This window comes from Leclercia adecarboxylata (genome assembly GCF_035787115.1).
Classification (GTDB): Bacteria; Pseudomonadota; Gammaproteobacteria; order Enterobacterales; family Enterobacteriaceae; genus Enterobacter; species Enterobacter adecarboxylatus_E.
This window is the reverse complement of record NZ_JALKTL010000009.1, coordinates 1-57671: the sequence shown is the minus strand read 5'-3', so window position 1 is coordinate 57671 and position 57671 is coordinate 1. Positions and strand designations below refer to the sequence as shown.

At 56.2% G+C, this 57671-nt stretch carries 53 protein-coding genes and 1 riboswitch (1 of these 54 running past the window's edge); of the genes, 27 read left to right on the top strand and 26 right to left on the bottom strand.

Features of this window, described 5'->3' with window-relative positions:
• From rhaD to rhaB, 3 genes are all read right to left on the bottom strand, one after another.
• Positions 1–90, bottom strand: the 5' portion of a protein-coding gene (rhaD, locus tag MXM41_RS21150) for a rhamnulose-1-phosphate aldolase (RefSeq protein WP_325934200.1). It extends 741 nt beyond the left edge of the window; 90 of the gene's 831 nt are visible here — the first part of the coding sequence; the start codon lies at positions 88–90; the stop codon falls past the left edge of the window.
• A gap of 121 nt (positions 91–211) precedes the next feature.
• Positions 212–1471: an L-rhamnose isomerase gene (rhaA, locus tag MXM41_RS21145; RefSeq protein ID WP_325934198.1), complete on the bottom strand. Its 1260-nt coding sequence runs from the start codon at positions 1469–1471 to the stop codon at positions 212–214.
• The gene (rhaB, locus tag MXM41_RS21140) at positions 1468–2937 is read right to left on the bottom strand and encodes a rhamnulokinase (RefSeq protein ID WP_325934196.1); all 1470 of its coding nucleotides are present in this window, start codon (positions 2935–2937) and stop codon (positions 1468–1470) included. Before rhaB ends, rhaA begins: the two co-directional genes overlap by 4 nt.
• A gap of 300 nt (positions 2938–3237) precedes the next feature.
• Here rhaB and rhaS point away from each other — a divergent pair, with 300 nt between their 5' ends.
• The 4 genes from rhaS (at position 3238) to yiiM (ending at position 6542) form a co-directional block, all read left to right on the top strand.
• Positions 3238–4074: an HTH-type transcriptional activator RhaS gene (gene rhaS / locus MXM41_RS21135; protein ID WP_325934195.1), complete on the top strand. Its 837-nt coding sequence runs from the start codon at positions 3238–3240 to the stop codon at positions 4072–4074.
• Between the two features lie 72 nt (positions 4075–4146).
• Positions 4147–4995 (top strand): HTH-type transcriptional activator RhaR, encoded by an 849-nt coding sequence (gene rhaR, locus MXM41_RS21130; RefSeq protein ID WP_325934193.1) that lies wholly within the window; start codon positions 4147–4149, stop codon positions 4993–4995.
• Between the two features lie 185 nt (positions 4996–5180).
• On the top strand, positions 5181–5801 hold the full coding sequence (sodA, locus tag MXM41_RS21125) for a superoxide dismutase [Mn] (protein ID WP_325934191.1): 621 nt from the start codon (positions 5181–5183) through the stop codon (positions 5799–5801).
• A gap of 66 nt (positions 5802–5867) precedes the next feature.
• The gene (gene yiiM, locus MXM41_RS21120; protein ID WP_325934189.1) at positions 5868–6542 is read left to right on the top strand and encodes a 6-hydroxyaminopurine reductase; all 675 of its coding nucleotides are present in this window, start codon (positions 5868–5870) and stop codon (positions 6540–6542) included.
• A 37-nt stretch (positions 6543–6579) separates the two neighbouring features.
• Here the strand turns inward: yiiM and cpxA are convergent, their stop codons facing one another.
• Both cpxA and cpxR read right to left on the bottom strand, forming a co-directional pair.
• Positions 6580–7953 (bottom strand): envelope stress sensor histidine kinase CpxA, encoded by a 1374-nt coding sequence (cpxA, locus tag MXM41_RS21115; RefSeq protein ID WP_325934187.1) that lies wholly within the window; start codon positions 7951–7953, stop codon positions 6580–6582.
• On the bottom strand, positions 7950–8648 hold the full coding sequence (gene cpxR, locus MXM41_RS21110; RefSeq protein ID WP_325934186.1) for an envelope stress response regulator transcription factor CpxR: 699 nt from the start codon (positions 8646–8648) through the stop codon (positions 7950–7952). The genes cpxA and cpxR overlap by 4 nt, the downstream gene beginning before the upstream one ends.
• 150 nt (positions 8649–8798) lie before the next feature.
• Here cpxR and cpxP point away from each other — a divergent pair, with 150 nt between their 5' ends.
• From cpxP to MXM41_RS21080, 6 genes are all read left to right on the top strand, one after another.
• Positions 8799–9299 carry a cell-envelope stress modulator CpxP gene (cpxP, locus tag MXM41_RS21105; protein ID WP_325934256.1) on the top strand — a complete coding sequence of 167 codons (501 nt, stop codon included), beginning with the start codon at positions 8799–8801 and terminating at the stop codon, positions 9297–9299.
• A 153-nt stretch (positions 9300–9452) separates the two neighbouring features.
• On the top strand, positions 9453–10358 hold the full coding sequence (gene fieF / locus MXM41_RS21100) for a CDF family cation-efflux transporter FieF (protein ID WP_325934185.1): 906 nt from the start codon (positions 9453–9455) through the stop codon (positions 10356–10358).
• A gap of 174 nt (positions 10359–10532) precedes the next feature.
• Positions 10533–11495 carry a 6-phosphofructokinase gene (gene pfkA / locus MXM41_RS21095; protein WP_325934184.1) on the top strand — a complete coding sequence of 321 codons (963 nt, stop codon included), beginning with the start codon at positions 10533–10535 and terminating at the stop codon, positions 11493–11495.
• Positions 11496–11709: 214 nt separating this feature from the next.
• On the top strand, positions 11710–12699 hold the full coding sequence (locus MXM41_RS21090; protein WP_325934183.1) for a sulfate ABC transporter substrate-binding protein: 990 nt from the start codon (positions 11710–11712) through the stop codon (positions 12697–12699).
• Positions 12700–12808: 109 nt separating this feature from the next.
• Positions 12809–13552: a CDP-diacylglycerol diphosphatase gene (locus MXM41_RS21085; RefSeq protein WP_325934182.1), complete on the top strand. Its 744-nt coding sequence runs from the start codon at positions 12809–12811 to the stop codon at positions 13550–13552.
• 73 nt (positions 13553–13625) lie between these two features.
• Positions 13626–14930: an SLC13 family permease gene (locus tag MXM41_RS21080; protein WP_325934181.1), complete on the top strand. Its 1305-nt coding sequence runs from the start codon at positions 13626–13628 to the stop codon at positions 14928–14930.
• 36 nt (positions 14931–14966) lie between these two features.
• Here the strand turns inward: MXM41_RS21080 and tpiA are convergent, their stop codons facing one another.
• Together tpiA and MXM41_RS21070 are read right to left on the bottom strand one after the other, a co-directional pair.
• Positions 14967–15734 (bottom strand): triose-phosphate isomerase, encoded by a 768-nt coding sequence (tpiA, locus tag MXM41_RS21075; protein WP_325934180.1) that lies wholly within the window; start codon positions 15732–15734, stop codon positions 14967–14969.
• A gap of 110 nt (positions 15735–15844) precedes the next feature.
• Positions 15845–16441: a DUF1454 family protein gene (locus tag MXM41_RS21070; protein ID WP_325934179.1), complete on the bottom strand. Its 597-nt coding sequence runs from the start codon at positions 16439–16441 to the stop codon at positions 15845–15847.
• Positions 16442–16554: 113 nt separating this feature from the next.
• Between MXM41_RS21070 and MXM41_RS21065 the strand changes: the two genes are divergently transcribed.
• Positions 16555–16974, top strand: a complete 420-nt coding sequence (locus tag MXM41_RS21065; protein WP_325934178.1) for a DUF805 domain-containing protein — start codon at positions 16555–16557, stop codon at positions 16972–16974.
• Here MXM41_RS21065 and fpr read toward each other — a convergent pair whose 3' ends face one another.
• From fpr to MXM41_RS21045, 4 genes are all read right to left on the bottom strand, one after another.
• Positions 16975–17721, bottom strand: coding sequence for a ferredoxin--NADP(+) reductase (fpr, locus tag MXM41_RS21060; protein WP_325934177.1), 747 nt, complete (start codon positions 17719–17721; stop codon positions 16975–16977).
• A gap of 96 nt (positions 17722–17817) precedes the next feature.
• Positions 17818–18828, bottom strand: a complete 1011-nt coding sequence (gene glpX, locus MXM41_RS21055) for a class II fructose-bisphosphatase (protein WP_325934176.1) — start codon at positions 18826–18828, stop codon at positions 17818–17820.
• 114 nt (positions 18829–18942) lie between these two features.
• Entirely contained in the window at positions 18943–20454 is a 1512-nt protein-coding gene (glpK, locus tag MXM41_RS21050) for a glycerol kinase GlpK (protein WP_325934175.1), read from the bottom strand.
• 21 nt (positions 20455–20475) lie between these two features.
• Positions 20476–21321: an MIP/aquaporin family protein gene (locus MXM41_RS21045; RefSeq protein WP_325934174.1), complete on the bottom strand. Its 846-nt coding sequence runs from the start codon at positions 21319–21321 to the stop codon at positions 20476–20478.
• 401 nt (positions 21322–21722) lie between these two features.
• Here MXM41_RS21045 and zapB point away from each other — a divergent pair, with 401 nt between their 5' ends.
• The 3 genes from zapB (at position 21723) to MXM41_RS21030 (ending at position 23114) form a co-directional block, all read left to right on the top strand.
• Entirely contained in the window at positions 21723–21962 is a 240-nt protein-coding gene (gene zapB / locus MXM41_RS21040; RefSeq protein ID WP_325934173.1) for a septal ring assembly protein ZapB, read from the top strand.
• Positions 21963–22053: 91 nt separating this feature from the next.
• A complete protein-coding gene (locus tag MXM41_RS21035) occupies positions 22054–22722 on the top strand; it encodes a hypothetical protein (protein ID WP_325934172.1) in 669 nt (222 codons plus the stop codon).
• Positions 22719–23114, top strand: a complete 396-nt coding sequence (locus tag MXM41_RS21030) for a hypothetical protein (RefSeq protein WP_325934171.1) — start codon at positions 22719–22721, stop codon at positions 23112–23114. Before MXM41_RS21035 ends, MXM41_RS21030 begins: the two co-directional genes overlap by 4 nt.
• A gap of 38 nt (positions 23115–23152) precedes the next feature.
• Here MXM41_RS21030 and rraA read toward each other — a convergent pair whose 3' ends face one another.
• From rraA to priA, 7 genes are all read right to left on the bottom strand, one after another.
• The gene (gene rraA / locus MXM41_RS21025; protein ID WP_325934169.1) at positions 23153–23638 is read right to left on the bottom strand and encodes a ribonuclease E activity regulator RraA; all 486 of its coding nucleotides are present in this window, start codon (positions 23636–23638) and stop codon (positions 23153–23155) included.
• Between the two features lie 92 nt (positions 23639–23730).
• On the bottom strand, positions 23731–24657 hold the full coding sequence (gene menA / locus MXM41_RS21020; protein ID WP_325934255.1) for a 1,4-dihydroxy-2-naphthoate polyprenyltransferase: 927 nt from the start codon (positions 24655–24657) through the stop codon (positions 23731–23733).
• 62 nt (positions 24658–24719) lie between these two features.
• Positions 24720–26051 carry an HslU--HslV peptidase ATPase subunit gene (gene hslU / locus MXM41_RS21015; protein WP_032615283.1) on the bottom strand — a complete coding sequence of 444 codons (1332 nt, stop codon included), beginning with the start codon at positions 26049–26051 and terminating at the stop codon, positions 24720–24722.
• Between the two features lie 9 nt (positions 26052–26060).
• Positions 26061–26591 (bottom strand): ATP-dependent protease subunit HslV, encoded by a 531-nt coding sequence (gene hslV, locus MXM41_RS21010; RefSeq protein ID WP_032615282.1) that lies wholly within the window; start codon positions 26589–26591, stop codon positions 26061–26063.
• A gap of 92 nt (positions 26592–26683) precedes the next feature.
• Entirely contained in the window at positions 26684–27673 is a 990-nt protein-coding gene (gene ftsN, locus MXM41_RS21005) for a cell division protein FtsN (protein WP_325934168.1), read from the bottom strand.
• A gap of 93 nt (positions 27674–27766) precedes the next feature.
• Entirely contained in the window at positions 27767–28792 is a 1026-nt protein-coding gene (gene cytR / locus MXM41_RS21000; protein WP_325934167.1) for a DNA-binding transcriptional regulator CytR, read from the bottom strand.
• A gap of 134 nt (positions 28793–28926) precedes the next feature.
• On the bottom strand, positions 28927–31122 hold the full coding sequence (gene priA / locus MXM41_RS20995; RefSeq protein ID WP_325934166.1) for a primosomal protein N': 2196 nt from the start codon (positions 31120–31122) through the stop codon (positions 28927–28929).
• A gap of 201 nt (positions 31123–31323) precedes the next feature.
• Between priA and rpmE the strand changes: the two genes are divergently transcribed.
• Positions 31324–31536, top strand: a complete 213-nt coding sequence (gene rpmE, locus MXM41_RS20990; RefSeq protein WP_103177500.1) for a 50S ribosomal protein L31 — start codon at positions 31324–31326, stop codon at positions 31534–31536.
• Positions 31537–31584: 48 nt separating this feature from the next.
• On the opposite strand, the gene metJ is transcribed toward rpmE, so the two are convergent.
• The gene (metJ, locus tag MXM41_RS20985) at positions 31585–31902 is read right to left on the bottom strand and encodes a met regulon transcriptional regulator MetJ (protein ID WP_015966498.1); all 318 of its coding nucleotides are present in this window, start codon (positions 31900–31902) and stop codon (positions 31585–31587) included.
• Positions 31903–32180: 278 nt separating this feature from the next.
• Between metJ and metB the strand changes: the two genes are divergently transcribed.
• The 4 genes from metB to katG all read left to right on the top strand — a co-directional run bounded on the left by metB (position 32181) and on the right by katG (position 39194).
• Complete coding sequence (gene metB, locus MXM41_RS20980) at positions 32181–33341, top strand: cystathionine gamma-synthase (RefSeq protein ID WP_325934163.1); 1161 nt, start codon at positions 32181–32183, stop codon at positions 33339–33341.
• Between the two features lie 2 nt (positions 33342–33343).
• On the top strand, positions 33344–35776 hold the full coding sequence (locus tag MXM41_RS20975) for a bifunctional aspartate kinase/homoserine dehydrogenase II (protein ID WP_325934162.1): 2433 nt from the start codon (positions 33344–33346) through the stop codon (positions 35774–35776).
• A 211-nt stretch (positions 35777–35987) separates the two neighbouring features.
• Entirely contained in the window at positions 35988–36878 is an 891-nt protein-coding gene (gene metF, locus MXM41_RS20970) for a methylenetetrahydrofolate reductase (protein WP_325934161.1), read from the top strand.
• Positions 36879–37022: 144 nt separating this feature from the next.
• Complete coding sequence (katG, locus tag MXM41_RS20965) at positions 37023–39194, top strand: catalase/peroxidase HPI (RefSeq protein ID WP_325934160.1); 2172 nt, start codon at positions 37023–37025, stop codon at positions 39192–39194.
• Positions 39195–39304: 110 nt separating this feature from the next.
• On the opposite strand, the gene gldA is transcribed toward katG, so the two are convergent.
• From gldA to argE, 5 genes are all read right to left on the bottom strand, one after another.
• Entirely contained in the window at positions 39305–40408 is a 1104-nt protein-coding gene (gene gldA / locus MXM41_RS20960; protein ID WP_325934158.1) for a bifunctional L-1,2-propanediol dehydrogenase/glycerol dehydrogenase, read from the bottom strand.
• Between the two features lie 13 nt (positions 40409–40421).
• Positions 40422–41084: a fructose-6-phosphate aldolase gene (fsa, locus tag MXM41_RS20955; protein ID WP_325934157.1), complete on the bottom strand. Its 663-nt coding sequence runs from the start codon at positions 41082–41084 to the stop codon at positions 40422–40424.
• Between the two features lie 128 nt (positions 41085–41212).
• Entirely contained in the window at positions 41213–41983 is a 771-nt protein-coding gene (locus tag MXM41_RS20950; RefSeq protein ID WP_325934253.1) for an AraC family transcriptional regulator, read from the bottom strand.
• Between the two features lie 94 nt (positions 41984–42077).
• Positions 42078–44729, bottom strand: coding sequence for a phosphoenolpyruvate carboxylase (gene ppc / locus MXM41_RS20945; RefSeq protein WP_325934155.1), 2652 nt, complete (start codon positions 44727–44729; stop codon positions 42078–42080).
• A 246-nt stretch (positions 44730–44975) separates the two neighbouring features.
• Positions 44976–46127 (bottom strand): acetylornithine deacetylase, encoded by a 1152-nt coding sequence (gene argE, locus MXM41_RS20940; protein WP_325934154.1) that lies wholly within the window; start codon positions 46125–46127, stop codon positions 44976–44978.
• An 88-nt stretch (positions 46128–46215) separates the two neighbouring features.
• Between argE and argC the strand changes: the two genes are divergently transcribed.
• The 4 genes from argC to oxyR all read left to right on the top strand — a co-directional run bounded on the left by argC (position 46216) and on the right by oxyR (position 50687).
• Complete coding sequence (gene argC, locus MXM41_RS20935; RefSeq protein ID WP_325934153.1) at positions 46216–47220, top strand: N-acetyl-gamma-glutamyl-phosphate reductase; 1005 nt, start codon at positions 46216–46218, stop codon at positions 47218–47220.
• Positions 47221–47226: 6 nt separating this feature from the next.
• Positions 47227–48003, top strand: coding sequence for an acetylglutamate kinase (gene argB / locus MXM41_RS20930; RefSeq protein WP_325934152.1), 777 nt, complete (start codon positions 47227–47229; stop codon positions 48001–48003).
• Between the two features lie 74 nt (positions 48004–48077).
• Positions 48078–49451, top strand: a complete 1374-nt coding sequence (gene argH, locus MXM41_RS20925) for an argininosuccinate lyase (protein ID WP_325934151.1) — start codon at positions 48078–48080, stop codon at positions 49449–49451.
• Positions 49452–49769: 318 nt separating this feature from the next.
• On the top strand, positions 49770–50687 hold the full coding sequence (gene oxyR, locus MXM41_RS20920) for a DNA-binding transcriptional regulator OxyR (RefSeq protein WP_325934150.1): 918 nt from the start codon (positions 49770–49772) through the stop codon (positions 50685–50687).
• Here the strand turns inward: oxyR and sthA are convergent.
• The gene (gene sthA / locus MXM41_RS20915; RefSeq protein ID WP_103177481.1) at positions 50670–52070 is read right to left on the bottom strand and encodes a Si-specific NAD(P)(+) transhydrogenase; all 1401 of its coding nucleotides are present in this window, start codon (positions 52068–52070) and stop codon (positions 50670–50672) included. The two genes, oxyR and sthA, sit on opposite strands and share 18 nt — an antisense overlap.
• Before the next feature lie 196 nt (positions 52071–52266).
• Between sthA and fabR the strand changes: the two genes are divergently transcribed.
• Positions 52267–52905 carry an HTH-type transcriptional repressor FabR gene (gene fabR / locus MXM41_RS20910; RefSeq protein ID WP_032615233.1) on the top strand — a complete coding sequence of 213 codons (639 nt, stop codon included), beginning with the start codon at positions 52267–52269 and terminating at the stop codon, positions 52903–52905.
• Positions 52906–52915: 10 nt separating this feature from the next.
• On the top strand, positions 52916–53275 hold the full coding sequence (locus tag MXM41_RS20905; RefSeq protein ID WP_325934147.1) for a YijD family membrane protein: 360 nt from the start codon (positions 52916–52918) through the stop codon (positions 53273–53275).
• Positions 53276–53320: 45 nt separating this feature from the next.
• On the opposite strand, the gene trmA is transcribed toward MXM41_RS20905, so the two are convergent.
• On the bottom strand, positions 53321–54421 hold the full coding sequence (gene trmA / locus MXM41_RS20900; protein WP_325934145.1) for a tRNA (uridine(54)-C5)-methyltransferase TrmA: 1101 nt from the start codon (positions 54419–54421) through the stop codon (positions 53321–53323).
• A gap of 104 nt (positions 54422–54525) precedes the next feature.
• Positions 54526–54702, top strand: a riboswitch (cobalamin riboswitch).
• A gap of 65 nt (positions 54703–54767) precedes the next feature.
• Between trmA and btuB the strand changes: the two genes are divergently transcribed.
• A complete protein-coding gene (gene btuB / locus MXM41_RS20895; protein ID WP_325934144.1) occupies positions 54768–56603 on the top strand; it encodes a TonB-dependent vitamin B12 receptor BtuB in 1836 nt (611 codons plus the stop codon).
• The gene (murI, locus tag MXM41_RS20890) at positions 56548–57399 is read left to right on the top strand and encodes a glutamate racemase (RefSeq protein ID WP_325934143.1); all 852 of its coding nucleotides are present in this window, start codon (positions 56548–56550) and stop codon (positions 57397–57399) included. Before btuB ends, murI begins: the two co-directional genes overlap by 56 nt.
• The last annotated feature ends 272 nt before the right edge of the window (positions 57400–57671 follow it).

Below are 57671 nucleotides of genomic sequence, written 5' to 3'. Positions count from 1 at the left end.
GCCGTTGCGCTCGTCCCAGCCTTTCAGCCAGGCGTCGGAGGTGGCTTTGATCATGCCCTGGACGAACCAGGATTGAGTGATGGTCTGCATAGTCTTTCATTTCCTGTTAAATCGGGGCGGGGTTTCCCCTCACCCTGACCCTCTCCCCAAAGGGGCGAGGGGATGGTTTGCTCCCTCTCCCCTTGGGAAGAGGGCAGGGGTGAGGGGGCAGTTACCCGCGCTTACTCAATACGTCCTGCTCATACGCCCGCACGGTATCCAGCCACTGGCTGCCCGCCGGGGCATCGTTGCGCTGGCAGTACATCTCCCATACCGCCTGCCACGGCAGCGATTTTTGCTCTTCCAGCAGCGCCAGACGGGCGGTGTAATCCCCCGCGGCTTCCAGCGCGCGCAGCTCGGCGGTGGGCTCCAGCAGGGCGCGCAGCAGGGCTTTTTTCATGTTGCGGGTGCCGATAACCCATGCCGCGATGCGGTTGATGGAGGCATCGAAGAAGTCGAGGCCGATGTGCACGCGATCGAACAGGTCATGGCGGATAATCTCGCTGGCGATGGCCTGGGTTTCATCATCCAGCAGCACCACGTGGTCGCTGTCCCAGCGCACCGGACGGCTGACGTGCAGCAGCAGCTGCGGCACATACAGCATCGCGGCAGAGATCTTGTCGGAAATCACTTCGGTGGGATGGAAGTGGCCCGCATCCAGACACAGCGCGGTCTGGCGGCTGGTGGCGTATCCCATGTAGAACTCGTTCGAACCCACGGTGTAGCTCTCGGCACCAATGCCGAACAGCTTGCTCTCCACGGCGTCGATGTGGTGCGCCGGGTTCAGTTTTTCACTGATTACCTCATCCAGCGCCGCCAGCAGGCGCTGGCGCGGGGCGAGACGGTCTACGGTAATATCTTTCATCCCGTCCGGGATCCAGATGTTCATCACCGACGGGGTGCCCAGCTGTTCGCCAAAGTACGCCGATACGCGGCGGCTGGCTTTCACGTGATCGATCCAGAACTGGCGGATTTCGTCGTTGGCGTGGGCGAGAGTAAAGCCGTCGGCGCTCAGCGGATGCGAGAAGCAGGAGGGGTTAAAATCCAGCCCCAGCTTGTTGGTTTTTGCCCACTCGACCCAGTTTTTGAAGTGTTCCGGCTTGATGGCATTGCGCTCGACGGGCTCGTCGGACTCCAGATAGATGGCGTGCAGGTTCAGGCGCTTTGGTCCCGGGATCAGGCTCAGGGCCAGCTCCAGATCGGCACGCAGCTCGCTGGCGTTGCGCGCCTTGCCCGGATAGTTACCGGTGGCCTGAATACCGCCGGTCAATGCGCCGCCCGGGTTCTCAAAACCGGCGACGTCATCACCCTGCCAGCAGTGCATAGAGACGGGCAGACGGTCGAGCTGACGCAGAGCCTCCTCGACATCCACGCCCACGGCGGCGAAACGCTGTTTAGCCAGTTCCCAGGCTTGTTCAAGTTGAGTGGTCATGCGCAAAGCTCCTTTGTCGGTCGTTGTTGCTGAAACTGCGCCTGGTAACGGGCAATCTCATGTTCGGGATTTGGAGTAAAGGTGGTCAGGCCATAGTTGCCGGCCACCACCTGACGGAACTCATCGACGTTGGTCAGCTCGTCGAGGGTCATCAGCTGGATGCCGATATTGCCGAGGGTGGAAGCCTCAACCGGCCCGGCTAACACAGTGATGCCGCAGGCGTTGGCGCACAGCTGGTTAAGCAACCGGTTCTGGCAGCCGCCGCCGACGATATACAACTGGCTGAACGGCTTTCCGCGCAGGGTTGCCAGCTCGTGCAGCACCTCGGCGTACAGCAGGGCGAGGCTGTCGAAGATGCAGCGCGCCAGCTCGGCGTCGCTCTGGGGTACCGGCTGCGCAGTTTCGCGGCAGGCGGCCTGGATCTCGGCGCTCATGTTGGCCGGATTAATAAAGCGGTCGTCATTCGGGTTGATCAGGAAGCGGCACGCTGGCAGGGCTTCGGCCTCACTAATCAGGGCAGCCAGGTCGCTGATGCCTTTCTCCTTCAGCACCCGTTGCAGCAGCCACAGACCCATAATGTTTTTCAGCACCCGATAGCGGCCCTCTGCGCCACCCTCGTTGGTGATGTTGGCCGCCAGCGCGCACTCGCTGGTGTACGGGGTTTTGCTCTCAAAACCCATCAGTGACCAGGTACCGGAAGAGAGCCATGCTGCGTCCTTTGAGGCCAGCGGCGCGGCAATCACCGCGCTGGCGGTATCGTGACTGGCGACAGCCACCACCGGGATGGCATTCTCCTGGGGGCAAACCCAGTGGCCGATCACATTGCCCGGATGGGTGGGAGTGCCAAACCAGTCGCGCGGCGCGCCGGTCCAGTTGAGCAGGCTCTCGTCCCAGTTATCGGAATTAATGTTCACCAGCTGGGTGGTGGTGGCGTTGGTATATTCCCAGTTCATCTGGCCGGTGAGACGGTAGCTGAAGTAGTCCGGGATCAGCAGCGCGTGGGCGACGTTCGCCACCAGCTCCGGCTGCTGTTCAACCAGGGCGCGCAGCTGATAAAGGGTATTAAACGGCAGAAACTGAATGCCGCTGCGGCCATAGATCTCCGCTTTCCCCAGCTGCGCCAGCGCGTGCGCCATCACCCCGTCGGTGCGGCTGTCGCGGTAGGAGACCGGCAGGCCAACACGCTGGCCGTTGCCGTCCAGCAGCACGTAATCCACGCCCCAGGTGTCAATGCCGATGCTGTCGATGTGAATGCCCTCTTCACATACCTTATTCAGCCCGGTACGGATCTCCGCTTCCAGAGCGTCAATATCCCAGCAGTCAAAACCGTCCTGCTGTTGCAGACAGTTAACGAAACGGTGGATTTCGCGAAGCAGAAGCGTGCGCTCCTCGCGGTGGTAGCTTGCCAGCATGACGCGGCCGCTGGATGCGCCTAAATCGACAGCCACACAATGGCGGAAAGTCATGGTCCGATCCTTATTGATGTCATTGCGGGTGAGTGTAGAAAAGGGGAGAGAAAGCGACCTTCTTGCCACTGACAGCGCATTTCAGGCGCTGGCAAGAAATCAAAGATGAACGTGAGAGAGTTCACAATTCCCGCGATTAACGGCAATCGCAGGCGGTGTGACGGTGACCGCATTTCCGGATCTTTCCCGCCGTTTCTTGAAAAAGCGACAGGCTTTGCGCCATTTGCTGTCGAAAATTTAAGGTGAGCCAGGGAACCCTAAATTACTATTTTGAGAACTCTTATCATCTGGTGACCCGTTATGACCGTACTGCACAGCGTGGATTTTTTTCCTTCAGGCCACTCGCCTGTGGCGATTGAGCCGCGGCTGCCCCAGGCTGCGTTCCCGGAACATCATCATGATTTTCATGAGATTGTGATCGTGGAGCACGGGACGGGTATCCATGTCTTCAACGGTCAGCCCTATACCATCAGCGGCGGGACAGTGTGTTTTGTGCGCGATCACGACCGGCACATGTATGAACATACCGACAACCTGTGCCTGACCAACGTGCTCTATCGCTCCCCGGAGGCTTTCCAGTTTTTATCGGGATTAAACCAGCTGCTGCCCCAGGAGCAGGACGGTCACTACCCGTCGCACTGGCGGGTGAACCAGGCCACGCTGCAGCAGGTGCGCCAGCTGGTGAGTCAGATGGAGCAGGCTGAAGCGGGGCAGGAAACTCACGCCCTCGCCAGCCGCGAGATCCTCTTTATGCAGCTGCTGGTGCTGCTGCGGCGCGGCAGCCTGGTTGAAGGGGCGACAAACAACGACGCCCGGCTCAATCAGCTGATGGCCTGGCTGGAAGATCACCACGCGGAAGATGTCTGCTGGGAGACGCTGGCGGATAATTTTTCTCTGTCGCTGCGCACCCTGCATCGCCAGCTGAAACAGCACACCGGCCAGACGCCGCAGCGCTACCTGAACCGACTGCGGCTGATCAAAGCCCGGCATCTGTTACGCCATACCGATGATAGCGTCACGGATATCGCCTATCGCTGCGGATTCGGCGACAGTAACCACTTTTCGACCCTGTTTCGCCGGGAGTTTAACTGGTCACCACGCGACATTCGTCAGGGCCGGGATGCCTTACTTCAGTAACGCGAGGAAAATCACCGTTTTATTGTCGCAAAGCGGGTAATAATGTCAGGTTATTCCCGATGAGGTTGTGACGTGGCAGGACAGTTGATTCTTCGCAGAGCCGATTTCTTTGCATCCGCTGCACAGGCTGTCGCGGTGGCAGACCGCTATCCGCAGAATGTCTTTGCCGAACATACCCATGATTTCTGCGAGCTGGTGCTGGTGTGGCGCGGCAACGGCCTGCATATCCTCAACGATCGCCCTTATCGCATCACCCGGGGCGACCTGTTTTATATTCGTGCGGAAGACAAACACTCCTACGCCTCCGTCAACGATCTGGTGCTCCAGAACATCATCTATTGCCCTGACCGGCTGAAGCTCAACGTAGACTGGGGAGCCAACATCCCCGGCTTTCTGAACGCCCGCGGAGCACCGCACTGGCGGCTCGGCAGTAACGGTATGACCCAGGTGCGCCAGATTATCGCCCAGCTGGAGCAGGAGAGCCTGAAGGACGATCCCCACGGGTATGAACTGGCGGAACTGCTGTTTGCCCAGCTGGTGATTATGCTCAAACGTTACCGCTACGCTCCGGACAACCCGGCTGCCAGCGAGCCGGAAGCGCTGCTCGATAAGCTGATTACCGCCCTGTCGGGCAGCCTGAACCGCAGCTTTGTGCTGGAGAAATTTTGCGAGCAGGAGCAGTGCAGCGAGCGCGCCCTGCGCCAGCAGTTCCGCACCCAAACCGGCATGACCGTAAACCACTATCTGCGCCAGCTACGGATCTGCCATGCGCAGTATCTGCTGCAGCACACCGAGCTGATGGTCAGCGAAGTGGCGATGCAGTGCGGCTTTGAGGACAGCAACTATTTCTCGGTGGTGTTTAACCGCGAAGTGGGGATGACCCCGGTTCAGTGGCGTCATCGCAGCCATAACGCTGCGTAATACAATGCCAGCCTCTTTCTTAAGTGCAGTACAGGCCCCGCCAGATCAGTGACATAACTAAAAGTTATAACCATATTAAAACTACGGCATTGATAAACATTTTCAATATCATTTAATTAACTATAATGAACCAACTGCTTACGCGGCATTAACACGTTTGCCGCCCGACAATAATGGAGATGATTATGAGCTATACCCTGCCATCCCTGCCGTACGCTTACGACGCCCTTGAGCCGCATTTCGACAAGCAGACGATGGAAATCCATCACACTAAACACCACCAGACTTACGTGAACAACGCCAATGCGGCGCTGGAAAGCCTGCCAGAATTCGCGAGCCTGCCTGCTGAAGAGCTGATCACCAAACTGGATCAACTGCCAGCCGACAAGAAAACCGTACTGCGCAACAACGCGGGCGGCCACGCTAACCACAGCCTGTTCTGGAAAGGCCTGAAAACCGGCACCACACTGCAGGGCGACCTGAAATCCGCTATCGAGCGTGACTTTGGTTCCGTTGAGAACTTCAAAGCTGAGTTTGAAAAAGCCGCTGCTACCCGTTTCGGCTCCGGCTGGGCGTGGCTGGTACTGAAAGGCGACAAACTGGCTGTCGTTTCCACTGCTAACCAGGACTCCCCTCTAATGGGTGAAGCGATCTCTGGCGCATCCGGTTTCCCAATCCTGGGCCTGGACGTGTGGGAACACGCTTACTACCTGAAATTCCAGAACCGTCGCCCGGACTACATCAAAGCCTTCTGGGACGTTGTGAACTGGGACGAAGCTGCGGCACGTTTCGCTGCTAAAAAATAAGGTTGCAAAGCCTTCTGTGAGAAGCGAGTCTGATGACTCGCTTTTTTTGTATCTGAAGGAGTAGAGATGCATTATCCGGTGAATGTATTTATAGGCAAGGTAAGGGACTACGACGGCAGCCGCCCGAGCGCGATTGCTAAAGTGCTGGTCGACGGCGAATTGACCTTAACCGACCTCGGGCTGGTGGGTGACGAGCAGGCGGAAAAGAAAATCCACGGTGGGCCGGATCGCGCGCTGTGCCACTATCCACGAGAGCATTATCAGCACTGGGCGAGCGAATATCCCGCTCAGGCCGAGCTGTTTGTCTCCCCGGCGTTTGGCGAAAACCTGTCCACCGAGGGGCTGACGGAGAAAAACGTCTTTATCGGCGATATCTTTCGCTGGGGCGAGGCGCTGATTCAGGTTACTCAGCCGCGTTCTCCGTGCTTTAAACTCAACTTCCATTTCGGCATCAGCGATATGGCTACGCAAATGCAGAACGCGGCGAAAACCGGCTGGCTCTATCGGGTGGTGCTGGCAGGGCAGGTATCGGCGGATGCGCCGCTGGAACTTGTCTCCCGACTGAGCGACGTGTCGGTGCATGACGCCTGCGCCATCGCCTGGCATATGCCGTTTGACGACGAACAATATCAGCGTCTGCTGTCGGCAGCGGGTCTCTCCACAAGCTGGACGAGAACCATGCAGAAACGGCGACTTAGCAACAAGATCGAGGATAATTCGCGGAGATTGTGGGGGAAATGATTTTTCCGCCCTCTCCCGGAGGGGAGAGGGGAAAAGGTTACGAACGCTTATACAACGGCAGCCAGAGGGTTAACCGCAGCCCACCCAGCGGGCTGTCGTCTGCTTTCACCCAGCCGCGATGCTGCTGAATGGCGGTCTCGACAATCGCCAGACCCAGCCCGGTGCCGCCAGATTCACGGTCACGGGCTTCGTCGGTGCGGTAGAACGGGCGGAAAATCTGCTCCCGATCTTCCGGGCTGACGCCAGGACCATCGTCATCCACGTTAATGGTGATGCCGTCTTTATCCACCGAGAACGCCACCTCGATTTTGGTATGCGAGTAACGCAGAGCGTTGCGGACGATGTTCTCCAGCGCGCTTTCCAGCGCATTCGGGTTACCGTACAGCGGCCACGGGCCCGGCGGGAAATTAACGGTGAAGGATTTACCCATCTGCTCGGCTTCGAAGGCGGCGTTATCCAGTACGTCGCCCCACAGGTGGTTGGCCTTCATCGTTTCGCTGACCAGCGCGTTTTTCTGCTGATTGCGCGACATCACCAGCAGGTCGTTGATCATGCTGTCCAGACGGTGCGCTTCAGTTTCGATACGCTCCAGCTCCTTGCTCTCACCGCCACGACGGCGCAGCAGCGCAGTGCCCAATTGCAGACGCGTCAGCGGCGTGCGCAGCTCGTGGGAGATATCAGAGAGCAGGCGCTGCTGGGTTGTCATCATCCGCTCCAGCGCCGTGACCATCTGGTTGAAGCTGGCACCGGCGGCCAGGAACTCCTGCGGCCCGGCTTCCAGCTCCGGATGCTGTCGCAGGTTACCCTGCGCCACTTCATCCGCGGCGTTTTTCAGTTTGCGTGCCGGTTTCGCCAGGCTCCAGGCGAGCCACAACAACAGCGGTGAACTCACCAGCATGGTGACAATCAATAACAGCAGCGGGCGGTCAAACAGCAGGTTGATAAAGTCGGACTGGGAACTGCTCGCCGGGCGAATCAAATAGAGCTGGTAATTGTCCTCCCCGTCCCTGACGGAGAACGGCCCCACCATCTCCACCCGGCCATATTTTTTCTTTTGCGGATGATCGGCGCTATCCGCCTGACCAATGAAGTTACGGATGATCTGCATTTCATTGCGATCCGCACCAATCACGCGGCCTTCGCTGGTAACCAGCAGCAGGCGTTGCCCGGGGGGTGCCCATTTTTCGATGGCGCGAAACAGCCTGCGCCACCACATCAAATCATTGGGCGGATCGATGGCCAGCTCTGCTTCTACGTGTTGCTCGATCATCACACCCTGGCGTTGCTCGCTGTCGAGGAGCTCCGTCATCTGGCGTGAGTCGAGTTTTGGCAACATCAAAACCAGCATTAAAACCAGTGCCAGCGTCAGCCAGAAGATGGCGAAGATGCGGGCGGTTAAGCTACCTATCATGAAGCGGAAACCATCAGATAACCGCGTCCACGCAGGGTTTTAAACCACGGATGTCCATCTTTGCGCTCCGGCAATTTACGCCGCAGGTTAGAGATGTGCATATCAATCGCGCGGTCGAACGGTGTCAGGCGTTTACCCAGCACTTCCTGACTCAGATGTTCACGCGATACTACCTGGCCCAGATGTTGTGCCAGCAGGTAGAGCAGGGTGAATTCGGTACCGGTCAGCTCCAGCGCCAGGCCGTCAAAGCTGGCTTCCTGGCGGCCTGGATTCAGGCTCAGGGAGTCGACTTCCAGCGTAGGTGAACCGTTATCGGTATTCTGCTGCTGCTCGCTCCAGTGGGAACGACGCAGGATCGCGCGAATACGCGCCACCAGCTCACGGTCATTAAAAGGTTTCGGCAAATAGTCATCGGCGCCCAGTTCAAGGCCCAGCACACGATCGAGCTCGCTGCCGCGCGCGGTCAGCATAATAACGGGTGTCTGGTGTGTCTGGCGTAGCTCTTTAAGGGTGTCGATACCGTTTTTCTTCGGCATCATGACGTCGAGCAAAAGCAAGTCGATGCTATCGTCGAGCTGACTCAGCGCCTGCTCCCCATCATGGGCAACCGACACGTCAAAGCCTTCCATGTCGAGCAACTCCTTTAAAAGGGATGTCAGCTCTCGGTCATCATCAACTAACAGGATTTTATTCATTGTTTAAATACCTCCGAGGCAGAAATTACGTCATCAAGGCTATCTAATCCATGACTTTACGTTGTTTTACACCCCCTGACGCATGTTTGCAGCCTGAATCGTAGACTGTCTCTCGTTGAATCGCGACACGAAAGATTTTGGGAGTAAATGATGCGCATAGTTACCGCTGCCGTCATGGCCTCAACACTGGCGTTTAGTGCATTTAGCCAGGCTGCTGGAGCTATCACCGGCGATAACCGTTCCTCAGCAGAGGGCATTGCGCAGCAGAACAGCCAGGGCCATATGTTTGACGGCATAAGTTTAACCGAACATCAGCGTCAACAGATGCGAGATCTGATGCAGCGGGCTCGACATGACCAGCCCCCTGTTAATGTTAGCGAAATGGAGACAATGCACCGCCTTGTCACCGCAGAAAATTTTGACGAAAACGCTGTACGCGCTCAGGCAGATAAAATGGCGCAGGAACAGGTTGCCCGCCAGGTCGAAATGGCCCGGGTCCGCAACCAGATGTTTCACCTGCTAACGCCAGAGCAGCAAGCGGTTTTGAACCAGAAACACCAGCAACGGATGGATCAGTTGCGCGAGGTTGCACGGATGCAGAAGAACCCTGAATCGACGCTTTTTAGTAGCAATACCCGTAGTAACCAGTAGACCCTGTTTTCCTTGCCATAGACACCATCCCTGTCTTCCCCCTCATGATGAGGGGGTTTTTTTTGCCCGTCATTAAAATGCGTTAACCGTTTATTCATCTTATTGACTCCACTGCATCCGTTATACTAGCGGCATAGCATGTCAGGAGTGTTTATGAATCAATCCTATGGACGGCTGGTAAGCCGGGCTGCAATCGCCGCAACGATCATGGCGTCGTGTCTGTTAGTGATTAAAATCTTCGCGTGGTGGTATACCGGTTCGGTCAGTATTCTGGCGGCGCTGGTCGACTCTCTGGTCGATATTGCCGCTTCGCTCACTAACCTGTGGGTGGTGCGTTACTCCTTACAGCCGGCAGACGAAGAGCATACTTTTGGTCATGGCAAAGCGGAGTCGCTGGCGGCGCTGGCGCAAAGTATGTTTATTTCCGGTTCGGCGCTGTTCCTCTTTTTGACCGGTATTCAGCACCTGTATACCCCGTCGCCGATGAAAGATCCGGGCGTTGGCGTAGTGGTGACGGTTATTGCACTTATAAGCACATTGATTCTGGTAACGTTCCAGCGCTGGGTTGTTCGTAAAACGCAAAGTCAGGCGGTACGGGCAGATATGCTTCATTATCAGTCTGATGTTATGATGAACGGCGCGATTCTTATTGCGCTCGGTCTGGCCTGGTATGGCTGGCACCGGGCCGATGCGTTGTTTGCGTTAGGCATTGGATTCTATATTTTATACAGCGCGTTGCGTATGGGTTACGATGCGGTGCAATCGCTGCTCGATCGCGCACTGCCAGACGCAGAACGGCATGAAATCTTCGAAATTGTGACCTCCTGGCCTGGCGTCAGCGGCGCTCACGATCTTCGCACGCGGCAGTCAGGGCCGACCCGCTTTATTCAGATTCATTTAGAAATGGAAGATAACCTGCCGCTCGTTCAGGCCCATCTGGTGGCAGAACAGGTTGAGCAGGCGATTTTGCAGCGTTTCCCGGGGTCTGACGTCATTATTCACCAGGATCCCTGCTCAGTCGTACCTAAGCCAGGCAATGGACATTTTGAGCTTTCGTAATTCGTTGTAAAAAAGTGAGCCAGGGCAGCATTTTGTGGAAAAATAACCGCCATTTGGTCTGACCTGAATCAATTCAGCTGGGAGTGATTGATATACTATCTGCACTATTAGTTGGTCGATAGACGTCTTCCGGCAACAGATTTCATTTTTGCATTCCTAAGTTCAGAGGTAGTCATGATTAAGAAAATCGGTGTGTTGACAAGCGGCGGTGATGCGCCCGGCATGAACGCGGCAATTCGTGGTGTAGTGCGCGCAGCCTTGACGGAAGGTCTGGAAGTTTTTGGTATCTATGACGGTTATCTGGGCCTGTATGAAGATCGTATGGTGCAGCTCGACCGCTACAGCGTGTCCGACATGATTAACCGTGGTGGTACCTTCCTGGGCTCCGCACGCTTCCCGGAATTCCGCGATGAGCGCATCCGCGAAGTGGCTATCGAAAACATGAAAAAACGCGGCCTGGACGCGCTGGTTGTTATCGGCGGTGACGGCTCCTACATGGGTGCAAAACGCCTGACTGAAATGGGCTTCCCGTGCATCGGTCTGCCAGGCACCATCGATAACGACATCAAAGGTACCGACTACACCATCGGTTACTTCACTGCGCTGGGCACCGTTGTTGAAGCGATTGACCGTCTGCGCGACACCTCTTCTTCACACCAGCGTATCTCTATCGTCGAAGTGATGGGCCGCTACTGTGGCGACCTGACCCTGGCGGCGGCAATTGCGGGCGGCTGTGAATTCGTGGTGGTTCCGGAAGTGGAATTTAGCCGTGAAGATCTGGTTGCGGAGATCAAAGCCGGTATCGCCAAAGGTAAGAAACACGCCATCGTTGCGATCACCGAGCACATCTGTGACGTTGACGAGCTGGCGAAGTACATCGAAGCCGAAACCAAACGCGAAACTCGCGCGACCGTTCTTGGCCATATCCAGCGCGGTGGCTCCCCGGGTCCTTACGACCGTATTCTGGCGTCCCGTATGGGCGCCTACGCGATTGAACTGCTGCAGCAGGGCTTTGGCGGTCGTTGCGTTGGCATTCAGAACGAAAAACTGGTTCACCATGACATCATCGACGCCATTGAAAACATGAAGCGTCCGTTCAAAGGTGACTGGCTGGACTGCGCGAAAAAACTGTACTGATAAGCTGATTGTATTGCCGGGTGGCGACTTCGCCTTTCCCGGCCTGCAGATCGTGCTGTCGTAGGCCGGGTAAGCGCAGCGCTACCCGGCTTTTTTACGCCCGTTACTCATTTTTATTCCCCTGCGTTATAGCCAATCTTTTTTTATTCTTTAATCATTGGTTCGCTTTCTGGCACGCTTCACTCATCAAACACAACATTAAGCGAGTGGGACGATGAACAAATGGGGCGTGGGTTTAACTTTATTGCTGGCATCGACCAGCGTTCTGGCAAAGGATATCCAGTTACTGAACGTGTCTTACGATCCGACGCGTGAACTGTACGACCAGTACAACAAAGCGTTTGCCGCACACTGGAAACAGGAAACCGGCGATAATGTGGTGATCCGCCAGTCCCACGGTGGCTCCGGCAAGCAGGCGACCTCAGTGATTAACGGCATCGAAGCCGACGTCGTGACCCTGGCGCTGGCCTATGACGTGGACGCCATTGCGGAACGCGGTCGTATCGACAAAAACTGGATCAAACGTCTGCCGGACAATTCCGCGCCTTATACCTCCACCATCGTTTTCCTGGTCCGTAAAGGCAACCCTAAACAGATCCATGACTGGAACGATCTGGTTAAGCCGGGCGTGTCTGTCATTACGCCGAACCCAAAAAGCTCCGGCGGCGCACGCTGGAACTATCTGGCCGCCTGGGGTTACGCCCTGCACCAGAACAATGGCGATCAGGCCAAAGCCCAGGAGTTCGTAAAAGCGCTGTTTAAGAACGTTGAAGTGCTGGATTCCGGTGCGCGTGGTGCAACCAATACTTTCGTTGAACGCGGCATTGGCGATGTGCTGATTGCGTGGGAAAACGAAGCGCTGCTCGCGACCAACGAGCTGGGTAAAGACAAATTTGAAATCGTCACGCCAGGCGAATCCATCCTGGCTGAGCCAACCGTCTCTGTTGTCGACAAAGTGACGGATAAGAAGGGCACCCAGGCCGTGGCTGAAGCATACCTGAAGTACCTTTACAGCCCGGAAGGCCAGGAGATCGCCGCGAAGAATTTCTACCGTCCACGTGATGAGGCAGTAGCGAAGAAGTACGAGAATGCATTCCCGAAACTGAAGCTGTTCACTATCGATGAGGTTTTCGGCGGCTGGACAAAAGCGCAGAAAGATCACTTCTCGAATGGCGGCACTTTCGATCAGATCAGCAAGCGTTAAGCGTTTTTAAGAACGACACGGTGACCCGGTGTGAGAAATCCACCGGGTTTTTTATTTGGTCATCTTTATGCGTTACTCTTTCACATCAGATGGATACAGGGAACGCGTTGTGAAAAAAATTATTGTGCTGGCACTGGTTGTCATCGCGCTCATTGCGGGCGGCTGGTTCTGGATAAAAGCGGGTAATCCAAACGCCTTGCGGCATATCGTCCTCGATCAGTGCGTGCCTGGTCAGATGCAAAACCGTAATCCGGCGCCCTGCGCACAGGTAAAATTAGATGCGGGGTATGTGGTGTTTAAAGACCGTAACGGGCCGCTGCAATATTTGCTGATGCCAACCTACCGCATTAACGGAACCGAAAGCCCGCTCCTGACCGAACCCTATACGCCGAATTTCTTCTGGCTGGCGTGGCAGTCGCGTAACTTTATGAGCATAAAGCGGGGCGCCAACGTGCCCGACAGCGCGATTTCACTGACCATCAACTCCCCGACCGGCCGCACGCAAAACCATTTTCATATCCATATCTCCTGCCTGCGCCCGGACGTGCGCGACAAGCTCAATGCGCATCAGGGGCAAATCAGCACCCAGTGGCTGCCTTTCCCCGGCGGGCTGGAAGGGCATGAATATCTGGCGCGTCGGGTAACGGAAGCGGAGCTGGTGAAGCGCAGTCCGTTTATGATGCTGGCAGAGGAGTTGCCGGAAGCGCGCGACCATATGGGGCGCTTTGCGCTGGCGATGGCACAGCAGTCTGACGGATCTTTTGTGCTGCTGGCAACGGAACGTAATCTGCTGGCGCTTAACCGCGCTTCCGCTGAGGAATTACAGGATCATCAATGCGATATCCTGAATTGACCCCACCATAAATAGCGTTTACTCGTCCTGCCTGTCGCCGTAGACTTGCTGAAAAATTCTACAGGAGACAGGTATGTCGCTCTGGTTCAGTCACCCGCTGTTTCTGCCCTCGCTGATTGTCGTGGTTACCATCATCCTGTGGGCCACTTCGTTGCTGCCGGAATTTATCACCGCGCTGCTGTTTTTTACCGCGGCGATGATCGCCCGAATTGCCCCGCCGGAGGTGATTTTTGGCGGTTTTGCCTCGTCGGCATTCTGGCTGGTATTCAGCGGGTTTGTGCTGGGAGTGGCAATCCGCAAAACCGGGCTGGCGGACAGGGCGGCGCGGGCGCTGTCGGCAAAACTGACCGACTCCTGGCCGCTGATGGTGGCAAGCGTGGTGCTGCTCAGCTATGCGCTGGCGTTTGTTATGCCCTCCAACATGGGGCGTATTGCGCTGCTGATGCCCATAGTGGCGGCGATGGCGAAGCGGGCGGGCATTGCCGACGGCACGCGGGCGTGGTTTGGCCTGGCGCTGGCGGTGGGATTTGGTACGTTCCAGCTTTCGGCCACCATTTTACCCGCCAACGTGCCTAATCTGGTGATGAGCGGGGCGGCCGAAGGGTCTTATGGTATTCATCTAAACTATGTTCCCTACCTGCTGCTGCACACGCCGGTGCTGGGCATTCTTAAGGGCCTCATTCTTATCGGCCTGATTTGCTGGCTGTTTCCGGGCGCACCAAAGCCGGCGGCGGGGCTGACGCCGCCGGAGCCCATGGGCCGCGATGAAAAGCGCCTCGCCTGGCTGCTGGCGGTGGTGCTGGTGATGTGGGTAACCGAAAGCTGGCACGGGATTGGCCCGGCGTGGACCGGGCTTGCGGCGTCTGTTGTGGTGCTGCTGCCGCGGGTTGGTTTTATCACCGGGGAGGAATTCTCGGCCGGGGTGAATATGCGCACCTGCATTTACGTGGCGGGTATTCTCGGGCTGGCAATCGTCGTGACGCAAACCGGTATTGGCAACGCCGTGGGCGAGGCGCTGATGCAGGTCATGCCGCTCGATGCCGATGCGCCGTTCACCAGTTTCCTGGCGCTGACCGGCATCACCACCGCGCTAAATTTCATCATGACCGCCAACGGTGTACCGGCGCTGTACACCACCCTGGCGCAAAGCTTCTCGGACGCCACCGGCTTCCCGTTATTGTCGGTAATTATGATTCAGGTACTGGGATATTCCACGCCGCTGCTGCCGTATCAGGCGTCGCCGATTGTGGTGGCGATGGGGCTGGGAAGGGTGCCGGCGCGGGCCGGGATGCTGCTCTGTCTGGCGCTGGCGGTGGCAACGTATCTGGTGCTGCTGCCGCTGGATTATCTGTGGTTTAGTGTGCTGGGGAAATTGTAGTTTTCCTCTCCCCACAGGGGAGAGGAAAGAGGGCAATTACGCCTGTTTAGCCGCTTCTGCCGCTTTAACGATCACCGCGAAAGCGTCAGCTTTCAGGGATGCGCCGCCAACCAGCGCACCGTCGATGTCCGGCTGGGTGAAGAGCTCTGCTGCGTTAGATGCGTTTACGGAACCGCCGTACTGGATAATCACTTGCTCAGCGACTTTGGCGTCGGCTTTCGCAATGTGGTCACGGATGAATTTGTGAACGGCCTGAGCCTGTGCTGGAGTTGCAGATTTACCGGTACCGATCGCCCATACTGGCTCGTAAGCAATGACCGCGCCTTCGAATGCGCTCGCGCCCTGAGTAGTCAGGACGGCGTCGATCTGACGTGCGCACACTTCTTCAGTTTTGCCTGCTTCGTTTTCGGCTTCGGTTTCACCGATGCACAGAACCGGGGTCAGGCCCTGCTCTTTCAGCACGGCAAATTTCTTCGCGATGAACTCGTCGGACTCTTTGTGATAGGTGCGGCGCTCAGAGTGGCCGATGATGATATATTTCGCGCCGATATCTTTCAGCATTTCAGCGGAGGTTTCACCGGTGAACGCGCCAGACAGGTTAACGTCAACGTTCTGAGCACCCAGAACGATGTGGCTGCCGTCAGCAGCTTTTTTAGCCATATCCAGGTACATGTCCGGCGGAGCGATAGCAACAGCACAGCCAGTCACACCGGCCAGCTCTGTACGCAGGTTAGCTACCAGCTCGTTTACCATGTGGCGGCTGCCGTTCAGTTTCCAGTTACCCATCACTAAAGGATGTCGCATTTCAATTCTCCACGCTCAAGAGCGAATTAAGGAATATGGCCACCCGATTGGGCAGCATGGTCTGTGAAACAGTATAGAGATTTTCCCTCGAAAGGCTTTGCTTTTTGTCATTAATTCGTCCCGCCGAGAGAGTCAGATAACGCCAGCTTAATCGGTTCAACAGCGAAGGTCAGCCCCTTTTCGCCGTTATCTGCTACCACATAGCGAACCGCACCTTCCGTTTCGGCGTAATAGCGTTTGTTTTTACCCGCAGTCAGGAGTTTTTGCAGCTTTTGCTGGCTTTGCGTTTTGGTCAGCGCAGGGGTAAAAGCCCGCAAAATGGCGCTCATATAGGCCAGCGCTTTGGCTTTAGCCGCTTTTTGTTCCGGGCCCTGAATCGGTAGCCAGGTAATCTGCATACTCTTGATTTTAAGGGTTCCACGCTCCAGCGCCGTAGAGGCGTACAAATTCTCATTAATTTTGCTGGCGGCACGGGTCAGGTTGGGAGTATCGCGGGGGCCATCAATGGATCGAAACTCATTAAGCGGCAGCGTTGGGTTATCCTGATTGAAGGTTTCACGGAACAGGCTGATAGAGCGATCAAAGGTGGGCGCACCCGGCAGCACATAAGGGGCAGTCGCAGGAGTGGATGTCTCAGCGGCACGCAGCGGTGCGCTTGCGCTCAACAGTGTTAATCCCAGCCAAATAAGGTGAAACCACATCTTCATCAATAAAGTCTCTGAATGTTACTGCCCACGATTAAAACGGGATCTGGCTGGCTTGTCAAAAGGATGCGACTCCAGGGTAAACTACGCTCCGCGATGATTTTTAGGAACCTGACATGACCATACAGCAGTGGTTGTTTTCATTCAAAGGGCGTATTGGACGCCGAGATTTCTGGATCTGGATTGGCGTATGGATGGTCGCCATGCTGGCGCTGTTTATTTGTGCGAATAACGCGTGGCTGAATACCCAGACGGCGGCCTTCGCGCTGGTGTCGCTGCTGTGGCCGACCGCAGCCGTGTTAGTTAAACGTCTGCACGATCGGGGACGTTCGGGGCTGTGGGCGCTGTTGGTCGTGCTGGCATGGATGCTTCTGGCAGGCAACTGGTCGATGCTACCTTCCATGCTGCCGTGGGCGGTTGGCAGGCTGATCCCCACCATTATTTTTGTGATGATTATCCTCGACCTGGGCGCGTTCGTTGGCACCCAGGGCGAAAATAAATACGGTAAAGATACGCTCGACGTAAAGTACCGCTAATTACCAGTAGTGTTCCGCAGTCATATGGCCCGGCCGGCGGCGTAAATGTTTGGTCATTTGCCGGGTCTCTTTCAGCAGTTGTTGGGTGTCGCGCACCATCTGCGGGTTACCGCACAGCATCACATGGCTGGTGTTGGCATCCATCTTCAGACCGACGGCGGCTTCCAGCTCGCCATTCTCAATCAGGGCCGGTACGCGCCCGTGCAGTGATCCCGCCACCGTTTCACGGCTCACCACCGTCTGGATTTTCACTTTACCTTCATAGCGTTTCTGCAGCGCCTGCATCAGCGGCAGGTAGCTCAGATCTGCGGCATAGCGCGCGGCATGCACCAGCACGATATTGTTAAAGCGCTCCAGATCGTGGCCATATTGCAGTATTGAAAGGTAAGGGCCGATGGCGGTACCGGTCGCCAGCATCCACAGCGTCTCGCAGTCTGGCACTTCATCCAGCACGAAGAAGCCTGCGGCTTCGCTGACAATCTGGATCTCATCGTCGGGTTTGAGTGCCGCCAGGCGCGGGCTCAGTTTGCCATCGGGGACGGTAACAAGATAGAACTCGAGATCCGGATTATCCGGCGCGTTAACATAGGAGTAGGCGCGCTGCACGCGTTCGCCGTCGATCTCCAGCCCCAGCTTGGCAAATTGCCCTGCCGTAAAGGGATGGATGGGCGCATGAACGGTGAGACTAAATAGCGCGTCGGTCCAGAACTCTACCTTTTTGACTTTGCCTGTTACCCAGTCTGCCATAATGTTCTCCTGTGCTGATCCCGGGGTCTATCTTCCTTTCTTGAGGGGGAGATTTCCAGCCCGGACGGACCGGAAAGCTCAATTGATCAAACGGTTTTACAGAATGTGGGTCTGTACGTCGGGATCTTTGCGGTCCAGATAATGAATCGACTGGATGCGGCGAATGGTGCGTGATTTACCGCGGATCAGCAGCGTTTCGGTGGTCGCCATGTTGCCTTTGCGGCTGATGCCGTCCAGCAGATCGCCTTTGGTGATCCCGGTGGCAGAGAAGATAACGTTATCGCTGCGCGCCATATCATCCAGACGCAGTACGGTATTGGCTGCAATCCCCATCGCCGCGCAGCGGGCCAGCTCTTGTTCACCGATACGACGGTTCTCTTCGCTGTCGCCTTTCACGTCATGACGGGCCAGCAGACGTCCGTGCATATCGCCGTCGAGGGCGCGGATCACCGCGGCAGAAACTACCCCTTCCGGAGCGCCGCCGATGCCATAAAGCACGTCGACTTCGCTGTCCGGCATACAGGTGAGGATGGACGCGGCCACGTCACCATCGGGAATGGCGAAAACGCGCACGCCCAGCTGCTGCATCTGGGCAATCACCGCATCGTGACGCGGTTTTGCCAGAATGGTGACCGTCAGTTCGCTCAGGGGTTTATCGAGCGCGGCAGCGATGTTACGCAGGTTGTCCGCCAGCGGCAGGTTGAGGTCGATATGCCCTCTGGCGCCAGGGCCGACAATCAGCTTTTCCATATACATATCAGGCGCGTTGAGGAAGGTGCCTTTATCGCCCACGGCCAGCACGGCCAGGGCGTTCGCCTGGCCCATGGCGGTCATGCGGGTGCCTTCAATCGGGTCGACGGCAATATCCACCGCATCGCCTTTACCGGTCCCCACTCTTTCACCGATAAACAGCATTGGCGCTTCGTCGATTTCACCTTCGCCAATCACGATGGTGCCGTCAATGTTGACCTGGTTAAGCATGATGCGCATGGCATGGACGGCTGCGCCGTCAGCGGTATTTTTATCGCCACGGCCAAGCCACTTGTAGCCTGCCAGGGCGGCGGCTTCGGTTACGCGGGAAAACTCGATAGCAAGTTCACGTTTCATCAGATACTCGTGCAATCAAAAGGAATTGCACGAAGTTTATCACAGAGTGGAGAGGGTGCGGCCTGATGCCCTCACCCTAACCCTCTCCCACAGGGAGAGGGAATTTGAAGTGGATTACGACTCGTCGTGCTCTTCCCACGCCAGAGCGCGTTTCACCGCTTTCTTCCAGCCGCTGTAGCGATAGTTGCGCTCGGTGGTTTCGATACCCGGGCGGAATTCGCGCTCAATAACCGCTTTTTCCTGCAGTTCGTCCAGGTTCTGCCAGAAGCCGACCGCCAGACCAGCAAGGTAGGCGGCACCCAGCGCCGTCACTTCACGCACTTCCGGGCGCTCCACGCGGGTACCCAGAATGTCGGACTGGAACTGCATCAGGAAGTTATTGGCTACCGCACCGCCGTCCACGCGCAGGGCATGCAGACGAATGCCGGAATCGGCCTGCATCGCTTCCAGCACGTCACGGGTCTGATAGGCAATCGACTCCAGCGTGGCGCGAATGATGTGGTTAGCGTTCACCCCCCGCGTCAGGCCGAAAATGGCCCCACGTGCATAAGGGTCCCAGTACGGCGCGCCCAGCCCGGTAAAGGCCGGAACCACGTATACCCCGTTGGTATCTTTCACCTTGGTGGCGAAATATTCCGAGTCGAAAGCATCACTGATCAGCTTCATCTCATCGCGCAGCCACTGGATGGAGGCTCCCGCCATAAACACTGCGCCTTCGAGAGCGTAGTTCACTTCCCCACGCGGGCCGCAGGCGATAGTGGTCAGCAGGCCGTGCTCGGATTTCACCGCCTTCTCGCCGGTGTTCATCAGCATAAAGCAGCCGGTGCCGTAGGTGTTTTTTGCCATCCCTTCCTTGACGCACAGCTGGCCAAACAGCGCCGCCTGCTGGTCACCGGCGATCCCGGCGATAGGAATACGGGTGCCGCCTTTACCGCCGATATTGGTCTGGCCGTAAATTTCCGAGGACTTACGCACCTGCGGCAGCATGGCGCGCGGGATGTCCAGCGCCTCCAGCATTTTGTCATCCCAGTCCAGCTCGTGGATGTTGAACAGCATGGTACGAGAAGCGTTAGTGTAATCGGTCACGTGAACGCGGCCCTGGGTCATCTTCCAGATAAGCCAGGTATCTACGGTGCCGAACAGCAGTTCGCCGCGTTTTGCCCGTTCGCGGGAGCCTTCAACGTGGTCGAGGATCCATTTCACTTTGGTGCCGGAGAAATACGGGTCAACCACCAGGCCGGTGGCGCTACGCACGTACTCTTCCATGCCGTCGCGTTTGAGTTTCTCGCAGATATCTGCGGTGCGGCGGCACTGCCAGACAATGGCGTTGTAAATCGGCTTACCGGTTTCGCGCTCCCAGACGATAGCCGTTTCACGCTGGTTGGTGATGCCGATAGCGGCGATCTGATCGGAACTGATATCGGCTTTCGCCAGTACTTCAACCAGCGTCGAGCTTTGCGATGCCCAGATTTCCATCGGATCGTGTTCGACCCAGCCTGGCTTAGGATAAATTTGCTCGAATTCGCGCTGTGACACGCTGACGATGTTCGCGTCATGATCCATAACGACAGCGCGGGAGCTGGTCGTGCCCTGGTCGAGCGCAACGATATATTTTTTGTCGGTCATAGTTGTGGTCCCGTAGTCAGATTACAGCGAAGCGTTTTGTTGTGTGCCAGAGGCGGTGTCCTTCTCCTCGACGACACAGGTGTCACACGGTAAGTGGCGGCCAATCAGTTTACGATAGCCGAAGGCACCCAGCGCAGCACCTACAATGGGGCCGAACAGCGGCACCAGGAAGTAAGGAATATCCTTACCGCCGGTAAAGGCCACGTCGCCCCAGCCGGCAATAAAGGCGAAGGCTTTCGGGCCGATGTCACGCGCCGGGTTCATGGCGAAGCCCGTCAATGGTCCCATTGATGCGCCGATCACCGCGATAAGTAGACCAATCAGCAATGGCGCCAGCGGGCCACGCGGAATGCCGTTGCCATCATCACCCAGCGCCATAATAACGCCCATCAGAATCGCGGTGATCACCATCTCCACTGCGAAGGCCTGCACAAAGTTAATGTGTGGGTTCGGATAGGTGGAGAAGATACCCGCCAGCTCAAGGCTCTCGGTGCTGCCACGCAGCATATGGTGCGTCTGCTCGAAATCGATAAACAGATTGTAATAGAGCCCGTAAACTAACGCCGCTGCACAAAAAGCACCCGCAAACTGCGCCACAATAAAGGGAACAACCTTGCGTTTGTCAAAGCAGGCGAACAGCCACAGCGCGATGGTGACCGCAGGGTTGAGATGCGCACCAGAAACACCCGCCGTCAGGTAGATGGCCATCGCCACGCCCAGACCCCAGATCACGCTGATTTCCCACTGACCGAAACTGGCCCCTGCCACTTTCAGTGCAGCCACACATCCTACGCCAAAGAAAATCAACAACCCAGTACCCAGGAACTCTGCGATGCACTGGCCTTTCAAGGTTGATGTTTCACTCATAATCGGATCCTGAAAATAATTAATGGTTATTGTTGGCGCGACGGTTGTCACAACCGCCACGATGTCCTGTAGACATAGTGTTAATTTATCGTTAACGAGCAAAAACGAGAAATATCGAACTTAAAATGTGTGTGCCATGTCAACAAAATGAGCGATAACGCGCCATAAAGAGTGCGTGAACCTCGAGGAACGAAAGCGGGATGAAGCATTCCATTAACTAAAGTGTTAACAATTTAGGGGTATATGACGGGAACGCACCAGGACGAGGCTGAAAAGTGTTGCAAACCGCAATCTGCGCGGTCTGCCGCTGGACAGGGAGGGCGACGCTCCATACAATCGACACCAGGTGTTGTGCGCGTTTACGTCAAGCGTCGCCTTGCAAATTCAGGAGAGGTAGGATTATGTCGTTAGAAGTGTTTGAGAAACTGGAATCCAAAGTACAGCAGGCGATTGATACCATCACCCTGCTGCAGATGGAAATCGAAGAGCTGAAAGAAAAAAACAACGCGCTGTCGCAGGAAATTCAGACTGCTCAGCATGGTCGTGAAGAGCTGGAGCGTGAAAACCATCAGCTGCGCGAACAGCAGACCGGCTGGCAGGATCGTCTGCATGCCCTGCTCGGGCGCATGGAAGAAGTCTGATTCCGAATTATCAAAAAAGGCATCCATCAGGGTGCCTTTTTTGTTTAGGCAGGAATAATATCGCTCAACATGTTCTCACAGGGAATGCGAGATGACGAAACGAAGCGATATTATCGATAATTCTGACCGATATATTACCCTTAATACTCCATCAGGCCTTATTTATACAGAAAATCTGGGATGGATTGATTTAGGGCACGCAAATCCCTCCGGTGCTGAACGATTATGGCAACAAATGACGATGCCTGGCGGAGGAGGCGCTGACTGGTTTGAAATTCATTATCATCAAAGCATGTCCAGGAAAATCGCAGGAATAAATACCACAACCGGGATATACAGACATTTTTTAGTGCGGAGAGGCTTAAGCGATGAGGTTTTAAGAGGAGTCGCCTTATCCATTTTTATGAGTACTTCTCACAGCCTTGAATCCTTGCAGGGTTCCTGGCCCTATATTCTGATTACGGATAGCGGATATAGCGCAGAAGATTTGGTTTCTAATCTTTTTGGTTTTTGCCAGGCCGTGAACTATGCAGATTATACCCCTTTCCTGGACGTTTGTTCCAAAGAGAAGGCTTATCGCATCTGGGATTTCTATGGGCCTGTTGGACAATTTAAAAATAAAAGCGTACTTCCCTTACTGTTTCCAGACCCTGAACATAAGGGTATAAAAAATCAACCCTTTTCAGGATATCTTCCTGCATTTATGAGTTCTATTGAGCCGGTATCTGATCCTTACGTCGTCAGGGAGGTTCACATATGAAAATCAAATGCAGGCATGTCATCATCTTTCTGTTCGTTCTGGTGGCAGTGTTCTATTCCATGATAATGACCAGAATCTTTTCCGATGAATATTATAAACAAGACAATCTAATTCAATATTATTTACTAACGCCGAAACCACTCAGGGATGCACCCAGGATCACCGCGAACTGGTATTTCACGAATCAAACCGTTGAAGGGAGTGGCTTGCAGATCAGCACCCTCAATTTTACCGGTATTCAGAAGAGTGAAATTCAGAGAATGCGTGATCAGCTTGAAACCTGGATTGATAACTACCCGGATCGCCATGCGACGATGAGTATAGCTGTTGAGGAAAAGAAGGGCGTTTTTGAACTCCGCATCACTTATTACGATACGGATAATGATAATTAAAATAAAAGGCCATCTGCATACCAGATGGCCTTCTTTTATTACTCAATGTCCAGCGGATCTTCAGAGAGGATAATACCGGTATTATCGGCATAGAGATGGTCGCCGGAGAAGAACGTCACGCCACCGAAATTGACGCGCACGTCGCTTTCGCCAATGCCTTCACCTGCTGCGCCTACCGGAATGGCCGCAATTGCCTGAATGCCCAGGTCGAGCTCTTCGAGATCGTCCACCTGACGCACCGCGCCATAGACCACGATGCCTTCCCATTCGTTTTGCACGGCAAGACGGGCCAGCTCCGCATCAACTAACGCGCGACGCACGGAGCCACCACCGTCGATCAGCAGAATGCGCCCACGGCCGTTCTGTTCGAGCAGATCGTACAGCAACCCGTTATCCTCGAAACATTTCACCGTAATGATTTGTCCGCCAAACGACGACCGCCCACCAAAGTTGGAGAACAGCGGTTCAACGACGTTGACATCTTCCTGGTAGATGTCACAAAGCTCGGAGGTATCGTATTTCATAGGTTTAACGCTCTGTTGCTGCGAGTGATTTGAGTATATCGCGCGAAATGCATTGTTGGCAAAATCATCAATTGTTAATTGATATTTATCAGCTAACTTAGCGTCTGGCTGAGCACAATCCCTGACACGAACAACAGGTTAGTCAGCAGAGCCCCTTTTACCGTGCGTTCCAGCATTGGCGGCATGGCAGAGGCGTTCTGCTCACGCATGACATAGCGCGCCTGTTTGATCAGCAGCGGTGCGGCAAGGATAAACAACCAGCCCCACAGACTGTGCAGCGAAAGCAGGTTAAATAGCGCCAGGCAGAGCAGCGCCCCCATCAGCAGGCAGGCATGATAGCGACGCGCATTCACCGCCCCTAAACGAACCGCCAGCGTATTTTTACCGTTCTGACGATCGCTGTCGATATCGCGCAGGTTGTTAATATTGAGCACCGCCGTCGCCAGCAGACCGCAGGCGGTGGCCGGCAGGAACAGCGCAGGGATCAGGGTGTGCGCCTGCAAATACCAGCTGCCCATCACGCTCAGCCAGCCGAAGAAGACCAGTACGGAAATATCACCCAGACCAATATATCCGTAAGGGCGGGTGCCGACGGTATAGGTGATCGCCGCGACAATCGCCAGCAGACCAAGCACGAGGAAGCCGACTGCATCCGCCGGGGTTTTACAGGCCACCAGCACCAGCGCAATGCCTGAGAGGCAGATCAGCGCGACGGTAATAATCAGCGCCCGTTTCATCTCCTCCTGGGTGATAACCCCTTTCTGCATCCCGCGCAGGGGGCCGATGCGATCGGGCTTGTCGCTGCCCTTAACGGCATCGCCATAGTCGTTAGCAAGGTTAGAGAGGATTTGCAGCAGCCCGGCGGTTAGCAACGCCAGTGCAGCCACCAGCGGGTCGAAATGTCCCTGCCACCACGCCAGCGCCGTGCCGACAATAATGGCGGCGAAAGCGAGAGGTAACGTTTTAGGACGCAGGCTTTCCAGCCAGGCACGTGTACGGCTGATATCAGTCATAGTTATTTAGCCAATAAAAATGGGGCCTTTCAGCCCCATCGTTTGTGATGAAAATGCAATGAACGCGATTATAGGATAAAACGGCTCAGATCTTCATCTGCTACTAAAGCATCAAGATGCTTACTCACATAGTCTGCATCGATGGTAATGCTTTGACCATTCAGGTCGCTGGCATCATAAGAGATATCTTCCATCAGGCGTTCCAGCACGGTGTGCAGACGACGGGCGCCGATGTTTTCGGTGGTCTCGTTAACCTGCCACGCCGCCTGTGCAATACGCTTGATACCGTCTTCGGTGAACTCAATGTTCACCCCTTCGGTCGCCATCAGCGCTTTGTACTGTACGGTCACAGAAGCGTTTGGTTCGGTCAGGATGCGCTCGAAGTCTTCGGTGGTCAGCGCCTGCAGCTCAACGCGGATCGGCAGACGACCCTGCAGCTCCGGGATCAGGTCAGACGGCTTAGCAACCTGGAATGCCCCAGAGGCGATAAACAGAATATGGTCGGTTTTTACCATGCCGTGCTTGGTGGAAACGGTGCAGCCTTCAACCAGCGGCAGCAGGTCGCGCTGTACGCCTTCACGGGAGACGTCCGGGCCAGAAGATTCGCCGCGCTTACAGATTTTATCGATCTCATCGATAAACACGATACCGTGCTGTTCAACGGCGTCGATTGCGTCCTGCTTCAGCTCTTCCGGGTTCACCAGCTTGGCCGCTTCTTCTTCAATCAGCAGCTTCATCGCGTCTTTGATTTTCAGCTTGCGCGGCTTCTGCTTTTGTCCGCCCAGGTTCTGGAACATGGACTGCAGCTGGCTGGTCATCTCTTCCATGCCTGGCGGAGACATGATCTCCACGCCCATTGGCGCAGCGGCAAGATCGATCTCAATCTCTTTGTCATCCAGCTGGCCTTCACGCAGTTTTTTGCGGAACGCCTGGCGCGCAGCGGACGGCTCAGCAGGTTGTTCTGCCTGGCCCCAGTTGTTTTTCGCCGGTGGGATCAGCACATCCAGCACGCGCTCTTCCGCCATCTCTTCGGCGCGATAGCGGTTTTTCTCGATGGACTGGACGCGCACCATTTTAATTGCGGAGTCGGTCAGATCGCGGATGATAGAGTCTACTTCTTTCCCGACATAGCCCACTTCAGTGAACTTGGTCGCTTCGACTTTGATGAAGGGCGCGTTAGCCAGTTTGGCCAGGCGACGGGCGATTTCGGTTTTACCGACACCGGTCGGGCCGATCATCAGAATATTTTTTGGCGTCACTTCATGGCGCAGCATTTCATCCAGCTGCATACGACGCCAGCGGTTACGCAGGGCAATCGCCACAGAACGCTTGGCGTTATCCTGGCCGATAATGTGTTTGTTCAGTTCGCTGACAATTTCGCGTGGGGTCATTTCAGACATGAGAAATCCTTACGCCTTAGACGGCAATTCTTCGATGGTGTGGAAGTGGTTGGTGTAGATGCAGATATCACCTGCAATATCCAACGCCTTCACAGCGATATCGCGCGCGCCAAGGTCGGAGTTCTCCAACAGTGCGCGGGCAGCGGCCTGGGCGTATGGGCCGCCGGAACCGATAGCAATCAGGTCGTTTTCTGGCTGTACTACGTCACCGTTACCGGTGATGATCAGCGAGGCATTTTCATCCGCCACCGCCAGCAGTGCTTCCAGCTTGCGCAGCATACGGTCTGTACGCCAGTCTTTCGCCAGCTCAACGGCGGCTTTCACCAGATGGCCCTGATGCATTTCCAGTTTACGTTCAAACAGCTCGAACAGCGTGAAGGCGTCAGCGGTACCGCCCGCAAAACCGGCGATCACTTTGTCGTTATACAGACGACGCACTTTCTTCACGTTGCCTTTCATGACGGTATTACCCAGCGTGGCCTGGCCATCACCGGCAATCACCACCTGGCCGTTACGGCGTACACTTACTATTGTTGTCACGAGCAGACCCCCTGGTTACAAATTCGGAATAGAAGCCCCGAGCCAGTGCTCAGGGCTGAATAGAATGATAGATGGGGGGGATTTTGGGGGTTTCAACCCCCGGAGGCGAGTCGAATGCAGTTTGCGTGACCTGCCATCTTCAGACGGCTGATGGTGCCATCGGCATTATCTTTGCCTTTGACCGGGCCAATCACCACGCGATTCCAGCCGTTGTTGGTGGTGATACGCGAATCAAAGCCCTCAAACGCCAGCTGTGCCCGCACGGTTTCAGCCTGCTCTGCACCTTTAAAGGAGCCGCACTGAACCATCCAGCGACGTTCGTCTTTCTTCTCTGCCGTCTGTTTTGGCGCCTCGGTCTCTTTGGTGACCGGCGCGGCCTTTGGCTGCTGTGCGGTGGTATGAGCAGGCGTTTGCAGCAGATCCTGATAAGGCTGCGTGTTGGAATTTTGCTTCGCAGGCTGCGTCTTCGGCTGTTGAGCCGGTTGCGTCTGCGCGGTGCGCGGCTGCTGGTAAGGTTGTTCCGTTACCCGCGGCTGCGCTTTCTGCTGCTGTACCGGCTGAGTCTGCGTCCACTGCTGCTGTTGCTGCTGCTGGATTTGTTGCTGCGCCTGACGCTGACGTTGCAGCGTTTGCTGGCGCTGCGCCGCCGTTTGCTCATTCCACGGCACTTCGTTGAGCTGCGTAGGCTGCTGGCGCATATCGGCCTGCATCTGTGCCAGCAGCTGACGCTGTTCGTTGGTTAACTGGTTAGGGTCCATCACCTCGCCACCGGCAGAAGGCTCGGTAGGCGCACGCACGCCCGGCTGGCGGCTTTCAAGCTCTTTGATATAACGCCAGCGCTCTTCCGGCTTGGGAGGTAAACCATTGCCGACAACTTTATTGCCCTGCAGCGCTTCTGCTTCTTCTTTTTTATGGTGCGTAATGAACCAGAGGCCGCCGATGAATGCCACCAGCACCGCCGCCGCGATCGCCACCATTGCAGGCGAGACAGCGGGCATGCTGCGTTGCGGTTTCCGTGAGCTGCTCTTTTTGCGTCGCGAAGGTGCCGGCTGGCCGCGACGTACATAATCTCGTTGTGCCACTATCGTTTCGCTGTCGTTATTCGTTTGTCAGCCCGTCATGTTACTTAAGCGACGGGCCTTTGACCAGATGAGGACGTCTGAAAGGCGTTTACTTTAAGTTGGTGCCTGGGTTGAACCGCGAACAATCAATTCACAGTCCAGTAAACGGGAGCCGCTGCTGACCGTTTGCCCGTTTAGCTGATCCAGCAACAGCAGCATCGCTTCACGGCCAATATCGTAGCGCGGTTGCGCCACCGTAGAGAGCGGCGGATCGCAAAATTCAGACAGAGAAATATTATCAAAGCCAATAATCGAGAGGTCTTTTGGTACATTCAGGCCGCGCCGTTTGGCATATGAGAGCGCGCCCAGCGCCATGACGTCGCTGTGGCAGAACACCGCGGTAGGCGGTTGCGGCAGCGACAACAGCTTTTCCAGCGCCAGGCCGCCTGCGGCATAGGTAAAATCACCGCGGGCAATATAGTGCGGGTCCACCGTCGCCCCGGCGCGGCGCAGCGCCTGAACATAGCCCTGCAGGCGATAGTGGCACAGCGGCATCTCTTCCGGCCCGGCGATACAGCCGATGCGTTTATGGCCCAGCTCCTGCAGATAATTCACGGCGTTAAAGGCGGCGGTGAGGTTATCAATATGGACGGTAGGCAGTTCCAGCTCAGGAGCAAATTCGTTGGCCATTACCATCGGCGGCAGATTACGTTGCTCTTCGATGCTGGCATCGAAAGGCAGACGGGAGCCAAGCAGCAGCATACCGTCGATCTGCTTGGTAATAATCAGGTCGATGAAGGTCTTTTCCTGCTGGTTCTGGTGCGCGCAGTCGCCAATCAGTACCAGATAACCCTGGGCGGCGGCGGTCACTTCGATGCCGCGGATGATTTCGCTAAAAAAGGGATCGCAGATGTCGGGCACAATAACCAGAATGGTGCGGGATTCGTTGCGTTTGACGTTACGGCCCATGGCATGGGGCAGATAACCCACCTCCAGCGCAGCCTGCTCTACGCGATTACGCGTGTTCTGAGAGACTTTGTCGGGATTCATTAAGGCTCGGGATACCGTTGCCGTTGAGACTTTTGCTTTCAGGGCAACATCTTTCATGGTCGCCGAGGCAACCTCTTTCCTGGACTTCAACCTCTTCTCCTCGCAGGCGAATCACCGCTCTTCTGACTGAGTCAGTTTTATCAGATTGCGAATGGAAGCGGTTACAGAATTTTCATAAAAAGTGTGAGTGATGTTTAATTTTTCGATCCGTCTCCCACCATTTTTTAGCTTTCGATGGGATCAACGTCCAGCACCCATTTCACTTTACGCGCTTCCGGCAGGGTATTGATTAACGCCAGCGTGCCGCTGACGATATGCTGCAGACGGACCCGGGAAGGATGTTGCAGCAGAATTTGCCAGCGATAGCGTCCGCCGCGTTTGGGCGCTAAGGCCGGAACGGGGCCTAAAATCCACAGCTGATTATCCACCAGCGGGCTGGCCTGCAGCAGGTTGCGCAGCTGCTGGAGAAACAGCGGTGCCTGCTGGTTGTTGTGATCTTCGGCGCGGATAATCACATGGCTGGTCCAGGGTGGCAATTGCAGGGTCTGACGCTCCGCCAGCGCTTGTTCAGCAAAAGCGTCGTAACCTTTATGCAGCAAAGTTTGCAGGAGCGGATGCTCGGGATGGTGGGTCTGCAGCACCACCTCACCCTGTTTACCGGCGCGCCCGGCCCGGCCTGCCACCTGGGTATAGAGCTGGGCAAAGCGCTCCGCGGAGCGGAAATCAGCCGAGAAGAGGGCGCCGTCGACATCCAGCAGCGCTACCAGCGTTACGTCCGGGAAGTGATGCCCTTTTGCCAGCATCTGAGTGCCAATCAGTATACGCGCCCCGCCGCGATGCACCTCCGCCAGCTGCTGCTCGAGCGCCCCTTTGCGGCTGGTGGTGTCTCGGTCGATACGTGAGATGGGCACGTCGGGAAAGAAGGGGGCCAGCGCCTGCTCCAGCTGCTCGGTGCCCAGCCCGACCGGCACCATATGGGTAGAGCCGCATGAAGGGCACTGGCGCGGCACCGGACGCTGGCTGTCACAGTGGTGACAGCGCAAATGATGCTGGGCCTGATGCAGGGTGTAATAGTGATCGCAGCGCGGGCACTCGGCTATCCAGCCACAGTCGTGGCATAGCAGCGCCGGGGCAAAGCCGCGACGATTAAGAAACAGGATCACCTGATTGTTGGCCTGAAGATGCTGGCGCATGCGGGCGATCAACGCCGGGGCTAATCCCGCCTGTACCGGCTGGCCTTTCAGATCCAGCACGTGCTGCATGGCTGGACGGGCATTACCCGCCCGCCGCGTCAGGCGTAATAAATGGTATTTTCGCTGGCGCACATTATGCAGCGTCTCCAGCGCAGGGGTCGCGGAGCCAAGAATAATCGGGATCTGCTCGCTGTGGGCACGATAGACCGCCAGATCGCGGGCGTGATAGCGCCAGCCTTCCTGCTGCTTATAGGAGCTGTCGTGCTCCTCGTCGATGACGATGACGCCAAGGTTTTTAAAGGGCGTGAACAGGGACGAGCGGGTGCCAATCACGATCGCCGCCTCGCCATTTTTGGCTTTCAGCCAGGCGCTGAGGCGTTCGCTGTCGTTTAAACCGGAGTGCAGCACCTCGACCGGGGCGTTGAACCGTTCGCGAAAACGGGCGATGGTCTGCGGCGTCAGGCCGATTTCCGGCACCATCACCAACGCCTGTTTCCCCTGAGCCAGCACGTTTTCCAGCACGCTCAGATAGACCTCGGTCTTACCGGAACCGGTCACGCCCGCCAGCAGCCAGGCCGAGAAGCGATCGGACGCGCTGTGGATCGCTCCCACGGCGGTCGCCTGTTCGGTGTTGAGACGCAAACGGTCGCCCGCCACGCTAAAGCCGTCGCGCCAGTCGATAAGCGCCGGGGCTTCGCAGGCCAGATCGCTCAGCCCTTTTTTGCGTAAGCTCTGCAACGCCGCGTCGTTGAAATCGAGACTCTCAACCTGATGCCGCCAGATCCGGCCCTGGCGTAACGCCGCCAGGGCCTGCTGCTGTTTCGGGGAGCGTTTCAGGCTATTAATATCCACCGCCTGGCCCTGCTCGGTGGCAAACCAGTACCACATCGGCGCGTGGCTGGCGCTTTTGCCCTGGCGCAGCAGAATAGGTAAGGCATGAAACAGCACATCGCCAATGGGATGATGATAATAGTCGGCCGCCCACAGCAGCAGTCGCCAGACGCTGGAGGAGAAGACCGACTCGCTGTCCAGCACCTCGACCACGCTTTTCAGTTCACTGAGGGGCAGCTCGCTGTGCTGGCTGACGGAGACCACGATGCCCACCCGCTGCTGCTTGCCGAACGGCACATTCACGCGACAGCCCGCCTCAGCCTGCATGCCGTCCGGCAGCAGGTAGTCAAAGGTACGGGGAAGCGGAACGGGCAGGGCAACGTGAGCAACGGGCATCGAATCTTCCTGACTTGAAAAGTGGCGCGTTAGTATACACATTAGTGAAAGGCGGCGTGCGGATCAGTTTGCATACCCTGGTTAAATTCTGTATGATTCGCCGCCTTTGGTGCACTTTGCATCAAAGAACTTACATTCAACATCGCGTGGTGTCTGGCGTTAGGGCTGGAAGAGCGACGCGGCCTTAACTGAGGTTCTCCCATGAAAAAAGATATCCATCCTAAATACGAAATGATTACTGCAAACTGCTCTTGCGGTAACTCTATCCAGATCCGCTCCACCGTGGGTCACGATCTGAACCTGGACGTGTGCGGCCAGTGCCACCCGTTCTACACTGGTAAGCAGCGTGACGTTGCAACCGGTGGCCGTGTTGACCGCTTCAACAAGCGTTTCAGCATCCCGGGTTCCAAGTAAGTTTCCCGAAAAAAAAGCGCCGAAAGGCGCTTTTTTTGTATCTGTAAATCAGTATTCCCACGTCTCCGGGTCGATACCCAGCTCACGCATGATCACCTTCGCCTCTTCCGGAATTTCATCGCTACGCTCTTTGCGCAGGTCTTCATCGTTCGGCAACGGTTGACCGGTAAACGCGTGCAGGAACGCTTCGCACAGCAGTTCGCTGTTAGTAGCGTGACGCAGGTTATTCACCTGACGACGCGTGCGTTCATCGGTGAGGATCTTTAACACCTTCAGAGGAATGGAAACCGTAATTTTTTTTACTTGTTCACTCTTCTTACCGTGCTCAGCGTATGGGCTGATATATTCGCCGCTCCATTCAGCCATGAGATACCTTTAATCCTCTCTGTCATTAATATGAGGCCGACACCGCAGCGATGCGCAGGGTTTCGAGCCATAATCGCGCGTAGTTTACCGTAGAGACGCCGTTGTGACACGGATATTGCCTTTGTGGTATGCGCTAAAGCATATAATTTTAACGGCTATTTGCGCATTGCTCAATCTATACGCAAAGAAGTTTAGATGTCCAGATGTATTGACGTCCATATAATCAATGTTTACTCTGATGCCTGACTTTTCATCCATTAAGCCAGGAAGCCTTCACCATGACGCGTAAACAGGCCACCATCGCAGTGCGTAGCGGATTGAATGATGACGAACAGTACGGCTGCGTTGTCCCGCCGATTCATCTCTCCAGTACCTATAACTTCACCGGCTTTAATGAACCTCGCGCCCATGACTATTCGCGCCGAGGCAATCCTACGCGTGACGTCACCCAGCGCGCGCTGGCGGAACTGGAAGGTGGCGCAGGTGCGGTAATGACCAATACCGGCATGTCGGCTATTCATCTGGTGACCACGGTGTTCCTGAAACCCGGCGATCTGCTGGTGGCCCCGCACGACTGTTACGGTGGCAGCTACCGTCTGCTTGACAGCCTGGCGAAGCGCGGCTGCTATCGCGTGCTGTTTGTCGATCAGGGTGATGAGCAGGCGCTGAAACAGGCGCTGGCAGAAAAACCAAAGCTGGTATTAATCGAAAGTCCAAGCAATCCGCTGCTGCGCGTCGTAGACATTGCAAAAATTTGTCAGCTTTCGAGGGATGCGGGAGCGATAAGTGTAGTGGATAATACCTTCCTCAGCCCGGCGCTACAGAACCCGCTGGCGCTGGGAGCAGACCTGGTATTGCATTCATGCACCAAATATTTGAACGGCCACTCGGACGTGGTTGCCGGGGTGGTGATTGCGAAAGATCCGGAGGTTGTCACCGAACTGGCATGGTGGGCGAATAATATCGGCGTCACCGGCAGCGCGTTCGACAGCTACCTGCTGCTGCGTGGTCTGCGCACCCTGTCGCCGCGTATGGATGTGGCGCAGCGTAATGCCCAGGCGATTGTTGATTTCCTGAAGACCCAGCCGCTGGTGAAAAAGCTGTATCACCCGTCGCTCCCGGAGAATCAGGGACACGAGATTGCGGCGCGTCAACAAAAGGGATTTGGCGCGATGTTAAGTTTCGAACTGGATGGCGATGAGCAGACGCTGCGTCGCTTCCTCAGCGGGCTGTCACTGTTTACGCTGGCGGAATCCTTAGGTGGGGTTGAAAGCTTGATCTCCCACGCCGCCACCATGACGCACGCAGGCATGGCGCCAGAAGCGCGTGCCGCCGCCGGGATTTCGGAGACGCTGTTGCGTATCTCAACCGGTATTGAAGATTGTGAAGATTTAATTGCCGATCTGGAAAATGGCTTCCGGGTCGCAGCCAAGGGGTAAACATGAGTGTGATAGCGCAGGCAGGGGCGAAGGGTCGCCAGCTGCACAAGTTTGGTGGTAGTAGTCTTGCCGATGTGAAATGTTACCTGCGGGTCGCGGGGATCATGGCAGAGTATTCGATGCCGGGGGACATGATGGTTGTCTCTGCGGCGGGCAGCACCACCAACCAGTTGATTAGCTGGCTGAAGTTAAGCCAGACCGATCGTCTCTCTGCGCATCAGGTTCAGCAAGCGTTACGCCGTTATCAGAGTGAATTGATTGCCGGTTTACTGCCTGCCGACGTGGCCGATGGCCTGATTAGCACCTTTATCCACGATCTGGAACATCTGGCCACGTTACTTGACAGCGGCGTGACCGATGCGGTCTACGCAGAGGTGGTGGGCCACGGCGAAGTGTGGTCTGCCCGTCTGATGGCAGCCGTCCTGCAACAGCAGGGGCTGGAAGCCGCATGGCTGGACGCGCGTGACTTCCTGCGCGCCGAACGCGGTGCCCAGCCGCAGGTGGATGAAGGCCTCTCTTATCCACTGCTCCAGCAGCTGCTGGTGCAGCATCCGAATAAACGCATTGTTGTGACCGGCTTTATCAGCCGCAGCAACGCAGGTGAAACCGTACTGCTGGGACGTAACGGCTCCGACTACTCCGCAACGCAAATCGGTGCCCTGGCGGGCGTTTCTCGCGTCACCATCTGGAGCGACGTGGCCGGCGTCTATAGCGCCGACCCGCGCAAGGTTAAAGATGCGTGCCTGCTGCCGCTGCTGCGTCTCGACGAAGCCAGCGAGCTGGCCCGTCTGGCGGCGCCGGTTCTCCACGCCCGTACCCTGCAGCCGGTTTCCGGCAGCGATATTGACCTGCAGTTGCGCTGTAGCTATACGCCGGATCAGGGGTCGACCCGTATCGAGCGCGTGCTGGCCTCCGGCACGGGGGCGCGTATCGTCACCAGCCATGACGATATCTGCCTGATCGAGTTCCTCGTTCCCGCCGGGCTGGATTTCAGGCAGGCGCATAAAGAGATTGATCTGATCCTTAAGCGCGCCCAGGTGCGCCCGCTGGCCGTGGGTGTGCATACTGACCGACATTTGCTGCAGTTCTGCTACACCGCAGAAGTGGCCGACAGCGCGCTGAAGATTCTGGATGAGGCGGGTCTGCCGGGCGAGCTTCGTCTGCGCCAGGGGCTGGCGCTTATCGCGATGGTGGGTGCGGGCGTCACCCGTAACCCGCTGCACTGCCACCGCTTCTGGCAGCAGCTGAAAGGCCAGCCGGTGGAGTTTACCTGGCAGTCAGAAGAGGGCATCAGCCTGGTGGCGGTGATGCGCGCCGGGCCAACGGAGAGCCTGATCCAGGGTCTGCATCAGTCGCTGTTCCGCGCCGAAAAACGTATCGGCCTGATGCTGTTTGGCAAAGGCAATATCGGTTCCCGCTGGCTGGAGCTGTTTGCCCGCGAACAGACCACGCTCTCAGCGCGTACCGGCTTTGAATTTGTGCTGGCTGGCGTGGTGGATAGCCGCCGCAGCCTGCTCAATTACGAAGGGCTGGACGCCAGCCGTGCGCTGGCCTTTTTCAACGATGAAGCCGTCGAACAGGATGAGGAGTCGCTGTTCCTGTGGATGCGTGCCCATCCGTATGACGATCTGGTGGTGCTGGATGTTACCGCCAGCGAGCAGCTGGCCGATCAGTATCTTGATTTCGCCAGCCACGGTTTCCATGTGATCAGCGCCAATAAACTGGCGGGCGCCAGCAATACCCGCAACTATCGTCAAATTCACGACGCGTTTGAAAAAACGGGTCGTCAATGGCTCTACAACGCCACCGTCGGTGCTGGTCTGCCGGTGAACCACACCGTGCGCGATCTGATCGAAAGCGGCGACAGTATTCTGGCGATCAGCGGTATCTTCTCCGGCACCCTGTCCTGGCTGTTCCTGCAGTTTGATGGCACTGTTCCCTTCACCGACCTGGTGGATCAGGCGTGGCAGCAGGGGCTGACCGAGCCGGATCCGCGCGTTGACCTTTCAGGGAAAGACGTAATGCGTAAGCTGGTAATCCTGGCGCGTGAAGCGGGCTATGACATCGAGCCGGGTCAGGTGCGCGTCGAGTCGCTGGTGCCGGCAGGTTGCGAAGAGGGGTCTGTCGATCACTTCTTCGAGAACGGTGACGCGCTGAACGAGCAGATGCTACAGCGTCTGGAAGCGGCCCGCGAAATGGGTCTGGTGCTGCGCTATGTGGCGCGTTTTGATGCCAACGGCAAAGCGCGCGTTGGCGTTGAGGCCGTACGTCCGGAACATCCGCTGGCGGCACTCCTGCCGTGTGATAACGTCTTTGCCATTGAAAGCCGCTGGTATCGCGATAATCCGCTGGTGATCCGCGGTCCAGGGGCGGGCCGCGACGTGACCGCCGGAGCGATCCAGTCAGATATCAACCGTCTGGCGCAGCTGCTGTAACTTCCCCTCAGCCATTCCCTCTCCCCAAAAGGGCGAGGGAATAGTCGTCCCCATCCTGAACTTATTTCACCTTCCCTGAACATTCCTCACCGTTAATGATGATATTTTCAGTTGACGCCAGTCCGCTTTTCCGTCATTTTTACATCTGGACGTCTAAACGTATAGAAGTTCGAACACAACAAACAACGACACGCGATTGATGAGGTAAGGTATGAGCTTTTTTCACGCCAACCAGCGGGAAGCCCTGAATCAGAGCCTGGCAGAAGTAAACGGCCAGATTAACGTCTCTTTTGAATTTTTCCCGCCGCGCACCAGTGAAATGGAGCAGACCTTGTGGGCCTCTATCGATCGCCTGAGCAGCCTGAAACCTAAGTTTGTCTCCGTGACCTACGGTGCCAACTCCGGCGAGCGCGACCGCACGCACAGCATCATCAAGGGCATTAAGGATCGTACCGGTCTGGAAGCTGCGCCGCATCTGACCTGTATTGATGCCACCCGTGATGAGCTGCGCACCATCGCCCAGGATTACTGGAACAACGGTATCCGTCATATCGTGGCCCTGCGTGGCGACCTGCCGCCAGGCAGCGGTAAGCCGGAGATGTACGCCACCGATCTGGTTGGCCTGCTGAAAGAGGTCGGTGACTTCGATATTTCCGTCGCGGCGTACCCGGAAGTTCATCCAGAAGCGAAAAGCGCCCAGGCGGATCTGCTCAACCTGAAGCGCAAAGTGGATGCGGGTGCGAACCGCGCCATCACCCAGTTCTTCTTTGATGTCGAGAGCTATCTGCGCTTCCGCGACCGCTGCGTCTCCGCAGGTATCGACGTTGAAATTATTCCGGGCATTCTGCCGGTCTCTAACTTCAAACAGGCGAAAAAATTTGCCGACATGACCAACGTGCGCATCCCGCACTGGATGGCGAAGATGTATGAAGGCCTGGACGATGACGCCGAAACCCGCAAGCTGGTAGGCGCCAGTATCGCCATGGACATGGTGAAGATTTTAAGCCGCGAAGGGGTAAAAGATTTCCATTTTTATACCCTCAACCGTGCCGAAATGAGCTACGCGATCTGCCATACCCTGGGGGTTCGCCCGGGTCTGTAAAGTCAAAGCCCTCAAAAGTGTGAGGGCTTTTATATTTCAGATAGATAACAACGGAATTAACTATCAAATCTGTGGATGGTTTCAATTATCTCTTGTTCCCGGTGGTGTATATCCTAACGATAAAACCATAAGGGGAGCAGAGCGATGAGTACGTCCGACGAGAACCAGAATTCAGGTAAGTGCCCTTTCCATCAGGGCAGTTATGACAAGAGTGCGGGTGCCGGCACAAATAGCCGGGACTGGTGGCCCAAACAGCTTCGTATCGACCTTCTTAATCAGCATTCCGAACGTTCCAATCCGCTAGGTAAAGATTTCAATTACCGTAAAGAATTCAGCAAATTAGATTATTCTGCTCTGAAAGGCGATCTGAAGGCTCTGCTGACAGACTCGCAGCCGTGGTGGCCTGCGGACTGGGGCAGCTATGCCGGTCTGTTCATTCGTATGGCGTGGCACGGCGCGGGCACCTATCGCTCTGTGGATGGGCGCGGCGGCGCGGGGCGTGGCCAGCAGCGTTTCTCTCCGCTCAACTCCTGGCCCGATAACGTCAGCCTCGATAAGGCGCGTCGTCTGCTGTGGCCGATCAAACAAAAATATGGCCAGAAAATTTCCTGGGCTGATCTGTTTATTCTCGCCGGTAACGTGGCGCTGGAAAACTCCGGCTTCAGAACCTTTGGCTTTGGTGCCGGTCGTGAAGACGTGTGGGAGCCGGATCTCGACGTTAACTGGGGCGATGAAAAAGCCTGGCTTGAGCATCGTCACCCGGAAAGCCTGGCGAAAAGCGCCGTTGGCGCCACCGAGATGGGGCTAATCTACGTAAACCCTGAAGGACCAAACGCCAGCGGCGAGCCGCTGTCGGCGGCGGCGGCTATCCGTGCCACCTTTGGCAATATGGGGATGAACGATGAAGAGACCGTCGCGCTGATCGCAGGCGGCCACACGCTGGGCAAAACTCACGGCGCAGGGGAAGCCAGCCACGTAGGTGTCGATCCGGAAGGCGGCGCGCTTGAGGCTCAGGGCCTGGGCTGGGCCAGCACCCACGGTACCGGTATCGGGGCAGACGCCATTACCTCCGGCCTGGAAGTGATCTGGTCGCAGACGCCGACCCAGTGGAGCAACTACTTCTTTGAGAACCTTTATAAATATGACTGGGTGCAAACCCGCAGCCCGGCCGGGGCGATTCAGTTTGAAGCGGTGAATGCGCCGGAAATCATGCCCGATCCGTTCGACCCGTCAAAAAAACGTAAGCCGACCATGCTGGTGACCGACCTGACGCTGCGTTTCGATCCAGAGTTCGACAAGATCTCCCGTCGCTTCCTGAACGATCCCCAGGCCTTTAACGAAGCCTTCGCCCGGGCGTGGTTCAAGCTGACCCACCGTGATATGGGACCGATTTCCCGCTATATCGGACCAGAAGTGCCGAAAGAAGAGCTTATCTGGCAGGATCCTCTGCCGCAGCCGTTCTTCCACCCGAGCGCTGAAGATATCCAGAGCCTGAAAGATGACATTGCGGCTTCCGGGCTGTCGGTCAGTGAGCTGGTGTCGGTGGCATGGGCGTCGGCTTCCACCTTCCGCGGTGGCGATAAGCGTGGCGGGGCCAACGGCGCACGTCTGGCGCTGGCGCCGCAGCGCAGCTGGGATGTCAACGCCGTAGCCGCGCGCGTGCTGCCGGTGCTGGAAGGCATTTATAAATCGGCGCATAAAGCGTCGCTGGCCGACATCATCGTGCTGGCCGGTGTGGTGGGCGTCGAACAGGCGGCGAAGGCTGCTGGCTTCAGCATCACCGTACCCTTTACGCCGGGCCGCGTTGACGCGCGTCAGGATCAGACCGATATCGGAATGTTTACTCTCCTGCAGCCGGTGGCTGATGGTTTCCGTAACTACCGTGCGGCTATCGACGTGTCGACCACTGAGTCGTTACTGATTGATAAAGCGCAGCAGCTGACGCTGACCGCGCCAGAGATGACGGTATTGCTGGGCGGGCTGCGTGTGCTGGGCGCTAACTTCGATGGTGGTAAGAGCGGCGTCTTTACCGATCGCGTGGGCGTACTCAGTACTGACTTCTTCGTCAATCTGCTGGATATGGGCACGCAGTGGAAAGCCACCGATGAATCCAGCGAACTGTTTGAAGGCCGCGACCGCGTGAGCGGCGAAGTGAAATACCTGGCGAGCCGTGCTGACCTGGTCTTTGGCTCTAACTCCGTGCTGCGTGCGCTGGCTGAGGTTTACGCCAGCAGCGATGCCCACGAGAAGTTCGTGAACGACTTTGTCGCGGCATGGGTGAAAGTGATGAACCTCGACCGGTTTGATCTGCTGTAAACAGAAAATCCCCGCTCCGGCGGGGATTTTTTTGCCGGATGGCGGCTTCGCCTGATCCGGTCTACGAATTTTGCAGGCCCGTGCAAACGCAGCGCCGCCGGGCTAGACGGCTACTCCCACTCCTGCAAAAAGCGCCGTCCATACTGGTCGGCTACCAGCAAGGCGGCATACACCTGGTCCGGCGTTGTACCGCCCGGCATGTTATGGATCGTTTCCTCTTTCGCACAGGCTGCGGTTGCCACCAGACGCATTTTGGCGGGAATATCCGTGGTGATATCCAGCTGCGCCAGCGTGATGGGCAACTCTACGCTGTGGCAGAGTGCTGCAACGGTTTCTATCTCTTCAACCGGGGCATTCTCCAGCACCAGCTGGGTCAGCGTGCCAAACGCCACTTTTTCGCCATGATAGTAATGATGGGCATCCGGGATGGCGGTCAGACCGTTGTGAATGGCGTGCGCCGCCGCCAGCCCACCGCTTTCAAAACCGACGCCGCTCAGGTAAGTGTTGGCTTCAATCACCCGCTCAAGGGCAGGGGTCACCACATGCTGTTCCGCCGCCAGCATCGCTTTTTCACCCTCTTCAATCAGGGTGTTGTAGCACAGTTCGGCCAGCGCCAGCGCGGCCTGAGTACATTTGCCGCCTGCCATTGTGATGGCGCCGCTGCGCGAGCAGGCTCGGGCTTCAAACCAGGTTGCCAGCGCATCGCCAATCCCGGCAGCCAGCAGACGTGCAGGGGCACCAGCCACCACTTTGGTATCCACAATCACGATGTTCGGGTTATGCGGTAGCATCAGATAGCGATCGAATTCGCCGCTGTCGGTGTAGATGACGGACAGCGCGCTGCAGGGCGCATCGGTAGAGGCAATGGTCGGCGCGATGGCGACCGGGACATCCATAAAATGCGCCAGCGCTTTTGCCGTATCCAGCGTCTTACCGCCGCCGATGCCGAGGATCGCCTGGCAATCAGCATTTTTCGCCAGCTCACGTAAACGGTCGATCTCGCTTTGCGAGCATTCACCGCCGAAGGGGGCAATTTCGACATAGAGTTCAGCCTGTCTGAAGCTCTGGCGCAGCGTCTCTTCGGCAAAACCCAGCACAAACTTATCGCCCACAATCAGCCAGCGTGCCGCCAATGGCTTAAGATAATCACCGAGGCGGGTCAGGACATCGGCACCCTGAATGTACTTACCGGGTGATTGAATAATACGGTCCATAGCATGTCTCCTTTTAGAGGTAGAGGTTACCAAACGCGGTATTCCAGTCTTGCTCGAACTTCTCTATGGCTGACTCTACCGCCGGGGTATTGAGCATTTGTTGCGCGACATCAGTCGGCAGCGTGATCGCTTCACATCCGGCGAGCAGGCAGTCCAGCGCCTGACGCGGGGTTTTGAAGCTGGCGGCCAGCACTATGCTGTCTGGCGCGTGCAGTTCCAGCAGGCTTTGTAGCTCCTGCACCGTGCGGATCCCGTCTCCGCCCTGGGCGTCCACGCGATTGACGTAGGGCGCAACATACTTCGCACCTGCCAGCGCGGCCAGCAAACCCTGCGCCGCGCTGTAAACTGCCGTGCCGAGGGTGGTAATGCCTTCTTTTTTAAGAGTTTTGATGGCAATAAGCCCTTGAGCTGTCACCGGGACTTTGACCACAAGACCGGGGATAGCCCTGCTCAGCTGTCTGGCCTCGGCGATCATACCCGGTGCATCGCGGCTCATGGTCTGGGCAAACAGAATGCCGTCCGGACCGACCGCTTTTTGCAGGCGCGGCAGCACGTCCCATATGGATTCGCCGTTGGCGGCAATAATGCTCGGGTTGGTGGTCACGCCGGCAATGGGAAAGATGCAGGCAAGACGTTCAACGTCCGCCACGTTGGCGGTATCCAGATACAGTTCCATTATTTTTCCTTAAGTCAGCGGGGCTGAATTAAGGATACGGCGGGCCTGATAGCGGGAGCCAGAGGTCAATTTTGCCAAATACTGGACAAATGTAAGGTCCTTAGCGAAGTGAGAGGACGATCACAATGCTAGGTTTTGGCAGTAAGCTGGCTGTGATACTGGCGGCGATATTCTGAGGGAGAACGCTCGGTGTGCTTGCGAAACAGGCGGCAGAAGTAGTTACTGTCCGTAAAACCGCAGTGCGCGGCAATATCTTTGATTTTCAGATCGTAGCCTTTGAGCAACTGCCGGGCATGCTCGAGACGGGTTGTGGTCAGGAATTCATTGAATCCCACGCTGCCGGTTTTTTGAAAAAGATGCGAAAGGTAGTTCGGTGAAATGTAAAACGCCTGCGCCACCGACTCGCGGGTAAGGGCTGAGGCATGGTGTTCTTCGATGTAACTTCGAATGGCTTCAAACAGCGCCCGGCTGCGCGAGGCCGTATGAATATCGCTGCTCAGCAGGTCGCGGCAGTGGCTTAGCAGGCTCAATATCACCAGTCTGGCCGTGACCTGCTCATCAGGCTGCATTTGTAGCTCCGCAAGGGTTTGCAGAAGAAAGGCACCCGTTCTCGGCCCGCGTCTGGCGACCTGCTGCTGGAGCAAAACGGTGTTGTCACGCTGGAGCTGGAGAGTCAGCTGCTGCTTACCGAAACTCAGGCTGAGCAAGGTGGCGGAATGAATGGGATTAGTAAACCCGACGGAAGAAAAGATCGCGTCATGCGTTTCGCCATCAAGAACAATGGCAAGACGAGGAGAAGCGTTGGGGATCCGTTCGGCCGAAGGCGCAAACTGGACCTGGCCCAGCGGCGGCGAACCCTTAATCAGATCGGTCAGGATTGCGGTGATATCGTGGTGCATAGTGGTGGTATCGAAATTTGCCGGGTGGCGCTTACGCTTACCCGGCCTACGATAAGCAGGCCGTGCAAGCGCAGCGCCGCCGGGCATAAAAGCCTTAACCGGTGTTACGCATCCCCGCCGCAACGCCCGCGATGGTCACCATCAGCGCTTGCTCCACGCGCGGATCTGGCTCCTGGCCCTCTTCTTCTGCTTTACGTGAGCGGTGCAGCAGCTCAGCCTGCAGAACGTTCAGCGGGTCAGTGTAGATGTTACGTAGCTGGATAGACTCCGCAATCCACGGCAGATCGGCCATCAGGTGGGAATCGTTGGCGATATCCAGCACCACTTTGATGTCGCCTTCAAGCAGCTCGCGCAGCTCTTTACCCAGCGCCCACAGCTCAGGTTTTACCAGACGCTGATCGTAGTATTCCGCCAGCCACAGGTCGACTTTCGAGAACACCATCTCCAGCATCCCCAGACGGGTGGAGAAGAACGGCCAGTCGCGGCACATGGCCTCCAGCTCGCTCTGCTTACCGTCGTCCACCACTTTTTGCAGAGCGGCACCGGCACCCAGCCAGGCCGGCAGCATCAGGCGGTTTTGCGTCCAGGCGAAGATCCACGGAATCGCACGCAGAGATTCAACACCACCGGTCGGGCGACGTTTTGCCGGACGAGAACCGAGCGGCAGTTTGCCCAGCTCCTGCTCTGGCGTTGCCGAGCGGAAGTAAGGGACAAAGTCTTTGTTCTCACGCACGTAGCCGCGGTACAGATCGCAGGAGATATCTGACAGCTCATCCATAATATGGCACCAGGCCTCTTTCGGCTCCGGCGGCGGCAGCAGGTTAGCTTCCAGAATGGCACTGGTGTACAGCGACAGGCTGCTGATGGTCACTTCCGGCAGACCGTATTTGAAGCGGATCATCTCGCCCTGCTCGGTCACACGCAGTCCGCCTTTCAGGCTGCCCGGCGGCTGGGAAAGCAGCGCCGCATGAGCAGGCGCGCCGCCACGACCGATAGAACCGCCGCGTCCGTGGAACAGCGTCAGCTCAATACCCGCTTTCTCGCAGGTCTTGATCAGTGCGTCCTGCGCCTGATACTGCGCCCAGGATGCTGCCATTACGCCCGCATCTTTTGCGGAGTCGGAATAGCCAATCATCACCATCTGCTTGCCCTGAATAAAGCCGCGATACCAGTCGATGTTCAGCAGTTGGGTCATTACGTCGTTGGCGTTGTTCAGGTCATCAAGGGTTTCGAACAGCGGCGCCACCGGCAGGGCGTAGTCGATGCCGGCCTCTTTCAGCAGCAGATGAACGCCCAGCACGTCAGATGGGGTCTTCGCCATGGAGATCACATAGGCAGCCACCGATCCTTTTGGTGCATCAACGATCGCTTTGCAGGTGTTAAGCACTTCGCGGGTTTCGTTGCTTGGCTCCCAGTTGCGCGGCAGCAGGGGACGTTTGGAGTTCAGCTCGCGGATCAGGAAGGCCTGTTTGTCGGCTTCTGACCAGCTTTCATAGTCGCCGATACCGAGATAGCGGGTCAGCTCGCCCAGCGCTTCGGTGTGACGGGTGCTTTCCTGACGCACATCGATACGCACCAGCGGCACGCCAAAACACTTCACGCGGCGCAGGGTGTCGAGCAGCTCGCCGTTGGCGATGATACCCATGCCGCAGGCCTGCAGCGATTTATAACAGGCATACAGCGGATCCCAGAGCTGCTCGTTCTGGCTCAGCAGGCCTTCCGGCTTCGGCAAACGCTGGCCTTTCAGGCGCGCTTCCAGCCAGGCCTGGGTCGCCAGCAGCTGGCCGCGCAGTTTTTTCATCAGATAACGGTACGGCTCGCTGGCGCCTTCTTCACCGGCCAGCTCGCGCAGTTCTGGTGTGGCTTCAACCATCGACAGCTCAGAGATGAGCACCTGAATATCTTTCAGGAACAGATCGGTGGCTTTCCAGCGGCTCAGCAGCAGCACGTGGCGAGTGATGTCGGCGGTCACGTTCGGGTTGCCGTCGCGGTCGCCGCCCATCCAGGAGGTGAAACGCACCGGCACAAAATCCACCGGCAGGCGGTAGCCGAGGTTCTCTTCCAGCTGTTCATTCAGCTCGCGCAGGTAGTTTGGCACCCCTTCCCACAGGCTGTTTTCCACCACCGCAAAGCCCCACTTGGCTTCATCAACCGGGCTTGGGCGGTGCTTACGAATTTCATCGGTATGCCAGGATTGCGCAATAAGCTGGCGCAGACGGCGCATCAGCTGGTTACGCTCGTAGTTAACGATCTCTTTGTTATCCAGCTGCTTCAGGCAGTTGTTTACTTCCACCATTTTGTGGATCAGGGTACGGCGGGTGATTTCGGTTGGGTGGGCGGTAAGCACCAGCTCCAGCGACAGGGACTCGACGGCCTTTTTGATAGTGGCTTCGTTAAGATCGGGTTGGTCCTTGAGTTTTCTGAGCGTGCGGGCAATCACTTCCGGGTTGCTTGCCGCTTCGCCATTCGGCGAAATGCTGTGGTACTGCTCGGCAGTGTTCGCCAGGTTCAGGAACTGGCTGAAGGCACGGGCAACAGGGAGCAGTTCGTCACTGGAGAGGTTCTGCAGGGTGGTGAGCAGCTCCTGACGATTGGCTTCGTTACCGGCACGGGAAGATTTGGACAGCTTACGGATTGTTTCAACGCGATCGAGAATGTTCTCGCCCAACGCATCCTTGATGGTATCTCCCAGCACCTTGCCGAGCATACTGACATTACTACGCAACGCGGAATATTGTTCGTTCATAAAAACCCAGTCACCCCATCATTTTTGTTTATGCCCGGCACGACATCTTACGGACATTATTTTGTCATCTCCCTTTATAAAGCCACGTAAAACCCCTGTCGTCAATTGCTGCGAAAACGGTTCAGCAAACGAATAAATACGGACAATTTACGAAATTTAATTCGCTTTACGTCAGATAAGAGATGCTTATGAGAATGTGACCGGGATCATGGGTTTTCCCCTCACCGTGAAGAGAGGGGAAAATAATTAATGCCAGCAGAAGTGATGCACAACCTGGGTAATGAGTTCCCGGGTGGGCTTGATGAAGCGGGTCTCCAGGTATTCATCCGGCTGGTGCGCCTGGTTGATAGAGCCAGGGCCAAGCACCAGGGTCGGACAAAGGGTCTGAATAAACGGCGCTTCGGTGCAGTAGTTCACCACGTCGGTTTTCTCGCCGAGCAGTTTTTCCACCACTTCCACCAGCTGATGATCCGGCGGGCACTCGTACCCCGGGATCGGCGGATGCAGATCGGAAACCGTCAGGCGGCCCGGCCAGCGTTCGCTCACCGGTGCCAGCGCTTCGTTCAGTAAGCCATTCAGATCGCTTAGGGTCATGCCCGGCAGCGGGCGGATATCCATATGCAGTTCACAGCAGGCGCAGATACGGTTGGACGCATCGCCACCGTGCAGGCTACCCAGGTTCAGGGTCGGATACGGCACGGTGAAGGCCTCATAATGATAACGCTCCTTCAGATCGTCACGCAGCGTCATGATGCGGCCAATGGCGTCGTGCATCAGCTCAATGGCATTCACGCCGCGCGCCGGATCGCTGGAGTGGCCGGACTGGCCCAGCACGCGCACTGCCGTGGAGATATGGCCTTTATGGGCGCGAATCGGCTGCAGAGACGTCGGTTCACCAATGATGGCGCAATCCGGGCGAATTGCCGTGTTTTCAGAGAAGTAGCGTGCGCCGGCCATGCTGGTCTCTTCATCGGCTGTTGCCAGGATGTAGAGCGGCTTTTTCAGTTTTGTCACGTCAACGTCACGCAGGGCGTCGAGGATAAAGGCAAAGAAGCCTTTCATGTCGGCGGTGCCCAGCCCGTAGAGCTTGTTGTCATGCTCGGTCAGGGTGAAGGGATCGCGCGTCCAGCGTCCGTCATCAAACGGAACGGTGTCGGTGTGTCCCGCCAGCAGCAGGCCGCCCGCACCCTGGCCAGTACTGGCGAGCAGGTTAAATTTGTTACGGGTTCCCGGAACCGGCTGAACCTCCACCCTAAACCCGAGATCGCTGAACCAGCCTGCCAGCAGATTGATTAAAGTCTCATTACTCTGATCCAGCGCTTCTTCCGTTGCGCTGATGGACGGCGTGGCAATCAGGGCGCGGTAAATCTCGATAAATGGCGGTAAATTCATTTTCATTGTTGACACACCTTAGGTCGTGATAGTATCAATATTCATGCAATAAATGTGAATAAAAATACATTAACGTTGAGCATAAAGGAACCCGATGTTGAATACGCTGATTGTAGGCGCTAGCGGTTATGCGGGCGCAGAGCTTGTAAGCTACGTGAATCGCCATCCTCATATGACCATAACCGCTTTGACTGTCTCAGCGCAAAGCAATGATGCAGGAAAGTTAATTTCCGATTTACATCCGCAGCTTAAAGGGATTGTCGATCTGCCATTGCAGCCAATGTCGGATATCCGCGAGTTTACCGACGGCGTGGACGTGGTGTTTTTAGCCACCGCCCATGAAGTCAGCCACGATCTGGCACCGCAGTTTTTGGCGGCCGGTTGCGTGGTATTCGATCTCTCCGGCGCGTTCCGCGTGAACGACGCGGCATTCTATGAAAAATACTACGGTTTCACCCATCAGCACCCCGATCTGCTTGAGAAAGCCGTCTATGGCCTGGCGGAGTGGAGCGCGGACAAACTAAAAGAAGCGAATCTGATTGCCGTTCCGGGCTGCTACCCAACGGCGGCGCAGCTCTCCCTGAAACCGTTGATCGACGCGGGTCTGCTGGATCTGAATCAGTGGCCGGTGATCAACGCCACCAGCGGCGTGAGTGGAGCAGGGCGCAAAGCGGCGATCTCTAACAGCTTCTGCGAAGTGAGCCTGCAGCCGTATGGCGTGTTTAACCACCGCCATCACCCGGAAATCACCACTCATCTGGGTGCGGATGTCATCTTCACCCCGCATCTGGGCAGCTTCCCGCGAGGCATCCTCGAAACCATCACCTGCCGCCTGAAGCCGGGCGTAACCAAAGAGCAGGTGAGTGAGGCCTTTACTCAGGCGTATGCGGATAAACCACTGGTGCGTCTGTATGACAAAGGCGTGCCAGCGCTGAAAAACGTGGTCGGCCTGCCATTCTGCGATATCGGCTTCGCCGTGCAGGGCGAGCACCTGATTGTGGTGGCCGCAGAAGATAACCTACTGAAAGGCGCTGCCGCCCAGGCAATGCAGTGCGCAAATATCCGTTTTGGCTATGCTGAAACGCAGTCTCTTATTTAAGGTGTGATGATGAACCCATTAATTATCAAGCTTGGTGGTGTACTGCTGGACAGCGAAGAGGCGCTGGAGCGCCTGTTTACCGCGCTGGTCAACTATCGCGAATCACACCAACGCCCGCTGGTGATTGTTCATGGCGGCGGCTGTGTGGTCGATGAGTTAATGAAAGGCCTGAACCTGCCGGTGAAAAAGAAGAACGGCCTGCGCGTGACGCCCGCCGATCAGATCGACATCATTACCGGTGCGCTGGCGGGGACGGCCAACAAAACCCTGCTGGCATGGGCGAAGAAACACCGTATCGCCTCCGTAGGCCTCTACCTGGGCGATGGCGACAGCGTTAAAGTGACCCAGCTCGACGAAGAGCTCGGCCACGTTGGGCTGGCGCAGCCGGGTTCGCCTCAGCTGATCAATACCCTGCTGGAAGGCGGTTTCCTGCCGGTAGTGAGCTCCATCGGCGTGACCGAAGAGGGACAGCTGATGAACGTTAACGCTGACCAGGCGGCAACCGCACTGGCGGCGACGCTGGGTGCAGACCTGATTCTCCTCTCCGACGTGAGCGGGATTCTGGACGGCAAAGGCCAGCGCATCGCGGAGATGACTGCGGCGAAAGCCGAGCAGCTGATCGCGCAGGGCATTATTACCGACGGTATGATTGTGAAAGTGAATGCGGCGCTGGATGCCGCCCGCACGCTGGGCCGCCCGGTGGATATCGCCTCCTGGCGCCACGCGGAGCAGCTTCCGGCGTTGTTTAACGGCACGCCTATTGGCACGCGTATTCTGGCGTAAGTTTTTATTGAATGACCGTAGGTCGGGTAAGCGTAGCGCCGCCCGGCAGAACTAACGAATAAAGGAACGATGTTATGGCACTTTGGGGTGGGCGTTTTACACAGGCAGCGGATCAACGGTTCAAACAGTTCAACGACTCTTTGCGCTTCGACTACCGCCTGGCCGAACAGGATATCGTCGGCTCTGTGGCCTGGTCCAAAGCGCTGGTCACCGTTGGCGTACTGACCACAGAGGAACAGCTGCAGCTGGAAGAGGCGCTGAACAACCTGCTGGAAGAGGTGCGTCTGGATCCGCAGCAAATCCTGCAGAGCGATGCCGAAGACATTCACAGCTGGGTGGAAGGCAAGCTCATCGATAAAGTCGGCCAGCTGGGTAAAAAGCTGCACACCGGCCGAAGCCGTAACGATCAGGTCGCGACCGATCTGAAGCTGTGGTGTAAAGATACCGTGGTAGAGCTGCTGGCGGCGAACCGTCAGCTGCAAAGCGCGCTGGTGGAAACCGCGCAGAATAATCAGGATGCGGTGATGCCGGGTTATACCCACCTGCAGCGCGCGCAGCCTGTCACCTTTGCCCACTGGTCGCTGGCCTACGTTGAAATGCTGGCGCGTGATGAGAGCCGTCTGCAGGATACCTTAAAGCGTCTGGACGTAAGCCCGCTGGGCAGCGGCGCACTGGCCGGCACCGCCTATGAAATCGACCGTGAACAGCTGGCGGGCTGGCTGGGCTTTGCTTCTGCGACCCGCAACAGCCTGGACAGCGTGTCAGATCGTGATCACGTGCTGGAGCTGCTCTCTAATGCCTCTATCGGTATGGTGCACCTGTCGCGCTTTGCCGAAGATCTGATCTTCTTTAACTCTGGCGAAGCCGGTTTTGTGGAGCTGTCTGACCGCGTGACCTCCGGCTCGTCCCTGATGCCGCAGAAGAAAAACCCGGACGCGCTGGAGCTGATCCGCGGCAAGTGTGGCCGCGTGCAGGGCGCGCTGACCGGCATGATGATGACCCTCAAAGGGCTGCCGCTGGCGTACAACAAAGATATGCAGGAAGACAAAGAAGGGCTGTTCGACGCGCTCGACACCTGGCTGGACTGCCTGCATATGGCGGCCCTGGTGCTGGACGGCATTCAGGTGAAGCGCCCTCGCTGCCAGGAAGCGGCGCAGCAGGGGTATGCCAACTCCACCGAGCTGGCGGATTACCTGGTGGCGAAAGGCGTCCCGTTCCGTGAAGCGCACCATATTGTCGGCGAAGCGGTGGTAGAGGCCATTCGTCAGGGTAAAGCGCTGGAAGATCTGCCGCTTACCGATCTGCAGAAATTCAGCAGCGTGATTGGCGATGATGTCTATCCGATTCTGGCGCTACAGTCGTGTCTGGACAAGCGTGCGGCGAAAGGTGGCGTGTCGCCGAAGCAGGTAGCGCAGGCGATTACGGATGCGAAAAACCGCTTAGTGTGATTCGTGCGGGGTGCCCTTACCCCAGCCTTCTTCCACAGGGAGAGGGAGCAGAGACTAAAAATGGCAACCTCGGTTGCCATTTTGTTTTTATCTCAGCTGTTTACGCAAAAAAAAGCGGACCACGGGGTCCGCAAAAGTTCACGTTGGCTTTAGTTGTTCGAGTTTTGAGAGAAACTCGTGAGACGGGGCAGGACTTCAAGGGTAATCGGTACCGCCTCGTCTCTGTGATGCATTATTCAACAGAACGCTTGATAGGGATAATCGTTCGTTGCTATGCTATCTATCGCCATGAACTATCGTGGCGACGGAGGATGAATAATGAATATTCGTGATCTTGAATACCTGGTGGCGTTAGCCGAACATCGTCATTTTCGCCGCGCGGCAGACTCCTGCCACGTCAGCCAGCCTACGCTTAGCGGTCAGATCCGTAAGCTGGAAGACGAGCTTGGTGTGATGCTGCTGGAGCGTACCAGCCGTAAAGTGCTGTTCACCCAGGCCGGTTTGCTGCTGGTGGATCAGGCGCGCACCGTATTGCGCGAGGTCAAAGTGCTCAAGGAAATGGCAAGCCAGCAGGGGGAGACCATGTCCGGCCCGCTGCATATTGGCCTGATCCCAACCGTTGGCCCGTACCTGTTGCCGCATATCATTCCGCTGCTGCATCAGACCTTCCCTAAACTCGAAATGTACCTGCATGAAGCGCAAACCCATCAGCTGCTGGCGCAGTTAGATAGCGGCAAGCTCGACTGTGCCATTCTGGCGCTGGTGAAAGAGAGCGAAGCCTTTATCGAAGTGCCGCTGTTTGATGAGCCTATGATGCTGGCAATCTATGAAGATCACCCGTGGGCCAGCCGCGATCGCGTGCCGATGGCCGATCTGGCGGGTGAAAAGCTGCTGATGCTGGAAGATGGCCACTGTCTGCGCGATCAGGCGATGGGCTTCTGCTTTGAAGCGGGTGCCGATGAAGATACCCACTTCCGCGCAACCAGCCTGGAAACGCTGCGCAACATGGTGGCGGCGGGAAGCGGGATTACCCTGCTGCCTGCGCTGGCGGTACCGCGCGAGCGTAAGCGTGATGGCGTGGTCTATCTGCCCTGTATTAAACCAGAGCCGCGCCGAACGATTGGCCTGGTTTATCGCCCGGGTTCACCGCTGCGCAGCCGCTATGAGCAGCTGGCAGAGGCCATCCGTGGTGCAATGGATGGCCATTTCGACAGTATCTTAAAACAGGCGGTTTAAGCCGTTGAGCGCCGCTACCCGATAAGCTTCCGCCATGGTCGGGTAGTTAAAGGTGGTGTTAACAAAGTATTCAATGGTGTTGCCGCCACCTTTTTGTTCCATGATCGCCTGGCCGATATGAATGATTTCCGCCGCACGTTCACCGAAGCAGTGAATGCCGAGGATCTCTTTCGTCTCGCGATGGAACAAAATCTTCAGCGTACCCACGCTCATCCCCACGATTTGCGCCCGCGCCAGATGTTTAAACTGGGCGCGACCCACCTCGTAAGGCACCTTCATGGCCGTCAGCTGCTGCTCGGTTTTCCCGACGGAGCTAATTTCCGGAATGGTGTAAATACCGGTCGGAATATCTTCGATCAGATGCGCCGTCGCTTCACCTTTCACCAGCGCCTGAGCCGCAATGCGCCCCTGGTCGTAAGCCGCTGACGCCAGGCTTGGATAGCCAATCACATCGCCTACGGCATAGATATGCGGCAGAGCGGTCTGGTACATGCTGTTAACCTTGATCTGCCCGCGGCTGTCGGTGGTCAGACCGATGTTCTCCAGCGCCAGCGAATCGGTGTTACCGGTACGGCCATTGGCGTACAGCAGGCAGTCTGCTTTCAGCTTTTTGCCCGATTTCAGGTGCATGATCACGCCATCGTCACAGCCTTCGATCTTCTCGTACTCTTCGTTGTGACGAATCACCACGCCGCTGTTCCAGAAGTGATACGACAGCGAGTCGGACATCTCCTGATCGAGGAAGGCCAGCAGACGGTCGCGGGTGTTAATCAGGTCGACCTTCACGTTCATGCCGCGGAAGATAGAGGCATATTCACAGCCGATCACCCCGGCGCCGTAGATCAGCACATGGCGCGGTTCATGATGCAGGCTCAGAATGGAGTCGCTGTCGTAGACGCGCGGGTGCGAGAAATCCACATCTGCCGGACGGTACGGACGCGAGCCGCAGGCGATGACAAATTTCTCTGCGGTGATTGTCTCAACAGAACCGTCATGGCACTCCAGCGCCAGCGTATGCTCATCGACAAAATGCGCACTGCCCTGCAGAATTTCGCAGTGGTTACGTTCATAAAAACCCTGGCGCATCCGCGTCTGCTGATTAATCACGTTATCAGCGTGATTCAGAATATCGGCGAAAGAAGAGCGGAGAAGACGGGAGTGATCGCTGTAGAGAGGGTTCTGGTTGAATTCAATAATGCGGCTGACGGCGTGGCGGAGGGCTTTGGAAGGGATGGTGCCCCAGTGGGTACAACCGCCGCCAACGTTATGGTAGCGCTCAATTACCGCTACTCTGGCACCCTGTTTAACCAGCCCCATGGCAGCGCCTTCGCCACCGGGGCCGGAACCAATAACTATTGCGTCGTAATCGTAGGAATGTGACATGGTAAGGCTTACCTGTTCTTATACATAAAAGCAACAGAATAGTAACATAATGGGCCGGATAACCCAATTATCGTTGTGCTCTTTTCGCGTGATGGAGCACAAACAGCATGTAAACCCTCTTTCTCGAAGCCAGGTAAACCGATTAAATTTATTCTCTGGTATAGTGCCAGCGGGCCTTTGGAAGGATTCAACTATCGTGATGGGCGTAAGAGCACAACAAAAAGAGAAAACCCGGCGTTCGCTGGTGGAAGCCGCATTCAGTCAGCTGAGTGCTGAGCGAAGTTTTGCCAGTCTGAGCCTGCGCGAGGTCGCACGCGAAGCCGGGATTGCGCCTACCTCTTTCTACCGTCATTTCCGTGACGTGGACGAACTGGGTCTGACAATGGTGGATGAGAGCGGGCTGATGCTGCGCCAGCTGATGCGCCAGGCGCGTCAGCGTATCGCCAAAGGGGGCAGCGTGATCCGCACCTCTGTTTCCACTTTTATGGAGTTTATTGGCAATAATCCCAATGCGTTTCGTTTATTGTTGCGGGAACGCTCTGGCACTTCGGCAGCATTCCGTGCCGCTGTGGCGCGCGAGATTCAGCATTTTATTGCGGAACTTGCCGACTATCTTGAACTCGAAAACCATATGCCGCGCGCCTTCACTGAGGCGCAGGCCGAGGCGATGGTAACAATAGTCTTCAGTGCAGGCGCCGAGGCACTGGATGTGAGCGTTGAACAACGCAAGCAACTCGAAGAGCGACTGGTATTGCAACTGCGGATGATCTCTAAAGGTGCTTATTACTGGTATCGCCGTGAACAAGAAAAACTGGCGCATCAATCCGATGAGTGAAAGGTGAGTAATGAAACAGACAGGACAGGATAAAGGAACATTGTTGCTGGCATTGATCGCTGGCTTATCCATTAACGGTACGTTCGCAGCAATTTTTAGCTCTATTGTACCGTTCTCGGTTTTCCCGATGATCTCTCTGGTGCTGACGGTGTACTGTCTGCATCAGCGTTATCTCAATCGCACTATGCCGGTAGGCTTACCAGCGTTGTCCGCGGCGTTCTTTGTTCTGGGCGTCCTGCTGTATAGCACCGTGGTGCGCGCAGAGTATCCGGATATCGGTTCCAACTTCCTGCCGGCGGTACTGTCGGTGGCGCTGGTGTTCTGGATTGGCATTAAAATGCGTAACCGTAAGCAGCAGCTGCCAGAGTAAAATGTTCCAGGCCGGGTAAGCGCAACGCCTCCCGGCAATAACGATTTACCGGGCCGTCAGCAACACCCCGCATTCCATATGGTGCGTATACGGGAACTGATCGAACAACGCCAGACGTTCAACCTTGTGCGTCTGGCTTAATGTTTCCAGGTTCTTGCATAAGGTTTCGGGATTACAGGAAATATAAAGAATACGCGGGTACGCCTGCACCATTTTTTCGGTTTCGCTGTCCAGCCCACTACGCGGGGGGTCGACAAAAATGGTCTCACACTGATAGCTCTTCAGATCGATCCCCTGCAGACGGTTAAATTCCCGCACGCCGTTCATCGCCTGAGTAAACTCTTCCGCCGACATACGAATGATCTGCACATTATCGATGTGGTTTGCAGCAATGTTGTATTGCGCGGCTGCGACCGACGGTTTTGCAATTTCGGTGGCCAGTACGCGTTCGAAGTTACGCGCCAGCGCCAGCGAGAAATTGCCGTTACCGCAGTACAACTCCAGCAGATCGCCGGTTGAACCTTCGGTGGCATTTAGCGCCCACTCCAGCATCTGCACGTTCATAGCGGCGTTCGGCTGAGTAAAGCTGTTCTCAACCTGGCGGTAAATCATCTCTTTCCCGGCCACCGGCAGGCGTTCATCAATATAATCCTGATCCAGCACGATTTTGGTTTTGGTCGCGCGGCCAATCAGATGCACGTTGATGTTCTGCGCACGCAGCGCATCGCGCAGGGCTTCTGCCGCCTGGCGCCACTCGTCATTCAATGCCTTATGGTACAGCAGCGAGACGATGGCCTGATTACTTTGGGTGGTCAGGTAGTCAATCTGGAACAGCTTATGGCGCAGCAGGGAATTATTGCGCACGCCATCCATCATCAGCGTCATCAACTGGTTAATCAGCTCGCTGGCCGCCGGGAAACTGTCCACGCGGATACGGCTTTTGGTCTGCTGATCGAAAATGATGTGATACAGGTCGTCGCCGTCGTGCCAGATACGGAATTCGGCACGCATACGGTAGTGGCTGACGGGGGAGCGGAACACCTCAGGCGCAGGCGCAGCAAAAGGCGTCATCATACTTTGCAGGCGGACGACTTTTTCTGCCAGTTGCGCGTCGTACTGTTCTGTCGGGAGGTGTTCTGGGGTCATGATGCTTCCTGTTGATGATGAATTACGCGGGGATTGTAGGGATTGTACAGGGGATGTCCAGCCTTAGATGGTTAACGGCAGTCTGGACATCTATACGTGTCTAAATGTAGCATTATGTTTCCGGTCTCTTATGAGTGAAAAGGGAATCCAGTGCAAATCTGGAGCTGACGCGCAGCGGTAAAGACTGGCGGGATGAGAGCTGTAGACACTGTGAAAATGGGAAGTCTTCATCCTTATAAAGCCACCTAGCCCGAAGACCTGCCGGGATCACGTCGCATTTGGTTTCATCATCGCGTGCTATGGATGAGGCCTGCGGCATCCTTCTTATATTGTGGATGCTTTTACAATGATTAAAAAAGTATCGCTGTTGACGGCGCTTTCCGTCACGGCATTTTCGGGCTGGGCGCAGGATAGCGCAGACGCGATGGTGGTGACGGCAAACCGTTTTCAACAACCTGTAAATACCGTCCTGGCACCGACCGATATCGTGACCCGTGAAGATATTGATCGCTGGCAATCGAAAACTGTGCTCGATGTTATGCGTCGCCTGCCGGGTGTAGATATTGCACAAAATGGAGGCATGGGGCAAAGCTCTTCGCTTTTCGTTCGCGGGACAGAGGCAAAACATGTTCTGGTATTAGTGGACGGAATTCCCGTTGCGCGCCCGGGCATCTCTAATAGCTCTGATATCGATCAGATCCCGGTTTCACTGGTCCAGAGAATTGAGTATATCCGTGGGCCGCGCTCTGCAGTCTATGGCTCAGGTGCAATTGGCGGCGTCGTTAATATCATTACCATGACGGGAGAAGAGCGCTCGCAGATTAATGCTGGCATTGGTTCTAAAGGTTATCAGCAATATGACGGGACATATCGTCAGCGCTTTGAGGATACCGTCATTACCGCGGCAGGCGCTTATCAGACAACTAAGGGCTTCAACGTTCAGCCAAATTCATCTTATAGCGGCGACAGCGATCGCGATGGCTACCGTAATAAGCTGTTCTGGGGCGGTATCGAACACAAGTTCAATGAAAACTTTGACGGTTATTTCCGTGGCTATGGCTATTCCAGTAATGCGGATTATGACCAGGGTAACTGGGGATATCCTGGCGGCAGCGATGAACATCAGAACTATACCCAGTCCTGGGATACCGCGATGCGCTTTCACTCAGGGATCTATTCTTCGCAGTTAGTCGCTAACTATCAGCGAATAAAAGATTATAACTATAGCAGCGAGACTGGCCGCTACGCGCCAGGCTACTCTCTGGATGATATGGAACAGCGTTATATCCAGTGGGGTAACAATGTCATCGTTGGGCATGGCTCAGTCAGTGGCGGTGTTGACTGGAAACAAGAGAAGTTAAGCTCTCTGGGCACAGCCAGCACCGACGACTATAAGCGAGACACCACCGGTCTGTATCTTACCGGCCAGCAGCAGATTGAAAGCGTAACGCTTGAGGCTTCTGGTCGTGAAGATCATGACGAACAGTTTGGCTGGCATGGCACCTGGCAAACGGCAGCCGGCTGGGAATTTGTGGAAGACTATAAATTCACCCTTTCTTACGGAACAGGTTTCCTGGCGCCTTCGCTGGGGCAGCAGTTTGGTGCTGAACGTTTTGGTATCGCCTCTAACCCGAACCTGAAACCAGAAGAGTCGAAACAATGGGAAGCAGGCCTGCAAGGCGTGACGGGTCCTCTCGACTGGCGCCTCTCAACCTATCATTACGAAATTGAAAACCTGATCGATTACAACAATAACGCGTACTTCAACGTCAAATCTGCCACCATCAAGGGGCTGGAGTGGACGGGTGATTTCACGACCGGGCCTGTAGTCCATCGTCTCACGTTACAATATGTCGATCCGCGAGATGATGAAACTGACCAGCAGTTGTATCGGCGCGCTAAGCAGCAGGTCAAATACGATCTGACCGGTCAGATCTACGATCTGGGCTGGGATGTGACTTATCAATATATGGGTGAGCGCTACGACTACGATTATGATAGCTCTCGCAGAGTGAAAATGGGCGGCGTAAGCCTGTGGGATCTCGCAGTTTCATATCCTGTCACCTCTCACCTTACAGTTCGTGGTAAAATAGCCAACCTGTTCGATAAAGACTACGAGACAGTTTATGGCTACGAAACTGCAGGACGGGAATACACCTTGTCTGGCAGCTACACCTTCTGACCCACGTCCCACCGTACTGGTGTTTGACTCCGGCGTTGGTGGACTTTCCGTCTATGATGAGATTCGGCAGCTTCTGCCGGATCTTCATTACATCTATGCATTCGATAACGTGGCTTTCCCTTATGGGGAGAAGAGCGAAGCATTTATTGTCGAACGCGTCGTTGAGATCGTTACCGCCGTCCAGGAGCAGTATCCCCTCGCACTGGCGGTGATTGCCTGTAATACCGCCAGTACGGTCTCCCTTCCGGCATTACGTGAAAAGTTCCCGTTTCCGGTTGTCGGCGTGGTTCCGGCAATTAAACCTGCTGCGCGCCTGACGGCGAATGGCGTGGTGGGACTGCTGGCGACGCGCGGCACGGTTAAGCGTCCTTATACCCGCGAATTGATCGAACGCTTTGCGAATGAATGCCAGATTGCGATGTTAGGGTCTGCCGAGCTGGTTGAGATGGCTGAAGCCAAACTGCACGGCCAGGCGGTATCGCTCGAAGAGTTGCGCCGTATTCTGCGTCCATGGCTGCGAATGGCAGAACCGCCGGATACGGTGGTGCTGGGCTGTACCCATTTCCCATTGTTGCAGGAAGAACTTCTGGCCGTACTTCCGGAAGGCACCCGGCTGGTGGATTCAGGGGCGGCAATTGCCCGCCGCACAGCCTGGCTACTTGAACATGAAGCCCCAGATGCGAAATCTGCCGACGCGAATATCGCCTATTGCATGGCGTTGACGCCTGAGACTGAGCAACTTTTACCCGTTTTGTATCGTTATGGCTTCGAAACGCTCGAAAAACTCGCGCTATAGCACGGTTTTGGGTAAAAAATAGGCGGTCAGAAGTTTTTTTCAAATTTACGCTTGTCAGCGGCGAAGAACTCCCTATAATGCGCCTCCACTGACACGGAACAACGGCACGCAAGCCGCCGGGTCAGCGGGGTTCAGCGATGAACGTCGGCAGAGAAAAGTGTGAAATAATCGCTTGACTCTGAATGAGGAAAACGTAATATACGGGACCTCGCAACGGTGAGCGAAAGCCGCGTTGCACTGCTCTTTAACAATTTATCAGACAATCTGTGTGG

What these genes read in the sequence shown, in the direction of transcription:
- rhaS (WP_325934195.1), top strand. Translation starts at nt 3,238, where the DNA reads ATGACCGTACTGCACAGCGTGGATTTTTTTCCTTCAGGCCACTCGCCT.
- cpxR (WP_325934186.1), bottom strand. Translation starts at nt 8,648, where the DNA reads ATGAATAAAATCCTGTTAGTTGATGATGACCGAGAGCTGACATCCCTT.
- rpmE (WP_103177500.1), top strand. Translation starts at nt 31,324, where the DNA reads ATGAAAAAAGATATCCATCCTAAATACGAAATGATTACTGCAAACTGC.
- cpxP (WP_325934256.1), top strand. Translation starts at nt 8,799, where the DNA reads ATGCGCATAGTTACCGCTGCCGTCATGGCCTCAACACTGGCGTTTAGT.
- sodA (WP_325934191.1), top strand. Translation starts at nt 5,181, where the DNA reads ATGAGCTATACCCTGCCATCCCTGCCGTACGCTTACGACGCCCTTGAG.
- fieF (WP_325934185.1), top strand. Translation starts at nt 9,453, where the DNA reads ATGAATCAATCCTATGGACGGCTGGTAAGCCGGGCTGCAATCGCCGCA.
- pfkA (WP_325934184.1), top strand. Translation starts at nt 10,533, where the DNA reads ATGATTAAGAAAATCGGTGTGTTGACAAGCGGCGGTGATGCGCCCGGC.
- MXM41_RS21090 (WP_325934183.1), top strand. Translation starts at nt 11,710, where the DNA reads ATGAACAAATGGGGCGTGGGTTTAACTTTATTGCTGGCATCGACCAGC.
- sthA (WP_103177481.1), bottom strand. Translation starts at nt 52,070, where the DNA reads ATGTCACATTCCTACGATTACGACGCAATAGTTATTGGTTCCGGCCCC.
- zapB (WP_325934173.1), top strand. Translation starts at nt 21,723, where the DNA reads ATGTCGTTAGAAGTGTTTGAGAAACTGGAATCCAAAGTACAGCAGGCG.
- MXM41_RS21030 (WP_325934171.1), top strand. Translation starts at nt 22,719, where the DNA reads ATGAAAATCAAATGCAGGCATGTCATCATCTTTCTGTTCGTTCTGGTG.
- glpK (WP_325934175.1), bottom strand. Translation starts at nt 20,454, where the DNA reads ATGACCGACAAAAAATATATCGTTGCGCTCGACCAGGGCACGACCAGC.
- metB (WP_325934163.1), top strand. Translation starts at nt 32,181, where the DNA reads ATGACGCGTAAACAGGCCACCATCGCAGTGCGTAGCGGATTGAATGAT.
- argB (WP_325934152.1), top strand. Translation starts at nt 47,227, where the DNA reads ATGATGAACCCATTAATTATCAAGCTTGGTGGTGTACTGCTGGACAGC.
- argH (WP_325934151.1), top strand. Translation starts at nt 48,078, where the DNA reads ATGGCACTTTGGGGTGGGCGTTTTACACAGGCAGCGGATCAACGGTTC.
- yiiM (WP_325934189.1), top strand. Translation starts at nt 5,868, where the DNA reads ATGCATTATCCGGTGAATGTATTTATAGGCAAGGTAAGGGACTACGAC.
- fsa (WP_325934157.1), bottom strand. Translation starts at nt 41,084, where the DNA reads ATGGAACTGTATCTGGATACCGCCAACGTGGCGGACGTTGAACGTCTT.
- MXM41_RS20975 (WP_325934162.1), top strand. Translation starts at nt 33,344, where the DNA reads ATGAGTGTGATAGCGCAGGCAGGGGCGAAGGGTCGCCAGCTGCACAAG.
- argC (WP_325934153.1), top strand. Translation starts at nt 46,216, where the DNA reads ATGTTGAATACGCTGATTGTAGGCGCTAGCGGTTATGCGGGCGCAGAG.
- MXM41_RS21065 (WP_325934178.1), top strand. Translation starts at nt 16,555, where the DNA reads ATGACCATACAGCAGTGGTTGTTTTCATTCAAAGGGCGTATTGGACGC.
- katG (WP_325934160.1), top strand. Translation starts at nt 37,023, where the DNA reads ATGAGTACGTCCGACGAGAACCAGAATTCAGGTAAGTGCCCTTTCCAT.
- hslU (WP_032615283.1), bottom strand. Translation starts at nt 26,051, where the DNA reads ATGTCTGAAATGACCCCACGCGAAATTGTCAGCGAACTGAACAAACAC.
- metF (WP_325934161.1), top strand. Translation starts at nt 35,988, where the DNA reads ATGAGCTTTTTTCACGCCAACCAGCGGGAAGCCCTGAATCAGAGCCTG.
- rhaA (WP_325934198.1), bottom strand. Translation starts at nt 1,471, where the DNA reads ATGACCACTCAACTTGAACAAGCCTGGGAACTGGCTAAACAGCGTTTC.
- fpr (WP_325934177.1), bottom strand. Translation starts at nt 17,721, where the DNA reads ATGGCAGACTGGGTAACAGGCAAAGTCAAAAAGGTAGAGTTCTGGACC.
- MXM41_RS21080 (WP_325934181.1), top strand. Translation starts at nt 13,626, where the DNA reads ATGTCGCTCTGGTTCAGTCACCCGCTGTTTCTGCCCTCGCTGATTGTC.
- MXM41_RS20905 (WP_325934147.1), top strand. Translation starts at nt 52,916, where the DNA reads ATGAAACAGACAGGACAGGATAAAGGAACATTGTTGCTGGCATTGATC.
- tpiA (WP_325934180.1), bottom strand. Translation starts at nt 15,734, where the DNA reads ATGCGACATCCTTTAGTGATGGGTAACTGGAAACTGAACGGCAGCCGC.
- glpX (WP_325934176.1), bottom strand. Translation starts at nt 18,828, where the DNA reads ATGAAACGTGAACTTGCTATCGAGTTTTCCCGCGTAACCGAAGCCGCC.
- ppc (WP_325934155.1), bottom strand. Translation starts at nt 44,729, where the DNA reads ATGAACGAACAATATTCCGCGTTGCGTAGTAATGTCAGTATGCTCGGC.
- MXM41_RS21035 (WP_325934172.1), top strand. Translation starts at nt 22,054, where the DNA reads ATGACGAAACGAAGCGATATTATCGATAATTCTGACCGATATATTACC.
- MXM41_RS21070 (WP_325934179.1), bottom strand. Translation starts at nt 16,441, where the DNA reads ATGAAGATGTGGTTTCACCTTATTTGGCTGGGATTAACACTGTTGAGC.
- priA (WP_325934166.1), bottom strand. Translation starts at nt 31,122, where the DNA reads ATGCCCGTTGCTCACGTTGCCCTGCCCGTTCCGCTTCCCCGTACCTTT.
- rraA (WP_325934169.1), bottom strand. Translation starts at nt 23,638, where the DNA reads ATGAAATACGATACCTCCGAGCTTTGTGACATCTACCAGGAAGATGTC.
- MXM41_RS21045 (WP_325934174.1), bottom strand. Translation starts at nt 21,321, where the DNA reads ATGAGTGAAACATCAACCTTGAAAGGCCAGTGCATCGCAGAGTTCCTG.
- gldA (WP_325934158.1), bottom strand. Translation starts at nt 40,408, where the DNA reads ATGGACCGTATTATTCAATCACCCGGTAAGTACATTCAGGGTGCCGAT.
- trmA (WP_325934145.1), bottom strand. Translation starts at nt 54,421, where the DNA reads ATGACCCCAGAACACCTCCCGACAGAACAGTACGACGCGCAACTGGCA.
- rhaB (WP_325934196.1), bottom strand. Translation starts at nt 2,937, where the DNA reads ATGACTTTCCGCCATTGTGTGGCTGTCGATTTAGGCGCATCCAGCGGC.
- MXM41_RS20950 (WP_325934253.1), bottom strand. Translation starts at nt 41,983, where the DNA reads ATGCACCACGATATCACCGCAATCCTGACCGATCTGATTAAGGGTTCG.
- murI (WP_325934143.1), top strand. Translation starts at nt 56,548, where the DNA reads ATGGCTACGAAACTGCAGGACGGGAATACACCTTGTCTGGCAGCTACA.
- cpxA (WP_325934187.1), bottom strand. Translation starts at nt 7,953, where the DNA reads ATGATAGGTAGCTTAACCGCCCGCATCTTCGCCATCTTCTGGCTGACG.
- btuB (WP_325934144.1), top strand. Translation starts at nt 54,768, where the DNA reads ATGATTAAAAAAGTATCGCTGTTGACGGCGCTTTCCGTCACGGCATTT.
- oxyR (WP_325934150.1), top strand. Translation starts at nt 49,770, where the DNA reads ATGAATATTCGTGATCTTGAATACCTGGTGGCGTTAGCCGAACATCGT.
- metJ (WP_015966498.1), bottom strand. Translation starts at nt 31,902, where the DNA reads ATGGCTGAATGGAGCGGCGAATATATCAGCCCATACGCTGAGCACGGT.
- argE (WP_325934154.1), bottom strand. Translation starts at nt 46,127, where the DNA reads ATGAAAATGAATTTACCGCCATTTATCGAGATTTACCGCGCCCTGATT.